The organism is Caenispirillum bisanense (assembly GCF_900230255.1).
Taxonomy (GTDB): Bacteria; Pseudomonadota; Alphaproteobacteria; order Rhodospirillales; family Rhodospirillaceae; genus Caenispirillum; species Caenispirillum bisanense_A.
Map to the genome: position 1 here is coordinate 1 of NZ_OCNJ01000007.1, position 54404 is coordinate 54404.

The 54404-nt window shown below is 69.8% G+C and carries 56 protein-coding genes, 2 tRNA genes, 1 other RNA gene and 1 pseudogene; 20 read left to right on the plus strand and 40 right to left on the minus strand.

Annotated features, from left to right (window positions below; translation table 11 throughout):
• Positions 1 to 319, plus strand: a pseudogene (locus CRP50_RS15645) (IS5-like element ISSen2 family transposase); the annotation flags it as partial.
• Between the two features lie 429 nt (positions 320 to 748).
• Here the strand turns inward: CRP50_RS15645 and CRP50_RS15650 are convergent.
• The 4 genes from CRP50_RS15650 to CRP50_RS15665 form a co-directional block, all read right to left on the minus strand.
• Positions 749 to 824, minus strand: a tRNA-Glu gene (locus tag CRP50_RS15650).
• A gap of 58 nt (positions 825 to 882) precedes the next feature.
• A tRNA-Glu gene (locus CRP50_RS15655) sits at positions 883 to 958 on the minus strand.
• A 69-nt stretch (positions 959 to 1027) separates the two neighbouring features.
• A complete protein-coding gene (locus CRP50_RS15660; protein ID WP_245913502.1) occupies positions 1028 to 1498 on the minus strand; it encodes a Mov34/MPN/PAD-1 family protein in 471 nt (156 codons plus the stop codon).
• The gene (locus CRP50_RS15665) at positions 1495 to 1866 is read right to left on the minus strand and encodes a hypothetical protein (protein WP_097280125.1); all 372 of its coding nucleotides are present in this window, start codon (positions 1864 to 1866) and stop codon (positions 1495 to 1497) included. Before CRP50_RS15665 ends, CRP50_RS15660 begins: the two co-directional genes overlap by 4 nt.
• A 38-nt stretch (positions 1867 to 1904) precedes the next feature.
• Between CRP50_RS15665 and CRP50_RS15670 the strand changes: the two genes are divergently transcribed.
• Positions 1905 to 2990 (plus strand): RluA family pseudouridine synthase, encoded by a 1086-nt coding sequence (locus tag CRP50_RS15670; RefSeq protein ID WP_097280126.1) that lies wholly within the window; start codon positions 1905 to 1907, stop codon positions 2988 to 2990.
• Between the two features lie 58 nt (positions 2991 to 3048).
• Positions 3049 to 3495 (plus strand): AraC family transcriptional regulator, encoded by a 447-nt coding sequence (locus CRP50_RS15675; protein ID WP_097280127.1) that lies wholly within the window; start codon positions 3049 to 3051, stop codon positions 3493 to 3495.
• 29 nt (positions 3496 to 3524) lie between these two features.
• Here CRP50_RS15675 and CRP50_RS15680 read toward each other — a convergent pair whose 3' ends face one another.
• From CRP50_RS15680 to CRP50_RS15795, 24 genes are all read right to left on the minus strand, one after another.
• Entirely contained in the window at positions 3525 to 4058 is a 534-nt protein-coding gene (locus tag CRP50_RS15680; RefSeq protein ID WP_097280128.1) for an acyl-CoA synthetase, read from the minus strand.
• A 14-nt stretch (positions 4059 to 4072) separates the two neighbouring features.
• Entirely contained in the window at positions 4073 to 6154 is a 2082-nt protein-coding gene (locus tag CRP50_RS15685) for a hypothetical protein (RefSeq protein ID WP_097280129.1), read from the minus strand.
• Between the two features lie 104 nt (positions 6155 to 6258).
• Entirely contained in the window at positions 6259 to 7548 is a 1290-nt protein-coding gene (locus CRP50_RS15690; protein WP_097280130.1) for an adenylosuccinate synthase, read from the minus strand.
• A gap of 54 nt (positions 7549 to 7602) precedes the next feature.
• Complete coding sequence (locus CRP50_RS15695) at positions 7603 to 8760, minus strand: ATP phosphoribosyltransferase regulatory subunit (protein WP_097280131.1); 1158 nt, start codon at positions 8758 to 8760, stop codon at positions 7603 to 7605.
• 152 nt (positions 8761 to 8912) lie between these two features.
• Positions 8913 to 10238, minus strand: a complete 1326-nt coding sequence (locus CRP50_RS15700; protein WP_097280132.1) for a methyl-accepting chemotaxis protein — start codon at positions 10236 to 10238, stop codon at positions 8913 to 8915.
• Positions 10239 to 10400: 162 nt separating this feature from the next.
• Positions 10401 to 11567 (minus strand): phosphoserine transaminase, encoded by a 1167-nt coding sequence (locus CRP50_RS15705; RefSeq protein ID WP_097280133.1) that lies wholly within the window; start codon positions 11565 to 11567, stop codon positions 10401 to 10403.
• 78 nt (positions 11568 to 11645) lie between these two features.
• Complete coding sequence (locus CRP50_RS15710) at positions 11646 to 13499, minus strand: SLC13 family permease (RefSeq protein WP_217992061.1); 1854 nt, start codon at positions 13497 to 13499, stop codon at positions 11646 to 11648.
• 125 nt (positions 13500 to 13624) lie between these two features.
• The gene (locus CRP50_RS15715) at positions 13625 to 14332 is read right to left on the minus strand and encodes an alanyl-tRNA editing protein (protein ID WP_097280134.1); all 708 of its coding nucleotides are present in this window, start codon (positions 14330 to 14332) and stop codon (positions 13625 to 13627) included.
• A gap of 16 nt (positions 14333 to 14348) precedes the next feature.
• Positions 14349 to 15158, minus strand: coding sequence for a bifunctional hydroxymethylpyrimidine kinase/phosphomethylpyrimidine kinase (thiD, locus tag CRP50_RS15720; protein ID WP_097280135.1), 810 nt, complete (start codon positions 15156 to 15158; stop codon positions 14349 to 14351).
• Complete coding sequence (gene glmM, locus CRP50_RS15725) at positions 15158 to 16531, minus strand: phosphoglucosamine mutase (protein ID WP_097280136.1); 1374 nt, start codon at positions 16529 to 16531, stop codon at positions 15158 to 15160. Before glmM ends, thiD begins: the two co-directional genes overlap by 1 nt.
• A gap of 80 nt (positions 16532 to 16611) precedes the next feature.
• Entirely contained in the window at positions 16612 to 17769 is a 1158-nt protein-coding gene (gene folP / locus CRP50_RS15730; RefSeq protein ID WP_097280391.1) for a dihydropteroate synthase, read from the minus strand.
• Between the two features lie 17 nt (positions 17770 to 17786).
• Positions 17787 to 19724: an ATP-dependent zinc metalloprotease FtsH gene (gene ftsH, locus CRP50_RS15735; RefSeq protein ID WP_097280137.1), complete on the minus strand. Its 1938-nt coding sequence runs from the start codon at positions 19722 to 19724 to the stop codon at positions 17787 to 17789.
• Between the two features lie 68 nt (positions 19725 to 19792).
• The gene (tilS, locus tag CRP50_RS15740) at positions 19793 to 21133 is read right to left on the minus strand and encodes a tRNA lysidine(34) synthetase TilS (RefSeq protein ID WP_097280138.1); all 1341 of its coding nucleotides are present in this window, start codon (positions 21131 to 21133) and stop codon (positions 19793 to 19795) included.
• A 4-nt stretch (positions 21134 to 21137) separates the two neighbouring features.
• Complete coding sequence (gene ybgF, locus CRP50_RS15745) at positions 21138 to 22151, minus strand: tol-pal system protein YbgF (RefSeq protein ID WP_176525205.1); 1014 nt, start codon at positions 22149 to 22151, stop codon at positions 21138 to 21140.
• A 161-nt stretch (positions 22152 to 22312) separates the two neighbouring features.
• Positions 22313 to 22843, minus strand: a complete 531-nt coding sequence (gene pal, locus CRP50_RS15750) for a peptidoglycan-associated lipoprotein Pal (protein ID WP_097280140.1) — start codon at positions 22841 to 22843, stop codon at positions 22313 to 22315.
• Positions 22844 to 22975: 132 nt separating this feature from the next.
• Positions 22976 to 24325 carry a Tol-Pal system beta propeller repeat protein TolB gene (gene tolB / locus CRP50_RS15755; protein ID WP_416045214.1) on the minus strand — a complete coding sequence of 450 codons (1350 nt, stop codon included), beginning with the start codon at positions 24323 to 24325 and terminating at the stop codon, positions 22976 to 22978.
• Positions 24326 to 24404: 79 nt separating this feature from the next.
• Complete coding sequence (locus CRP50_RS15760) at positions 24405 to 25478, minus strand: TonB C-terminal domain-containing protein (protein ID WP_097280141.1); 1074 nt, start codon at positions 25476 to 25478, stop codon at positions 24405 to 24407.
• A 15-nt stretch (positions 25479 to 25493) separates the two neighbouring features.
• Complete coding sequence (gene tolR, locus CRP50_RS15765; protein ID WP_097280142.1) at positions 25494 to 25988, minus strand: protein TolR; 495 nt, start codon at positions 25986 to 25988, stop codon at positions 25494 to 25496.
• 3 nt (positions 25989 to 25991) lie between these two features.
• Entirely contained in the window at positions 25992 to 26702 is a 711-nt protein-coding gene (tolQ, locus tag CRP50_RS15770; RefSeq protein ID WP_097280143.1) for a protein TolQ, read from the minus strand.
• 8 nt (positions 26703 to 26710) lie between these two features.
• Complete coding sequence (locus tag CRP50_RS15775) at positions 26711 to 27169, minus strand: YbgC/FadM family acyl-CoA thioesterase (protein ID WP_097280144.1); 459 nt, start codon at positions 27167 to 27169, stop codon at positions 26711 to 26713.
• Positions 27166 to 28230: a Holliday junction branch migration DNA helicase RuvB gene (ruvB, locus tag CRP50_RS15780; protein WP_097280145.1), complete on the minus strand. Its 1065-nt coding sequence runs from the start codon at positions 28228 to 28230 to the stop codon at positions 27166 to 27168. Before ruvB ends, CRP50_RS15775 begins: the two co-directional genes overlap by 4 nt.
• 24 nt (positions 28231 to 28254) lie before the next feature.
• The gene (gene ruvA, locus CRP50_RS15785; RefSeq protein WP_097280146.1) at positions 28255 to 28902 is read right to left on the minus strand and encodes a Holliday junction branch migration protein RuvA; all 648 of its coding nucleotides are present in this window, start codon (positions 28900 to 28902) and stop codon (positions 28255 to 28257) included.
• Positions 28899 to 29402 (minus strand): crossover junction endodeoxyribonuclease RuvC, encoded by a 504-nt coding sequence (ruvC, locus tag CRP50_RS15790; RefSeq protein WP_176525234.1) that lies wholly within the window; start codon positions 29400 to 29402, stop codon positions 28899 to 28901. The genes ruvA and ruvC overlap by 4 nt, the downstream gene beginning before the upstream one ends.
• Positions 29403 to 29452: 50 nt before the next feature.
• The gene (locus CRP50_RS15795) at positions 29453 to 30196 is read right to left on the minus strand and encodes a YebC/PmpR family DNA-binding transcriptional regulator (RefSeq protein ID WP_097280148.1); all 744 of its coding nucleotides are present in this window, start codon (positions 30194 to 30196) and stop codon (positions 29453 to 29455) included.
• Positions 30197 to 30474: 278 nt separating this feature from the next.
• Between CRP50_RS15795 and CRP50_RS15800 the strand changes: the two genes are divergently transcribed.
• On the plus strand, positions 30475 to 32583 hold the full coding sequence (locus CRP50_RS15800) for a methyl-accepting chemotaxis protein (RefSeq protein WP_176525206.1): 2109 nt from the start codon (positions 30475 to 30477) through the stop codon (positions 32581 to 32583).
• A gap of 39 nt (positions 32584 to 32622) precedes the next feature.
• On the opposite strand, the gene CRP50_RS15805 is transcribed toward CRP50_RS15800, so the two are convergent.
• From CRP50_RS15805 to CRP50_RS15825, 5 genes are all read right to left on the minus strand, one after another.
• A complete protein-coding gene (locus CRP50_RS15805; RefSeq protein ID WP_097280150.1) occupies positions 32623 to 33438 on the minus strand; it encodes a TIGR00282 family metallophosphoesterase in 816 nt (271 codons plus the stop codon).
• Complete coding sequence (locus tag CRP50_RS15810; protein WP_097280151.1) at positions 33435 to 34034, minus strand: 5-formyltetrahydrofolate cyclo-ligase; 600 nt, start codon at positions 34032 to 34034, stop codon at positions 33435 to 33437. Before CRP50_RS15810 ends, CRP50_RS15805 begins: the two co-directional genes overlap by 4 nt.
• 64 nt (positions 34035 to 34098) lie before the next feature.
• Positions 34099 to 34259, minus strand: a non-coding RNA gene (ssrS, locus tag CRP50_RS15815) — 6S RNA.
• Between the two features lie 10 nt (positions 34260 to 34269).
• Positions 34270 to 34596, minus strand: coding sequence for a cell division protein ZapA (locus CRP50_RS15820; RefSeq protein WP_097280152.1), 327 nt, complete (start codon positions 34594 to 34596; stop codon positions 34270 to 34272).
• Positions 34597 to 34615: 19 nt separating this feature from the next.
• Complete coding sequence (locus CRP50_RS15825; protein ID WP_097280153.1) at positions 34616 to 35578, minus strand: hypothetical protein; 963 nt, start codon at positions 35576 to 35578, stop codon at positions 34616 to 34618.
• A gap of 116 nt (positions 35579 to 35694) precedes the next feature.
• On the opposite strand from CRP50_RS15825, the gene CRP50_RS25620 reads away from it, so the two are divergent.
• The 4 genes from CRP50_RS25620 (at position 35695) to CRP50_RS15845 (ending at position 37588) form a co-directional block, all read left to right on the plus strand.
• Positions 35695 to 36099, plus strand: coding sequence for a hypothetical protein (locus tag CRP50_RS25620; RefSeq protein WP_176525207.1), 405 nt, complete (start codon positions 35695 to 35697; stop codon positions 36097 to 36099).
• Positions 36100 to 36167: 68 nt separating this feature from the next.
• The gene (gene thiE, locus CRP50_RS15835; RefSeq protein WP_097280154.1) at positions 36168 to 36890 is read left to right on the plus strand and encodes a thiamine phosphate synthase; all 723 of its coding nucleotides are present in this window, start codon (positions 36168 to 36170) and stop codon (positions 36888 to 36890) included.
• A 101-nt stretch (positions 36891 to 36991) separates the two neighbouring features.
• On the plus strand, positions 36992 to 37180 hold the full coding sequence (locus CRP50_RS15840; RefSeq protein WP_097280393.1) for a type II toxin-antitoxin system HicA family toxin: 189 nt from the start codon (positions 36992 to 36994) through the stop codon (positions 37178 to 37180).
• A 12-nt stretch (positions 37181 to 37192) separates the two neighbouring features.
• Complete coding sequence (locus CRP50_RS15845) at positions 37193 to 37588, plus strand: type II toxin-antitoxin system HicB family antitoxin (RefSeq protein WP_097280155.1); 396 nt, start codon at positions 37193 to 37195, stop codon at positions 37586 to 37588.
• A gap of 12 nt (positions 37589 to 37600) precedes the next feature.
• Here the strand turns inward: CRP50_RS15845 and epmA are convergent, their stop codons facing one another.
• Positions 37601 to 38641 carry an EF-P lysine aminoacylase EpmA gene (gene epmA / locus CRP50_RS15850; protein ID WP_097280156.1) on the minus strand — a complete coding sequence of 347 codons (1041 nt, stop codon included), beginning with the start codon at positions 38639 to 38641 and terminating at the stop codon, positions 37601 to 37603.
• A 117-nt stretch (positions 38642 to 38758) separates the two neighbouring features.
• Here epmA and efp point away from each other — a divergent pair, with 117 nt between their 5' ends.
• The 8 genes from efp (at position 38759) to CRP50_RS15890 (ending at position 46909) form a co-directional block, all read left to right on the plus strand.
• Positions 38759 to 39328: an elongation factor P gene (efp, locus tag CRP50_RS15855; RefSeq protein ID WP_097280157.1), complete on the plus strand. Its 570-nt coding sequence runs from the start codon at positions 38759 to 38761 to the stop codon at positions 39326 to 39328.
• Between the two features lie 16 nt (positions 39329 to 39344).
• Positions 39345 to 40148, plus strand: a complete 804-nt coding sequence (locus CRP50_RS15860) for an inositol monophosphatase family protein (protein WP_097280158.1) — start codon at positions 39345 to 39347, stop codon at positions 40146 to 40148.
• Positions 40149 to 40231: 83 nt separating this feature from the next.
• Positions 40232 to 41239 carry an OmpA family protein gene (locus tag CRP50_RS15865; protein ID WP_097280159.1) on the plus strand — a complete coding sequence of 336 codons (1008 nt, stop codon included), beginning with the start codon at positions 40232 to 40234 and terminating at the stop codon, positions 41237 to 41239.
• A gap of 80 nt (positions 41240 to 41319) precedes the next feature.
• The gene (locus tag CRP50_RS15870) at positions 41320 to 42486 is read left to right on the plus strand and encodes a flagellar motor protein MotA (protein ID WP_097280160.1); all 1167 of its coding nucleotides are present in this window, start codon (positions 41320 to 41322) and stop codon (positions 42484 to 42486) included.
• A 27-nt stretch (positions 42487 to 42513) separates the two neighbouring features.
• Entirely contained in the window at positions 42514 to 43689 is a 1176-nt protein-coding gene (locus CRP50_RS15875) for a peptidoglycan -binding protein (RefSeq protein ID WP_097280161.1), read from the plus strand.
• 103 nt (positions 43690 to 43792) lie between these two features.
• Positions 43793 to 44011: a 50S ribosomal protein L31 gene (gene rpmE, locus CRP50_RS15880; protein ID WP_097280162.1), complete on the plus strand. Its 219-nt coding sequence runs from the start codon at positions 43793 to 43795 to the stop codon at positions 44009 to 44011.
• A 217-nt stretch (positions 44012 to 44228) separates the two neighbouring features.
• On the plus strand, positions 44229 to 46220 hold the full coding sequence (locus CRP50_RS15885) for an adenylate/guanylate cyclase domain-containing protein (RefSeq protein WP_097280163.1): 1992 nt from the start codon (positions 44229 to 44231) through the stop codon (positions 46218 to 46220).
• Between the two features lie 188 nt (positions 46221 to 46408).
• Positions 46409 to 46909, plus strand: a complete 501-nt coding sequence (locus CRP50_RS15890; RefSeq protein WP_097280394.1) for an Hsp20 family protein — start codon at positions 46409 to 46411, stop codon at positions 46907 to 46909.
• A gap of 65 nt (positions 46910 to 46974) precedes the next feature.
• On the opposite strand, the gene CRP50_RS15895 is transcribed toward CRP50_RS15890, so the two are convergent.
• Positions 46975 to 47757, minus strand: coding sequence for a 3-hydroxybutyrate dehydrogenase (locus tag CRP50_RS15895; RefSeq protein ID WP_097280164.1), 783 nt, complete (start codon positions 47755 to 47757; stop codon positions 46975 to 46977).
• 52 nt (positions 47758 to 47809) lie between these two features.
• Positions 47810 to 48001: a DUF1192 domain-containing protein gene (locus CRP50_RS15900; RefSeq protein ID WP_097280165.1), complete on the minus strand. Its 192-nt coding sequence runs from the start codon at positions 47999 to 48001 to the stop codon at positions 47810 to 47812.
• A 91-nt stretch (positions 48002 to 48092) separates the two neighbouring features.
• Here CRP50_RS15900 and CRP50_RS15905 point away from each other — a divergent pair, with 91 nt between their 5' ends.
• The 3 genes from CRP50_RS15905 to CRP50_RS15915 all read left to right on the plus strand — a co-directional run bounded on the left by CRP50_RS15905 (position 48093) and on the right by CRP50_RS15915 (position 51085).
• Positions 48093 to 49112: an NAD(P)H-quinone oxidoreductase gene (locus CRP50_RS15905; protein WP_097280166.1), complete on the plus strand. Its 1020-nt coding sequence runs from the start codon at positions 48093 to 48095 to the stop codon at positions 49110 to 49112.
• Positions 49113 to 49183: 71 nt separating this feature from the next.
• Entirely contained in the window at positions 49184 to 49891 is a 708-nt protein-coding gene (locus CRP50_RS15910) for a DUF1013 domain-containing protein (RefSeq protein WP_097280167.1), read from the plus strand.
• 189 nt (positions 49892 to 50080) lie between these two features.
• Positions 50081 to 51085 (plus strand): hypothetical protein, encoded by a 1005-nt coding sequence (locus CRP50_RS15915; RefSeq protein WP_097280168.1) that lies wholly within the window; start codon positions 50081 to 50083, stop codon positions 51083 to 51085.
• Here CRP50_RS15915 and CRP50_RS15920 read toward each other — a convergent pair.
• Positions 51077 to 51295, minus strand: coding sequence for a hypothetical protein (locus CRP50_RS15920; protein ID WP_097280169.1), 219 nt, complete (start codon positions 51293 to 51295; stop codon positions 51077 to 51079). The genes CRP50_RS15915 and CRP50_RS15920 overlap by 9 nt on opposite strands.
• Before the next feature lie 172 nt (positions 51296 to 51467).
• Between CRP50_RS15920 and CRP50_RS15925 the strand changes: the two genes are divergently transcribed.
• Entirely contained in the window at positions 51468 to 51680 is a 213-nt protein-coding gene (locus CRP50_RS15925) for a hypothetical protein (RefSeq protein ID WP_097280170.1), read from the plus strand.
• A 161-nt stretch (positions 51681 to 51841) separates the two neighbouring features.
• Here CRP50_RS15925 and CRP50_RS15930 read toward each other — a convergent pair whose 3' ends face one another.
• The 3 genes from CRP50_RS15930 to CRP50_RS15940 all read right to left on the minus strand — a co-directional run bounded on the left by CRP50_RS15930 (position 51842) and on the right by CRP50_RS15940 (position 54344).
• Positions 51842 to 53479 (minus strand): IS1 family transposase, encoded by a 1638-nt coding sequence (locus CRP50_RS15930; protein ID WP_141415175.1) that lies wholly within the window; start codon positions 53477 to 53479, stop codon positions 51842 to 51844.
• A 296-nt stretch (positions 53480 to 53775) separates the two neighbouring features.
• The gene (locus CRP50_RS15935; protein WP_097280172.1) at positions 53776 to 54081 is read right to left on the minus strand and encodes a type II toxin-antitoxin system RelE/ParE family toxin; all 306 of its coding nucleotides are present in this window, start codon (positions 54079 to 54081) and stop codon (positions 53776 to 53778) included.
• Positions 54078 to 54344 carry a hypothetical protein gene (locus CRP50_RS15940; RefSeq protein ID WP_097280173.1) on the minus strand — a complete coding sequence of 89 codons (267 nt, stop codon included), beginning with the start codon at positions 54342 to 54344 and terminating at the stop codon, positions 54078 to 54080. The genes CRP50_RS15935 and CRP50_RS15940 overlap by 4 nt, the downstream gene beginning before the upstream one ends.
• Between the last annotated feature and the right edge of the window lie 60 nt (positions 54345 to 54404).

The window sequence follows — 54404 nt, forward strand, 5'->3', positions numbered from 1 at the left end:
CGCCTCCGACTGTCGCGGCGGCGAACCTCTTCTTGAGGCGCTGCCGGCGGAGGTCATCGTCCATGCCGACAAGGGCTACGACACAGACCGCGTGCGGCAGATCATCGAGAACCAGGGAGCCGCCCCGAACATCCCGCCCAAGGCCAACAGGCGCTGGAAGAACTGCTTTTCGCCCTTCCTCTACCGCGACCGCAACGCCATCGAGCGCATGTTCGGCCGGCTGAAGGACTTCCGCCGCATCGCCACGAGATATGACCGCTTGGCCGTCAACTTCCTCGCCGCCGTCCAGATCGCCGCCTTCGTCAGCTACTGGTTATGAGTCTGGAGCCTAGTATCCGTGCTTCCGTAGCTCTTCTTTACACACGGCGTCAGTAGTCGTTGCCCAGATTCTGCGAAGGTCTTCCGTAGTGGCGGATGAACATGGTATACAATTCTTCTCGAGTGAACGGCCGCACCAGCTGCAGCTCACGCTCTCTGACTTCTCTGATACGTCAGAAGTAGGCTCTAAACTCATCTGCGTCATCTCCGTGTTCTCAGCGAGGCAATGGAAAAATAAATGTAGAGGTCCCCATCTATCGCCGCCACCCCAGGGCCAAGCTATGACCGCCCAAGCAAATGCCACCATACATTTGGGCGGCATTGCACAATGGAAAACAACTGGTGACCGCCACCGAGCCACGCAGTTACACAATGCGAGCTCAGCACGATCTAGGACTCGTGCCGAAACAGACAAAATAACGATTGAAACTGGCGTCCCCACGGGGATTCGAACCCCGGTTGCCGCCGTGAGAGGGCGGTGTCCTAGGCCTCTAGACGATGGGGACGAGGCCGTGGCGCAGCGGAGAATCGCGCAGCCACATAGGAAGGTAGTCAGTCGCCGAGTGGCGTCCCCACGGGGATTCGAACCCCGGTTGCCGCCGTGAGAGGGCGGTGTCCTAGGCCTCTAGACGATGGGGACGTGGCCTCGGGAGGCACGTATGTAGGCGATAACGCCGACCCGTGCAAGCGAAAAACAAGCGGCCCCGCGTCAGTCCTCCGTCACCCGCAGATCCACCGGCTCGAACCGCCGGGCGGCGCCCTCGCCCGCCACCCGCCAGGCGGCGAGGTCGGTGGTGCCGGTGCGGTCGACGGCGCAGATCAGCCACACCAGGCCCGGCTCGTGCGCCTGTGCGAGGTCGGTGGCCGAGGGGCGCGCCGGGTGGTCGGGGTGGCTGTGCCAGTGGCCGATCACCCGCTCGGGCGTGCCGCGCAGGCTCTTCATCAGGGCGAGGCGGGCGCGCGGGTCGATCTCGAAGCGGTCGTGGGCGCGCTCGGCGACGTTGTCGGCGGGCACCACGCGACGCACCGCCTCCCCCTCCCCCACCAGCAGGCCGCAGGTTTCGTGCGGCCAGCCGGCGCGGGCGGTGCTGCGGATCGTCTCGGCATCGGCGGCGCGCAGGCGCAGCACCGCCGGGGCCGGGCCGCCGCAGGAGGGGAACAGGCGGTCCCAGTCGCTCACGGCTGGACGGTCAGCTCGATGGTGCCGAGGCGGGCGCCGTCGGCGGCGCGCAGCACCACCACGCGATCGGGCTTGCCGCCGCCGCCCAGGCGCAGCAGGATGCGGCCCTCGGCCACGCCCACCGCCTCGATCTCGGTCGACGGCGGCTCGGCGAGGGTGACGGTGCCGAAGGTGGCGGCCGGCGGCTGCGGCGCGGCGGCGGGCGCGGCGGGCGCGGTGCCGGCCAGCGGCGCTTCCACCACCGGGCCGGCGGCGGTGGAGACGGTGCCGGGCTTCTGCATCTTCGTGTAGATACCCCAGCCGAGCAGCACCAGACCGAGCACGATCAGGATGCCCATGACGGCGACCAGGGCCTTCAACGCTTTCATGACGGGAACACACCTTTGATGCGACAATCGGAGCCGCGATGATACAGGAACGCGCCGATCCCGCCACCGCCGCCGATGCGGACCTCGCCGACGACGCGCTCGACGACGACTTCGACGCCGCCGACGCCGCCACCGGCGAGGCGGCCGGGCCGCGCCGCCTGACGGTGACGGCCGACGCGGCGGCGGAAGCGCAGCGGCTCGACAAGTGGCTGGCCGAGGCGCTGGCCGAGGCCGGGCTCACGCGGTCGCGGCTGAAGGCGCTGCTGGACGACGGCTGCGTCACCCTCGACGGCCGGCCGCTCGGCGCCGCCGACGCCAAGCGCAAGGTGCGCGCCGGGCAGGTGGCGGAAGTCGCCCTGCCCGCCCCCGAGGCGGCGGTGCCGGAGCCGCAGGACATCCCGCTCGCCGTGGTCTACGAGGACGCGGAGCTGATCGTCGTCGACAAGCCGGCCGGGCTGGTGGTGCATCCGGCGGCGGGCAATGCCGACGGCACGCTGGTCAACGCCCTGCTGTTCCACTGCGGGCCGAGCCTGTCGGGCATCGGCGGCGTGCGGCGGCCGGGCATCGTGCATCGGCTCGACAAGGACACCAGCGGCCTGCTGGTGGCGGCCAAGACCGATCGCGCCCACCAGGGCCTCGCCGCCCTGTTCGCCCGCCACGACATCGAGCGGGTCTATCGCGCCGTGGTGTGGGGCGTGCCGCGGCCGCGCGCCGGCACGGTGGAGGGCAACATCGGCCGCTCGCCGTCCAACCGCCAGAAGATGGCGGTGGTGAAGAGCGGCGGCAAGCCGGCGACCACCCACTGGCGCGTGGTGGAGGCCCTGGCCGGCGACACGGCGCTGGTCGACTGCACCCTGGAGACCGGCCGCACCCACCAGATCCGCGTCCACATGGCGAGCCTCGGCCACCCGCTGGTCGGCGACCCGCTCTACGGCAAGGCGCGGCGGGCGGGCCGGCGCGGCGGTCTGGATGCCGAGCGGGCGGCGGTGGTGGACGGCTTCGGCCGCCAGGCGCTGCACGCCGGCGTGCTCGGCTTCGTCCACCCGGTGACCGGCGAGCGCCTGCGCTTCGAAAGCGCCCCGCCCGCCGACTTCCAGGACCTTCTCACCGCTTTGCGTCCTTGACCGCGGCGATCGGTTCGGGGTCAACTTCCGGTCGAATGCCAGCACCGGGAGCCTCCCCATGGAGATCAAGGACGTCGCCCCGCTGTCCGTCGTCCGGCAGCACCGCCGCCTCACCCTGCCGCAGGTCGGCCCTGCCTCGGTGGAGGCCTGCGCCGCCGTCGCCGCCGAGGTGGAGGCGGCTGGCCTGAGCGTGGCCGGCCCGTGGATCTTCGCCGCCCGCGGCCTGCCGCGCGACACCGAGACAGCCTTCGACCTGGACTACTGCCTGCCCGTCGCCGGCGGCTCAGACGGCCTGCCGGCGCTGCACTGCGCCGCCGCGATCTACGAAGGGCCGCTGACCGGCCTGTTCTCCGACGGCTACGCGCCGCTGCTGGCCGCCATCGCCGCCGCCGGCCTGCGCCCGACGGGCGACAGCCGCGAGGTCTATCATCGCTGGGAGGGGCCGGACTCGCCGGCCAACCGGGTGGAGATCCAGATCGGGGTGGCGCCGGCGGACGGCGGCTGACGGCGCGGGAGCGGGATCGGGCGAGGCGGTCAGCCGGCGGCCATGGCCTTGGGCTCGGCCATCGCCTCGCCGATTTCGTCCTCCGCCTGCATGACCTCGGTGCCCCATTCCTCGATCAGCTTGCGCTGGGCGGCCTTCAGGGCGGCGATGCGACGGCTGGAGGTCAGGCTGAGGAAGGAGCCGACCAGCGACGGCGTGGTGGTGTAGATCAGCCAGCCGAAGGCCGCCGCGCCGTAGATCATCATCAGCGCGAAGACGTTGGAGAGCGTGTCCAGCGCCATGGTGATGTCGTGGCGCTCGAACCACATGTTCAGCAGGTAGGGCGAGACGCCGGCGAAGTTCAGGCCGCCGACGCAGATGAAGCCGTAGCGGTACTTGCCGCGCTCCACCACGAAGGCCACCGCCGTCGGCAGCATGGCGAAGATCAGCAGCACCACCGTCGGCAGGAACAGGATGACGAGCGGCACGCCCATCACCAGCATGCCGATGCCGCTGCCGATGCCGCCCTTCTTCTTGCCGCCGGCCGCCGCCGGAGCGCTGCCCTTGTTCTTGCCCTTCGCCATGCCCCTACTCTACCTCATACCAGCCGGACGAGAAGCAGGATGACGATGGTCAGAAGACCGATGCCGACGGACGCAATGGCCGCCGTCTGGTGGCCGAGGCGCACGGCGTTCTCGTCGCGCGCCGCCTGGCCGGTCTCCAGCGCCGCCACCTGGCGGCGGGCCTCGGCGTATTCGGCCTTGGCGCGCTCGAACCCTTCGCCGTCGGAGCCGCGCTCCTCGGCGTTGTCGAGCAGGTTGTAGAGTTCCGGCAGGCTGCCCTTGCGCACCACGCGCGGGATCTCGCGCTCCAGGCGCTTGCGGCGGTCGCGGCTGTGGTAGCTGTTGATGACCGGCGCCACCAGCCCGCCGAGCCAGCTGGTCAGCCCGAACAGCGCCTCCGGCCCGAGCCGCCACTGCAGCACCGCGAGCAGGCTGAGCATGCCGAGCGCGTTGCGCTCCGGCCCGCCTTCGTTCATGGCGGTCAGCTGCGGCTTCAGGTCGCGCTCGTAGCGGGCGGTGACGAAGGCGGCGATGTGGCGGTCCACGGGCCACTGCTTGGTGTCGGCGGTCTTGGAGGCGGCCTCCAGCGCCGGCAGCAGTTCCTTGATTTCGGTGACGTACTCGCCTTCCAGGAAGGCGCTCTGGCAGGGCATGCCGTCGTTGAGCTCGTAGGTCACGCGCTCGATGCCGAAGCCCTTGTGGTTGTTGAGCAGCAGGTTGCGCAGTTCGCGGAACAGGCCCTCGGCCTGAGTGTATTCCGGGTTGTAGACCGGCTGTGCCTGCACCCAGAACTTCACCGCTTCGCGGCTGATGACGTCGGCGAAGGGCTTGACGTCGCCCTTGCGCAGCACCGCGTTGGCGAGCGCCGGGCCGAAGCCGTCGAGCGTGCAGCGGATATTGCGGAAGCACAGCGGCGCATCGTGCGCCAGCACCATGATGGCGCGCGAGATCATCAGGTCGGTCATGGTGGCCTTGTCGCCCTGCATGGCCTCGACCACCTTCACCGCCGTCGCCAGCGCATCGGCCCGCTCGTTGTCCTCCAGGCCGCGGCGCAGCCACACCTCCACCTTGCCTTCCTGGATGAGGGTGCCGGCCTTGCCCCAGTTGGTCATCAGGCCATAGGCGGCGCCGCGGGCGGTGGAATACTCGATGTCGCCGATCTTCAGCGTGCGCTGCGAGCGCTTCTCCATGCGCGGCTGCAGCGGCGTCATGCGGCGGCCGTTGAGCCACAGGTCGAGCGCCTCCAGCGTCCAGCGCTCGCGGCTGTCGTCGTGCAGCAGGCCGCGCAGCACCTCGATCATGGAGATGGGCACGCGGTTCTCGCCGACCAGCGTGGCGTAGGAGCCCTGCTGCAGACGCAGGCGCATGACCTCTTCCGAGGTGCGGCCGCGCGTCGGGTTGTAGCCGAGCATGAGGAACAAAAGCGTCACGCCCAGCGAGAACATGTCGTCGGAATAGTGGCCGCTGCCGCGCCCTTCGGGGATGCACAGCGCCGTCTCCAGCGGCTCGAACACGGGGTCGTTGTCGAACCCCGGCGGCGCGGTGACGCAGTCGCCCAGCACCAGCCGGTCACCCTTGGTGTCGAACAGGTAGATGTTGTCGGGGCGGATGGCGCGATGGGTGATGGAGCGCAGCTGCAGTTCCTGCATGGCGGAATGCAGCGGCTTGATGATCTTCTTGGCGAACAGCTGGTCCGGCACCACGTCGCAGGTGCCGTTGAGGTCGGGCATCAGCTTGCCGGCGGCCGGCCGCTCGTAGATGGCGGCCACCAGCTTGCGGCCGGCGGGGATCCAGTCGACCACGCCGCCTTCGATGAACTGCAGCATGCCGGCGTTCTGCATGCCGCGCAGCGAGCGCATGACCTGCTGGCGCTGCAAGGTGTCGGGGCGGCAGATGAGGGCGTAGAGCGGCCGGCCGGCGCCGCGGCGGTCCTGCACCTCGTAGGCCTTGGCGCTCGGCATGTCGAGCGACGGGATGGGCTTGTTGGGCAGGATCTCGAAACGGTCACGCAACGACACCGGGGCCGCGGCCGCACCCGTGGCGGCCGGCTTCTGGCCGGCGGCGGCGTCCGCGGTCTTGGCCTTTTCCGAGGCCTTGGCAGTCGCCGTGGCCGCCATGCGTCCCGTCCTCTCAGAGTCCTTCTACCCCGTTCGGGGCACCGACAGGGTAGCGGCGGGCCGTGCGGAACACAACAGGTCCCTGAAAGCCCGCCGCGTCACCCTCAGCCGGTGAACGGGTCGTGCACCAGGATGGTGTCCTCGCGCTCGGGACTGGTGGACAGCAGCGAGACCGGCGCGCCGATCAGTTCCTCGATGCGGCGCACGTACTTCACGGCGGTCGCCGGCAGCTGGGCCCACGAACGGGCGCCTTCGGTGCTGTCCTGCCAGCCTTCCAGCGTTTCGTAGACGGGCACGCAGCGCTCCTGCTGGGCGACGGCGGCCGGCAGGTGCTCGATCACCGTGCCGTCCAGCTCGTAGCCGATGCAGACCTTCAGTTCGTCCATGCCGTCGAGCACGTCGAGCTTGGTGAGCGCGATGCCGTCGATGCCGCCGGTCTTCACCGCCTGGCGCACCAGCACGGCGTCGAACCAGCCGCAGCGGCGCTTGCGGCCGGTGACGGTGCCGAACTCGCGGCCGCGCTCGCCGATGCGGTCGCCGACGGCGTCGTTCAGCTCGGTCGGGAACGGGCCGGAGCCGACGCGGGTGGTGTAGGCCTTGGTGATGCCGAGAACGTAGCCGACGCGGCCCGGCCCCATGCCGGAGCCCGCCGCCGCCATGCCGGCGACGGTGTTGGACGAGGTCACGAAGGGATAAGTGCCGTGGTCGACGTCGAGCATGGCGCCCTGGGCGCCCTCGAACAGGATGCGCTTGCCGGCGCGGTAGGCGGTGTCGAGCGTCAGCCACACCGGCTCGGCATAGGGCAGCAGCTTGGGCGCCAGCGCGCGCAGCTCGGCCAGCAGGTCGTCGCCGTTCAGTTCCTCGGCGCCCAGGCCGCGCAGCAGCGCGTTGTGGTGCGCGAGCAGGCGGTCGACCTTCATTTCCAGCGTGGCGTCGTCGGCCAGGTCGCAGACGCGGATGGCACGGCGGCCCACCTTGTCCTCGTAGGCCGGGCCGATGCCGCGGCCGGTGGTGCCGATCTTGCCCTTGCCGGCGGCGACCTCGCGGGCCTGGTCCAGCGTCGAGTGCAGCGGCAGGATGAGGCAGGCGTTCTCGGCGATGCGCAGCACCTCCGGCGTGATGGTCACGCCCTGGGCGCCGATGCGGTCGATTTCTTCCATCAGCGCCCACGGGTTGATGACGACACCGTTGCCGATGATGGACAGAGTGCCGCGCACCACGCCCGACGGCAGCAGGCTCAGCTTGTAGGAGACGCCGTCGACCACCAGCGTGTGGCCGGCGTTGTGGCCGCCCTGGAAGCGCACCACCACATCAGCGCGGGCGGCGAGCCAGTCGACGACCTTGCCCTTGCCCTCGTCGCCCCACTGCGATCCGACGACTACGACGTTCGCCATCTTTGCAATCCCGATCCTGTCTGTTTCCGGGGGTGTCCAGCCGCGGGAGCGCGGTCAGGACGCGAGTTCGTGCGCGGTTCCGTTCACCCACGCATGGCCGCAACGCAGGCGGGCGGCCTCCGCCATCGGGTCTTCCACCGGCTCCAGGCCGGCGATGACGGTCCAGCCCGCGGCGGCGAGCTTCGCCCGTTCCGCCTGGCCGGCACCGGCCGGCACATAGAGGCGGCGGCGCGGCTGCGGCCGCGGCGTGACGCCCAACACCGTGTCGAGGAACAGCGTGCCGCCGACCGCCGGCTCGAAGCCGTGGCCGTTGCCGAGGCCCGCCATGTAACGCCCGCCGCGGCCCAGTTCGCCGCGCGCGCCCTTGGCGAAAATGGAGAAGCTGACGCCCGTGTGATACTCGAAGCCGCGGTTCTCCACCGGGTCGACGGTCAGCGTCACGCCCGGCAGGTCGGCGCGCACCAGCGCCAGCACCTGCGCCAGCCGGTCGCGCTCGGCGGCGGCGGCGGCCGGCAGGGCGATGGCGGCGAGCGCCGTCATGGCATGCTCGGCCGTACCGGCGGCCTTCAGCAGCGCACCCAGCAGATCGGCGGCGCGGCCGCCCAGGTCGGCGACGGCGGCGGCGTCCTTCTGGTCGAGCGCCCGGCGGGCGTCCGCCCGCTGCGCCTCGGTCAGGCCCAGCTCGTCGCAGACGGCGGGCACCAGGGTCGGCAGGTTGAGGTCGACGGACAGGTCGGCGACGCCCACCGCCTGCAGGGCGGCGGCCATGAGCACCACGGCCTCGGCGTCGGCGGCGGCGGTGTCGACACCGATCAGCTCGATGCCGGCCTGGCTGAACTGCCGCTCGGGGCGCAGCTGGCTGCCCTTCACGCGCAGCACCTGGCCGGCGTAGGACAGGCGCAGCGGCCGCGGGTCGTTGCGCAGGCGGGTGGTGGCGATGCGGGCGACCTGGATGGTCATGTCGGCGCGCACGCCCAGCATGCGCTGCGACACCGGGTCCATGACGCGGAAGGTCTGCATGGCGGTGGCCGCGCCGGTGCCGGCGAGCAGGCTTTCCTCGAACTCGATGAGCGGCGGCTTGACGCGGTCGTAGCCGAAGGCGGCGAAATGCGACACCAGCCGCTCCACCACGCCCGCCTCGACGGCGGCTTCGGGCGGCAGCAGGTCACGCAGACCCGCGGGCAGCAGGGCCTTGGTGTCGGTGTCGGTCATCGCGCGATGTCGTCCTGTGGTCGGTGGAGGCCGGCCCGAGAAACACGAACCGCCGGCCCCGCAGACCGGGACCGGCGTTCCGCTGTGTACCGCTTTTGCCCCGGCGGGGCAACGGGAAAAGGCCCGGATCGGGCCGCCGGGGCCTGTCGCCGTCAGCGGGCGAGAACGCCGTCGAGCAGGCGCAGCACCTCGCGCGAGGCGGGCTCCACCTTGGCGATCTCCGCCAGCGCGCCGTCCAGGTCGCCCGCGCGGTAGAGCTCGGCGGCGCGGATGCCGTGGCGATGCACTTCGGCATGCGGCGTGACGAGGCGGCGGAAGGCGTCGGTGCCGGTGACCTGCCCGTCGGTCTGGGCGTCGTACCACTTGCCGAGGCGGCAGGTGTGGTGGTCGGCCAGTTCCTTGGGGTCGAGCTTGGCGCGCCCGACCACCATCTGCGCCAGCCGGCGCTTCCACACCACGTGGTCGGACTTGGCGACGTAGGCCGTGAAGTCCTTGATCTCCAGTTTCTGCAGGTCGGCGACGGCACCGCCGATCTCGCCGTCGAGCCCGTCCATGATGTCGAGCACGCGGTTGATGCCGCCGACGTTGGAGGTCGCCGTGCGGGCGATGCCGGCGATGCCGTCGGCCACTTCGCGCGAGGCCTCGTTCTGCTGGCCGAGGATGCCCGCCACCTCGCCCATGCGGTCGGACACGCTGTCGATGCGGCGCAGCACGTCACCGATGCCGTCGCCGGTGTGGCTGATGATCTCGCGCCCACGCGCCACCGCGTCGGCACCGCTCTGCATGGCGGCGACGATGGCGGCCATGTCCTGGCGCAGGGCGCCGATGCGGTTGCGGATGTCCTCGGTGGCGCGGGCCGTCTGGGTCGCCAGGTTCTTCACCTCGCCGGCCACCACGGCGAAGCCCTTGCCGGCCTCCCCCGCCCGGGCCGCCTCGATGGTGGCGTTGAGCGCCAGCAGGTTGGTCTGCTTGGCGATGGCCTCGATCTGCAGGGTGATCTCGCCGATGCGGTCGGAGGCGGCGGCGAGGCCCTCGGCCTTGCCGGCGGCGTCCTGCACGGCGGCGGCGATGGCCGCCATGGACTCGACGGCCCTGGCCGAGGTCTGGGCGGCGGCGGCGGCGGCGCTGTGGGCTTGCGCTGCGTCCTCGGCGACGGCGTCGGTGGAGCGGGCGATCTCGCCGACGCTCGCCACCATTTCCTCGGCGGCGGCCGCTATGGCCTGGGCGCGGCCATCGACGTCGCGCACGTCGCGCGTCATCTCGGCCGTCGCGGTCACCGCTTCGGCGCAGGTGATGGAGATGGCGACCACCCGCTTCACCTCGTTCACGGCGCGGCCGTGCAGGGTGTCGGCCAGGTGCTTCAGCTTGGCGGTGACGGCGTCGGTCCCCTCGGGCACGGACAGGTAGCGGCCGGCGATGAGCAGATCGAGGATCTCCTCCACCGACGACGACGCCACCGGCTGACTGATCATGTTCATGATGCTGCACTTCCCCCACTGGCGGGCGCCGATGCGCCCCTTCGCACGGCGGCGGGAGAACCCCTCTCCCGCGCAGCGCGAAATGCTAGTACAGAAAGTACGCTCTTTTCACCCCGGTTCCAGGGACGCTTCGATAAAATTTCCGCGAGCAACCGCTCGTGGTCAGGTGCGGCCTTCTGCCACCTGGGCATAGGCCCACTCGATCCACGGCAGCAGGGCGCGGATGGAGTCCGTCTCGACTGTCGCGCCGCCCCAGATGCGGAAGCCCGCCGGGGCGTCGCGGTAGCTGCCGATGTCGTAACCGGCGCCCTCGCGCTCGATCATCGCCGCCATCTCCTTGGCGACCTTGGCCTGGGCGTCGGCGTCGAGCGCCTGGAACCACGGCGCGGTGATGCGCAGGCAGATGGCGGTGCACGAGCGGATTTCAGGGTCGACGGCCAGGAAGTCGATCCAGTCCGTCTTCGCCACCCACTCGGCGACCGCCGCCAGGTTGGCCTCCGAACGGGCGATCAGGGCCGGCAGGCCGCCGATCTGCTCGGCCCACTTCAGGCCGTCGAGCGCGTCCTCGACGCACAGCATGGACGGGGTGTTGATGGTGTCGCCGCGGAAGATGCCCTCGATCAGCTTGCCGCCCTTGGTCAGGCGGAAGATCTTGGGCAGCGGCCGACCGCTGTCGAAGCTCTCCAGGCGGGCGACGGCGCGCGGGCTGAGCACCAGCATGCCGTGCTGCGCCTCGCCGCCGAGCACCTTCTGCCACGACCACGTCACCACATCCAGCTTTTGCCACGGCAGGTCCATGGCGAAGGCGGCCGAGGTGGCGTCGCAGAGCGTCAGGCCCTTGCGGTCGTCGGCGATCCAGCCCGCTTCCGGCACCCGCACGCCCGAGGTGGTGCCGTTCCAGGTGAACACCACGTCGCGGTCGCAATCCACCTGGTAGAGGTCCGGCAGGCGGCCGTAGTCGGCCTTCAGCACGCGCACGTCGGGCAGCTTCAGCTGCTTCAGCACGTCGTTGACCCACTCGAGGCCGAAGCTTTCCCACGCCGGCATGTCGATGCCGCGCTCGCCGAGCAGGTTCCACAGCGCCATTTCCACCGCGCCGGTGTCGGAGGCCGGCACGATGGCGATGCGCCAGTCGTCGGGAATGCCGAGCACGGCGCGGGTGCGGTCGATGACCTCGGCGAGGCGGGCCTTGCCTTCCTTGGCGCGGTGCGAGCGGCCGAGCAGCGCGCCTTCCAGCGCCGCCACCGACCAGCCCGGACGCTTGGCGCAGGGGCCCGACGAGAAATGCGGGTCGGCGGGAAGAACGGCGGGCTTCGGCGGCAGGCTCATGGGATTCGCGCTCCGGACGGTGGGGCCGGCACTTTAGGCAGCGCCGCCCCGGCCGTCAACGGAGCCACTGGGCGGGCCTCAGAGGGGCCAGAACAGCGGGATCAGCGCCACCGCCATCACCCCGATCAGCACGTTCAGCGGCAGGCCCACCTTCACGAAGTCCGAGAAGCGGTAGTTGCCGGCGCCGTAGACGAAGGTGTTCGTCTGGTAGCCGAGCGGCGTCGCGAAACTGGCGCTGGCGGCGAACATGACGGCGACCACGAAGGGCCGCGGGTCGACGCCCATCTGCTCGGCGAGCGCCACGGCGACGGGCGTCAGCACGATGGCGACGGCGTTGTTGGTGACCAGTTCCGTCAGCACGCTGCCGACGATATACAGCGCCGCCAGCACCGCCACCGGACCGAACTGCCCGGCGATGTCGCGCAAGCCCGTGACGATGAGGGCGACGGCGCCGCTTTTCTCCATGGCCATGCCCACGGCCAGCATGCCGAAGATGAGGAACAGGATTCGCCAGTCGATGGCCTGATAGGCTTCCTCGGCCGACACGCAGCCGGTGGCGATGACCACCACGGCGCCGAGCAGCGCCGCGGCATGGATGGGCAGCACGCCGAAGGCCGCCGCCAGCACCACGGCGGCGATGACGGCGACGGCGAGCGGTGCCCGTTCGGGCCGATTGCGGCGCAGCTCGGGCTCGCTCAGGTTCACCAGGTCGCGGGCGTCGAACAGCCGCTTCAGGCCCTCCGGCGGGCCTTCCAGCAGCAGGGTGTCGCCGGTTTCCAGTTGCAGGCGCTCGAAGTTGTGCAGGATGTCGTCGCCGTGGCGATGCACCGCCAGGATGCGCACGTCATAGAGCCGCCGCAGGTTGAGCGACCCCACCAGCCGGCGGGCGATGCGCGAGTTGGGGCCGACGATGCCCTCGCGGATGGCGGTTTCCTGCTGCCGCACCGTCTGCAACCCGGCCATGGCGATGCGGGCCCGCTCGGTGGCATTGGCGGGCGGCGGCTGGTCCTCGCCCTGGCCGTCGGCGGTGTGCGTCTCCGACGCCGTCTGGCGCAGGCCGATGGCCTCCGCCGCCGTGGTCAGCACGACGATGCGGTCGCCGGGCTTGAGCAGGATCCCGCGGTCGATGGGCCGCACGGCGAGGCCGTTGCGGATCAGGTCCACCACCTCGGTATCGCGGCCCATGACGGTGTCGAGCGGCTTGCCCACCAGATCCGACGGGCCGAGGATCAGCAGCTCGGTGATGAAGCGCCGGCCGGTGCGGGTATCGAGCAGGTCGCCGAAGGCCGGGCGATCGGGCAGCAGGCGGCGGCCGATGAGCATCATGTAGGCGACGCCGGCCAGCCCCATGACGATGCCCGGCAGGGTGATCTCGAAGATGTGGAAGGGCTCCACGCCGCGCCGCGCCGCCGTCGCCGACACCAGCAGGTTGGTCGAGGTGCCGATGAGCGTGCACATGCCGCCCAGGATCGCCGCGTAGGACAGCGGCATCAGAAGCTGCGACGGCGAGGTGCCGAGGGTGCGCGACAGGGCGATGACGACGGGCGTCAGCACCACCACCACCGGCGTGTTGTTGATGAAGGCCGACAGCCCCATGACGCCGCCGAGCAGCGTCGGCACCACCAGGCGCTTGGACCGCTGCGCCAGCGCCGTCACCAGCCCCGCCAGCTGGGCGATGACGCCGGTGCGCTGCATGGCGGCGCTGAGGACGAACATGGCGCCGACCGTCACCGGGCCGGGGTTGCTGAAGACGTCGAACAGCTCGTCGGGGGTGATGAGAGCGTCGGGCACCAGCAGCCCGCCCAGCATGAGCACGCAGGCCCCGGACATGGCCAGGATGTCGGGCGACGCCCATTCGCGCACGAAGCCGACGAAGACGACCAGGATCACCGCGAAGACGAAAATGGCCGGAGCATGGGCGAGGAAATCCACGGCGCCTCCCTGCGCAGTCGTCACGCGCCGCACTGACGGACGGGTTCCGCTGCGGGCTCTGCGCCGCCATCAATGCGGCGGCCCCACCTTCGGTTCATACAGGCACGCGACGGGGCCGCGCAACCTCAGGGAGCGAAGGCCACGCTGATGCGCCGATTGAGCCGGCCCTTCTTCTCGATCTTGGTCACCTGCACCGGACCGATCTCGCCGGTGCGCGCCACGTGGGTGCCGCCGCAGGGCTGCAGGTCGACGCCCTCCACCGCGATGATCCGCACCCGGCCCGAGCCGCTCGGCGGCTTCACCGACATGGTGCGCACCATCTCGGGGTTGGCGGCAAGCTCGTCGTCGGTGATCCACGAGTGGGCGACCGGCGTGTCGGCCGCAACGAGGGCGTTGAGGCGCGCCGTCAGGTCGTCCTTGTCGGGGCTCTCCTCCAGGTCGAAGTCGAGCCGCCCCTTGCCGTCGCCGACGCTGCCGCCGGTGACCGCGCCCGGCACCAGCGAACACAGCAGGTGCAGGCAGGAATGCATGCGCATGAGCCGGTGGCGGCGATCCCAGTCGATCTCGGCAGTGACGCGGCTGCCGGCCGGCGGCGGCGTCTCGCCCTCGGCCAGCACGTGCAGGACGTCGCCCGTCTCCTTGTCCTTCACCGTATCGGCGATGCGGACCTCGACGCCCTCCCCCAAGCGCAGCACGCCGCAGTCGCCCGGCTGGCCGCCGCCCATGGGATAGAACACCGTGCGGTCGAGGGTGACGCCACCGGCCGCCATGCCGGTCACCGTCGCCTCGCAGGAGCGCAGGTAGGAGTCTTCGCGGAACAGTTCCTCGGCCATGGGGCTCTTTCGTCGTCTACAGGCGGTCGAAGGGGCGCACGGTGTGGGCGTGGTCGAGCGGACCGTGGCCCTTGCCGAAGCCCGGCGCGGTGCGGATGGCGCCGAGCACGTAGTCGCGCCCGCGGGCCACCGCCTGGGTCAGGTCCCGCCCCTGGGCGAGGCCGGCGGCGATGGCCGAGGCCAGCGTGCAGCCGGTGCCGTGGGTGGAGGTGGTGGCGACGCGGCCGCTTTCGAAGCGCGTCACGCCGTCGGGCGTGATGAGCAGGTCCATGAGCCGCTCCTCCGCCGCCAGATGGCCGCCCTTCAGCAGCACCGCGCGGGCGCCGAGCGCCAGCAGGTCGTCGGCGGCGGCTTCCATGTCGGCCAGCGTGCGGATGGGCCGGCCGACCAGCGATTCCGCTTCCGGCAGGTTGGGGGTGATGAGCGCGGCGCGGCGGATGAGCCGGCCCTTCAGCGCCGTCACCGCTTCCTGGGCGAGCAGCGGGTGGCCGCCCTTGGCGACCATGACCGGATCGACCACCAGCGGCACGTCCGGCGCGAATTCCTCCAGCGCCAGGGCGACCGTCTCGATGGTGGGCGCATCGCCGAGCATGCCGGTCTTGATGCAGTCGGCGCCGATGTCCTGCACCACCACCTGGATCTGCTGGCGGATGAAGTCCAGCGGGATCGGGTGGACGCCGTGGACGCCGCAGGTGTTCTGCGCCGTCAGCGCCGTGATGGCGGTCATGGCGAAGCCCTGCAGGCAGGTCACCGCCTTGATGTCGGCCTGGATGCCGGCGCCGCCGCCGCTGTCGCTGCCGGCGACGATGAGAACGCGCCCCTGCATCATGCCGCTTCCTTCGCCGCTTCGCGTGCGATGGCGTCGCACAAGCCCTCGACCACGTCCTTCACCAGGGCGGCGTCGTCGCCCTCGGCCATGACGCGCACCACCGGCTCGGTGCCCGACTCACGGATGAGCAGGCGGCCGCCGGCCTCGGCGAGGCGCTTGTCGGCGGCGCCGATGGCGGTGCGGATGACGTCCGACCCCATGGCCGCCTTGGCGGCGGCGCGGTCGGCCATGCGCACGTTCTTCAGAAGCTGCGGCACGGTCTCGAACACGTGGAGAAGCTCGCTCGCCTTGCGGCCGGAGCGCACCAGTTCCGACAACACCTCGAGCCCCGCCATGAGGCCGTCGCCGGTGGTCGCCTGGCCGCCGAGCACGATGTGGCCCGACTGCTCGCCGCCGAGGTTGTAGCCGCCCTCGCGCATGGCCTCGACCACGTAGCGGTCGCCCACCTTGGTGCGCACCATGGCAAGGCCGACGCTTTCCAGGTAGCGCTGCAGGCCGAGGTTGGACATGACCGTCGCCACCAGGGCGTCGCCCTGCAGCTTGCCCTCGCGCTTCCAGGCGGCGGCGATGAGGCCCATGAGTTGGTCGCCGTCGATCATGCGGCCGGTTTCGTCGCACACCTGGATGCGGTCGGCGTCGCCGTCCAGCGCGATGCCGATGTCGGCGCCGTGGGTGACCACCGCCTGCTGCATGCGTTCCGGATAGAGCGAGCCGCAGCCCTTGTTGATGTTGGTGCCGTTGGGCTCGACGCCGATGGGGATGACTTCCGCCCCCAGTTCCCACAGCACCATGGGCGCCACCTTGTAGGCCGCGCCGTTGGCGCAGTCGACCACCACCTTGAGGCCGTCGAAGCGACGGTCGCGCGGCAGCACGCCCTTGACGTATTCGATGTAGCGGCCCGAGGCGTCTTCCATGCGGCGCGCGCGGCCCAGGCGCTCCGGCCCGACGCGCAGGGCGTCGAGGCCGTTGTGGACCATGTGCTCGATGGTGTCCTCGGTGGCGTCGGACAGCTTGAAGCCGTCGGGGCCGAACAGCTTGATGCCGTTGTCCTCGAACGGGTTGTGCGAGGCCGAGATGACGACGCCGAGATCCGCCCGCAGCGAGCGGGTGAGCATGGCGACGGCCGGCGTCGGCATGGGGCCGACCAGGATCACGTCCATGCCGACGGAGATGAACCCCGCCGTCAGCGCCGGTTCCAGCAGGTAGCCCGACAGGCGGGTGTCCTTGCCGATGACGACGGTGTGGCGGTGATCGCCGTTGGTGAAGTGTGCGCCGGCGGCCATGCCGATCTTCAGCGCCACGTCGGCGGTCATGGGATAGGCGTTCGCGGTGCCGCGCACGCCGTCGGTGCCGAACAGCTTGGTGGTCATGGACGGGTCCGTTGCCAGAGGTGTCGACAGAACGGTTCCCCTAGGACTAGCCGAGAACGGCCGCCCTTGGCAACACGTCGTCAGGCGAGGGCCAACCCCCGCCATAGGGCGCACGCCTGACGCGCCTCGGCCACGTCGTGCACCCGCAGGATCTGGAAGCCGCGGTCGAGCCCCGCCTGGTCGGCGGCGATGGTGCCCGGGAGGCGCTCCTTCGGCGGCTCCTGGGCGCTCAGGCGGCCGATGAAGCTCTTGCGCGACACGCCGAGCAGCAGCGGCAGGCCGAAGCCGTGCAGCAGCCCCGACCACGCCAGGACTTCCAGGTTGTGGTCCACCGTCTTGCCGAAGCCGATGCCGGGGTCGAGGCAGAGGTTCTCGCGCGCCACCCCAGCCGCCTCCGCCGCCGCCACGCGCTCGGCCAACCAGTCGGCGACGTCGAGCGGCGCCACGTCGTAGACCGGCGCCTGCTGCATGGTCTGCGGCTCGCCCTGGATGTGCATGAGCACCACCGGCACGCGCAGCCGCGCCACCGTCGGCAGGGCCTCGGCGTCCCAGGTCAAGGCCGTCACGTCGTTGACGATGCGCGCACCCGCCGCGACGGCGGCGGCCATGGTGGCGGCGTTGCGGGTGTCGATGGAGACGCAGGCGCCGCGCTCGGCCAGGGCCCGCACCACCGGCACGACGCGGCGGATTTCCTCCTCCGGCGGCACCGCCAGGGCGCCCGGGCGGGTGGACTCTCCGCCGACGTCGAGGATGGTGGCACCGGCCTCCAGCATGGCGGTGCCAGCGGCGATGGCGACCGCCGGGTCGAAGCGGTCGCCACCATCGGAGAAGCTGTCCGGGGTGACGTTGAGGATGCCCATGATGTGCGGCCGGTCCATGGGCAGGCCGGCGAAATCGGGGCGCGCCGCCGCCAGCCGGTCGAGCGTCGCCGCCACATGGGCCGCGACGCCTTCGCCGCAGTCTCGCCCCCAGGCGGTCAGGGTCGGCTCGTCGACGACGGTGAGGCTCGCCCCGCCGCCGTCGCGCCGCACCAGCACGGCCACCAGCCCGAAGGCGAGGTCCGTGCGCCCGGCGAGCGGCCGGCCGCGCCCGCCGCCCACCAGGGCACGGGCGGCGGCGCCGGTGGCGAGGCCGGCGGGGGCGAGGTAGACGCGGCGGGCGACGGCCGCCGCGTCGGACGAGGAAAAGCCCCGCGGGAGGGCGGGGCTTTCCTGGATCGCGGTCTGGAACGCGGTCATGGTCACGGTCGGTTGCCTCAGGTACCGGGCTGCGGCTCCGGACCCATGCCGCCGCTGCCGCCGACTTCGCCCTTGCCGGCCACCGGCACGGAGGAGCGTCGACCGCCGGCCGGCTGCGGGCTGCCGCCGCCGGTGTCTTCGTCGCGGCGGATGCTGCCGCCGTTGAAGATGGTCTTCAGTTCCTCGCCCGACAGCGTCTCGTACTCGAGCAGCGCCTGGGCGATGGCTTCCAGCCGGTCGCGCTGTTCCGTGATGATGCGGTAGGCGCGGTTGTAGCCGGAGTCGACGATGCTGCGGACTTCCTCGTCGACCATCTGCGCGGTGCGCTCGGACATGTTCTTGTGCTGCGTCACCGAGTGGCCGAGGAAGACCTCGCCGTCCGGCTCGCCGTAGGTCAGCGGGCCGAGCTTCTCGGAGAAGCCCCACTCGGTGACCATGCGACGGGCGCGGTCGGTGGCCATCTTGATGTCCTGCGAGGCGCCGGTGGTCACCTTCTCCTTGCCGAACACCACTTCTTCCGCGATGCGGCCGCCCATGGCGATGGCGAGGAAGGCTTCCAGGTACTCGCGGGAGTGCGACATGCGGTCGCGCTCCGGCAGGCTCTGCACCAGACCCAGCGCACGGCCGCGCGGGATGATGGTGGCCTTGTGGATGGGGTCGTATTCGGGGCAGTTCAGGGTGACCAGGGCATGGCCGCCTTCGTGGTAGGCGGTCAGGCGCTTCTCGTCCTCGGTCATGACCATGGAGCGACGTTCGGCGCCCATGATGACCTTGTCCTTGGCTTCCTCGAAGTCGCTCTGCGTCACCACGCGCTTGCCCTTGCGGGCGGCCATGAGGGCGGCCTCGTTCACCAGGTTGGCGAGGTCGGCGCCCGAGAAGCCGGGGGTGCCGCGGGCGATGATGCGCACGTCCACGTCCGGCGCCAGCGGCACCTTGCGGGTGTGGACCTTCAGGATCTTCTCGCGGCCGAGCACGTCGGGGTTCGGCACCACCACCTGGCGGTCGAAGCGGCCGGGGCGCAGCAGCGCCGGGTCCAGCACGTCGGGGCGGTTGGTGGCGGCGATGAGGATGACGCCCTCGTTGGCCTCGAAGCCGTCCATCTCCACCAGCAGCTGGTTCAGGGTCTGCTCGCGCTCGTCGTTGCCACCGCCGAGGCCGGCGCCGCGATGACGGCCGACCGCGTCGATTTCGTCGATGAAGATGATGCAGGGGGCGTTCTTCTTGCCTTGCTCGAACATGTCGCGCACGCGGCTGGCGCCGACGCCCACGAACATCTCGACGAAGTCGGAGCCCGAGATGGTGAAGAACGGCACGTTGGCTTCGCCGGCGATGGAGCGCGCCAGCAGCGTCTTACCGGTGCCCGGCGGGCCGACCAGCAGCACGCCCTTCGGAATCTTGCCGCCCAGGCGCTGGAACTTCTGCGGATCGCGCAGGTATTCGACGATCTCTTCCAGTTCCTGCTTGGCTTCGTCGATGCCGGCGACGTCGTCGAAGGTGACGCGGCCCGACTTCTCCGTCAGCAGCTTCGCCTTGGACTTGCCGAAGCCCATGGCCTTGCCGCCGCCGCCCTGCATCTGCCGCATGAAGAAGATCCACACGGCGATCAGCAGCAGCATGGGGAACCAGCTGATCAGGATGCCCCAGAAGGTCGGCACGTTGTCTTCCGCCGGCATGGCATTCACGCGCACGCCGTGTTCGCGCAGCTGCGGCACCAGGTCGTTGGTCTGCGGCGGCACGTAGGTGGAGAACTGCCGTCCGTCCTGGTAGTGGCCGCTCAGCTGGTTGCCCTGGATGGTGACGTCGCGGACCTCGTTGCGGTCCACGTAGTCCAGGAAATCGGAGTACGCCACGGGCGCCTGGGTACCGCGCGGGGAAGACGTCTGAAACAGGTTGAACAGCGCCACCAGCAGGACGGCGATGATCACCCACAGAAGAACGTTTTTGCTGAAGTTCAAATCCAGACCCTTCCACTCAAGACGCGCGGCCCGATGGCTTCGAGGCCGGTAGCCGCCGCACGGTCAGTCTACACCTGCATACATAGGGGGCGGCGCCCCGCGCGCAAGCCGCCACGGCCAACATACGTCATGGCAACGCGCGGGGCAAACCTCGGGCTCGGAAATGCCGGAAGGCCTTGCTCGGCAACCCATTGCAGCGGCCCGACGGCGACCGGCACGCCACCACGCAGAAGCGTGGGCAGCCCTTCGACCACAACCGCCGGCAGGCCGCGCCGCGCCGCGCGCGGAACATGACCCAGCCCGCCCGCGCCCACGGCACCCATGGAAAAGTCCTCGGCAGCGGCGGCCGGCGCCGGCCACGTCCAGCGGCCGTCCCACGTCCCGGCGGCGAGCGGTACCGGCGGCGCCGCCCTGCCCGCCTCGCGGCAGACGATCCAGCCGCCGCCCCGCCGCACGAGGCGGCAGCCGGCGACCGTCAGGGCCTCCTGCCCGATCCGGCCGTAGGCGCCTTCCAGCGACTCCAGGCGCGGCGCGTAGGCCCCGCCGCCGACGCAAGCCAGCACCGCCGCCAGCGCCCGCAAGCCGACCTCCTCCGGCGCCGCCAGCAGGGGCGCCGGATCGAGCATCGCGAAACCGAGGTCGTGGTGCAGGTCCACGGCCGCCGCCAGCACGGCGGCTACGGCCGCTTCCTGTGCCGCCCGGGCACGGCCGAGGCGGTCGGCGGTCGCCGCCAGACGCTCCGCCGTCAGCCCCTCCGCCGCCAGCAGGGGCGCGAGGCCGCGCAGGCGGACGCGGGCGTAATCGGCGCGGCCGTTGCTCGGGTCGTCGATCCACGGCTGGCCGACGGCGCGGCAAGTCGCTGCCAGTGCCGCGCGCGGCACCGGCAGCAGCGGCCGCAGCAGGCGGCATTCGGCGAAATAGCTCTCCGCCGCCATGCCCGACAGCCCGAACAGGCCGCTGCCCCGGCCGAGCCGCAGCAGCAGCGTTTCCGCCTGGTCGTCGCGGTGGTGGGCGGTGAGAAGGTGCAGGATGCCGGCCTCGGCGCAGGCCCGGCGCAGCAGGCCGTAGCGCGCCTCGCGGGCGGCGGCCTGGAGGTTGGCGGCGGGCTTGTCGCCCCGCCACGCCAGCACCCGATGGGCGACACCGCGGGCGGCGAGCCACTCCCCCACCCGGGCGGCCTCGTCGGCGCTCTCCGGCCGCAAGCCGTGGTCGACGGTCAGGGCGAGGACGGCCCCGCCCCGCTCCCGCGCCCAGGCGTCGGCGAGCAACGCCAGCGCCAGGCTGTCGCGCCCGCCGGATACCGCCACCGCCAGCCGCGGCGCCGTCTCGAAGGGCGCGAAGGGCGCCATGAGGCCGGCGAAGGCCTCCGCCGAGACGGCTGCGGGCGCGGCGGGGGCGGCGCCGCTCATGGCCTCACTGGGCGCCGCAGTTCAGGCGCTGGGACTCGCTCTGGGCGCGGCGCTTGATGGCGTCGGGGGCCTGCGGGTACTCGCTGCCGATGCGTCCGAAGGCGGCGCAGGCCTCGCGGTCCTTCTTCAGGTTGGCCATGGTGAGGCCGAGCTTCAGAAGGTTGTCCGGCGCCTTGGAGTTCTTCGGGTAGGTGCGGTAGCCCTCGAGGAAGGCGACGGCCGCCTTGTCGAAGGAGTTCTGCACGTAATAGGTCTCGCCCAGCCAGTACTGGGCGTTGCCGGCCAGATCGTGCTTGGGGTGCTGCGCCAGGAAGGCCTCGAAGGCCTTGGCGGCGGACGGGTAGTCGTTCTTGCGCAGCAGGCCGAAGGCGTACTTGTACTGCTCCTCCGGCGCGCCGGCCGGCAGCGCGGCGCCGGCGGGCGCGGCCGCCTGCTGCGAGCCCTGGCCCTGAGCGGCCGAACCGCCGAGGGTGCCGAGCGTGCCCTGGCCGGGCGCCAGACCCGGATTGGCGGCGGAGTTGCTGGAGCCGGCGGCCGGCGCGGCGGCCTGGGCCGGCGCCTGACCCTGGGCCGGCGCGGCCTCGGCCGTGGCGGCGGCCCCGCCACCCTTCTCCAGTTCCTGCAGGCGGAAGTCGATGTCGTCGACGAAGCGGTCGACCTTGGAGGACAACTGCTGCACCTGGTACTGGTTCTCCTCGACGCGCCCGGTGAGCTTGGTCACCAGTTCCTCGATCTGGATGAGCCGCTGCTGCAGCCGGGCCGCCATGTCGCCCGACAGCTCGCCGCCGCCGGCGAAGCCGCCCGACGGCGCGGACTGCTGCGCGCCGCCGACCTCGCCGCGGTAGAGCTGGCGCTGCAGCACCTGGAGGTCGCGTTCCAGCCGTTCCATGCGGGCAGACAGCTCGCGCGCGTCCTGCGCCGCCGCCGGCGGCGCCTGCAACGCGACGAGGCTCGCCCCGACCAGCAGCGCGGCCGCGAGACGACGCCCGGAACCCATGATCCAGCCCTTGCTGCGCACGATGGAACCCTCCTTGGTGCCTGTCGACTTCATCCGTCCCGCCAGCATGGCGCGACTTTGAGACGAGAATGGGGCGCCCTGCCCCGCCGCTTCGTCAACGCGAAACGGCGGCGCCGGGCGCCCGATCCTCGATCATACGCGATGACGAACGTCCGCCGCGATCAGCGCAGGACGGTCACGCCGCGACGGTTCTCCGCCCAGCAGGCCTGGCTGCTCTCGGCGCAGACCGGGCGCTCCTTGCCGTAGGACACGACGTTGATGCGGCTCGGCGAGACGCCCTGGGCGGCCAGGAAGTCGCGCACGGAAACGGCGCGGCGCTCGCCGAGTGCGAGGTTGTACTCGCGGGTGCCGCGCTCGTCGGCGTGGCCTTCGATGAGCAGGCTGGCCTGCGGGTACTGCTGCAGCCACTGGGCCTGACGGCGCAGGGTGGCCTGGGCCTCGGCGTTGATGGCGTATTCGTCGGTGCCGAAGAACACGCGGTCGCCGACCACCTGGCGGAATTCCTCCACCGAGCCCGGGGCGTACTGGCCGGCACCCATGCCGGCACCGCCCGCACCCACGCCGGCTCCGGCGCCGGCGCCCGCACCGGCACCCATGCCGGCGCCGCCCATGCCGGCGTCGTCTTCCGGCGCCGACGAGCAGGCGGCGAGCAGCGCGACGGCCGCGATGACACTCAACGAACGGATCTTCATGGAAACTCTCCCGTGGAAATGTGACGTCTGCCCGACGGGGGGCTGGAAATGCATCAGGCTGGCGCCTGTGTAGCGGAAATCATCCCGCGCCGCCAAGCCACGATGGCGTGACGGCGCTGGGTCATTCGCGTGTCACTGCAGCAGCGGCGACCAGGCGGGGTCGGAACCGTCGCCGGGGGTGACCACCAGCCGCTCGTTGTTGCCCGTCAGGTCGATGGAATAGAGCTTCGGCGCGGCGTTGCCACCGCCGTGGCTCTGGCGGAAGAACTGCAGCACGCGGCCGTTGGGCGCCCAGGTCGGGCCTTCCACCAGGTAGTCGGTGGCCAGCTGGCGCTCGCCCTGGCCGTCGGGGCGCATGACGCCGATGTAGAAGCGGCCGCCCTTCATCTTGGTGAAGGCGATCAGGTCGCCGCGCGGCGACCACACCGGCGTCGCATAGCGGCCGTCGCCGAAGCTGATGCGGCGCACGTTGCCGCCGTCGGCGTCCATGACGTAGATCTGCTGGGCGCCGCCGCGGTCGGAGTTGAAGGTGATCTGCTTGCCGTCCGGGCTGTAGCTCGGGCTGGTGTCGATGGCCGGGTGATTGGTCAGACGGGTGATGCGGCGGGTGCGCAGGTCCATCTCGAAGATGTCGGTGTTGCCGTCCTTGGCCATGGACAGGATCACCTTGTTGCCGTCCGGCGAGAAGCGCGGCGCGAAGGTCATGCCAGGGAACTCGCCCAGCAGCTCCTGGCGGCGCGTGTCGATGTTGTACAGGAACACCCGCGGCACGCCGTTGGAATACGACATGAAGGTGATTTCCTGGCTGGTCGGCGAGAAGCGCGGCGTCAGCACCAGGGTGGAGCCGTCGGTCAGGTAGCGGTGGTTGGCACCGTCCTGGTCCATGATGGCGAGGCGCTTGCGGCGGTTGGTGGCCGGGCCGCTTTCCGCCACGTAGACGACGCGGCTGTCGAAGTAGCCGGACTCGCCGGTGATGCGCTCGTAGATGTCGTCGGCGATGATGTGCGCGATGCGGCGCCAGTTGTCCACCTGGGTGGTGTAGGCCTGGCCGGTCATCTGGGCCTCGGCGAACACGTCCCACAGGCGGTAGCTGATGCGCACGCGGCCGTCGGGCTGCGGCTCGACGACGCCGTGCACCAGCGCCTGGGCGGCGATGGAACGCCAGTCCATGAAGCGGGGCGGCGCATTCATCTGCAGGTCGCGCTGGATGAAGGCGGCCTGGTCGAGCGGCCGGAACAGGCCGGAACGCTCCAGGTCCGCCGCCACCACCTGGGCGACGTCGCGGCCGAGCTGGGCCGCCTGCGCGTCGGCGGCGCCGAACGGCACCACGGCGATGGGCATGGGCTCCACGTTGCCGCGGGTGATGTCGATGCGGACCTCGGCTCGCGCCGGCGCCACCGCCAGCACGGCCGCCGTCGCCACCACCGCGAGCGCGGCGAGCATGCCGCGCAGGAAGAACTTGGTCGGGCTGATCATGCGCATGAGTTCGTCGTCCTCCAGGATGGACGGCAGGGAGTGGATTGCGGGCTCGCGGCGAGGTGGCCGGAGGGGCGCCATATGCTTACAGCGCATCCTCCGGCCTGAACACCAGGATCATATCCTTGAACGTGTCGTACTTCCCGGGCGGGATCGGAATGGGGCTCGATTTCAGCACGGCACGCCGCGCGCTCTCGGCGAACGCCTTGAACTGCCTCTCGGTGCCCGGCGGTGCGGAACTCACCACCTCGGCCGACAGCACCTTGCCGTCGGGGCCGACCTTGACGCGGATCTCGGCGAACATCTGGGCGATGCCCTTCATGCCCGCATCGAGGAACCAGTGCGGCTGCACGTGGGCACGAATCGCCTCCCGCTCGCTCGCCGTGGCGATGTCGGAAATGCGCGGCGCCTGCGCCACCTGATTGCTCGCCGCCTCCTTGGAGGTGGTCGAGCCGCGGGCCGGGCCGGGATCCGTCTTCGGCGGCGCGGCCGAGGGCGAGTCCTTCATCTGCTCCACCGTCTTCAGCAGCGAGTCGAAGGGGTCCGGCTCCTTGGCGGCCGTCTTCTTCGGCTCGTCCTTCTTCGGCGGCTCCGGCTTCTTGGCCTCTTCCTTCTTCGGCTCCGGCGGCTTCGGCTTCGGCTCTTCCTTCTTCGGCTCGGGCTTCGGCTCCGGCTTGGCCTCGGGCTTGGGTTCCGGCTTGGCCTCGGGCTTCGGTTCGGGCGGCTTGGGCTCGGGCGGCTTCGGTTCCTCCTTCTTGGGAGGCTCCGGCGGCTTGGGCTTGGGCTCTTCCTTCTTGGGCTCGGGCGGCTTGGGCGCGGGCGCCGGCTTCGGCGGCTCGGGCGCCGGCGGCTCGGGCTTGGGCGGCTGCGGCTTGGGCGGCTCGGGCACCGGCTCGGGCTTCGGGATCGGGCTGTCGACCTTGGCGGGCGGCGGCGTCGGCTTGTCGGCCTTCTTCGGCGCCGGCGGCGGCGCGGCGGTGATGTCGGCGATCTGCGGGTTCACCACCATGACGAACTGCTCGACCTCGGGCGGCTCGCGCGTCAGGAACGGCAGCCCGACCACGCCGACCACCACCACGGCCGCATGAAAGACGACCGACAGCACCACGCCCGTGCGCAGGCCGCCATCGTCTTCCGGATCGTCACCGCCGAACAGCATGATCGCGTGGTCGCCTCAGTTCGTCTTGTTGGTCTTGTTGGCAGCGGCCTTGGCCGCCGCCTTGGGGTCGGTGTTCAGGGCGACCTTGGTGTAGCCGGCGGTGAACAGCACGCCCATCACCTGCATGATCTGCCCGTAGGCGAGCGACTGGTCGCCCTTCACGAAGACCATGCTCTCCTGCCCGGCCTGCTCGTTGGCCTGGCGGATGGCCGCCATCTGGGCCACCAGGCTTTCCAGGTCGGTGGTGCGGTCGGGCTGGTCGCCGCCGCTGTTGAGGATGATCGAGCCGTCGGCCAGCACGTTCACCGTGATGGAGTTCTTGTCCGTCTGCGGCAGCGGCGGGGCGCTGGCGTTGGGCAGGCTGACGTCGACGCCGGTCGCCAGCATGGGCGCGGTGACCATGAAGATCACCAGCAGCACCAGCATCACGTCGACCATGGGCGTGACGTTGATCTCGCTCATGGTCCGGCGGGCCCGCCGGCCGCCGCCGCGCTTGACGGACATGCCCATGGCTCAGTGCTCCTCGAGCTGGCGCGACAGGATGGCGGCGAACTCGCCGGCGAAGTTCTCCAGGCGCTTGGCGTAGGCGTCGAGGTCCGACGAGATCTTGTTGTAGGCGATCACCGCCGGGATGGCCGCGACCAGCCCCAGCGCCGTGGCGAACAGCGCTTCCGCGATGCCCGGCGCGACGGTCGCGAGGCTCGTGTCCTTGCTCATGCCGATGGAGTGGAAGCTGTTCATGATGCCCCACACCGTGCCGAACAGGCCGATGAACGGCGCCGTCGAGCCGGTGGAGGCGAGGAAGCCGAGGCGCTTTTCCAGGCTTTCCATCTCGCGCGCCAGGGTGATCTGCATCACCCGCTCGATGCGCTGGGCGAGCGAGGCGCGCGCGCCCCCTTCCGACCCCAGCTTGCCCGCCGAGCGGCGCCATTCGCGCATGGCGGCGACGAAGACGGCGCTCATGGGGTCTTTCGGGCGGTTGCCCATGCGGTCGTAGAGGTCTTCCAGCGACCCGCCCGACCAGAACTTTTCCTCGAAGTTCTCGGCCATGGCGGAGAGCTTGCGCAGGCGGATCACCTTGTCGAAGATGATCGCCCAGCACCAGATCGACGCCAGGACCATGCCGATCATGACCGACTTCACGACGATGTCGGCCTGCATGAACAGGCCCCACATCGACAGGTCGGCGACTTGACCCGCAGCGGCTACGGCTTGCGCTTCCATGGACCCCTCTAGTCTCCGCTCAGCAGCCCCGCCAGGCGATGCTTCACGGCATCGGGCAGGCGCGCCACGCCTCCGGCCAGCGCCATGCTGGCCAGCTTGATGTCGATGCGCACGAGGATCTCCCCGTCGCGCTTGATCTCGTGCACCGCCTCGAACGAGGCGCCGCCGACCTTGCCGACCGTGGTGTGGACCTCCAGCAGGTCGTCCAGCACCGCCGGGCGGCGGAAGTCACAGGTCGCCTTGCGCACCGCGAAGGCGATGCCGGGATCCTTCATGAGGTCCCGGTTGTCGTAGCCGCACAGGCGCATCAGTTCCGACCGCGCCCGCTCGGTGAAATGCAGGTAGCGGGCGTGGTAGACGATGCCGCCGGCGTCGGTGTCCTCGTAATAGATCCGCACCGGGAAGACGTGCACGCCGTCGCGGACCACGCCCTGCGCCGGCACCGGGGCCGTGGCGGAACCGCTCATGCCTCGTCCCCGTCGTCGGCGCGGGGGTCGAGCAGGTCGAACTGCGCGGCACCCGCCTCGCGGGCCGGCGGCACCAGCCCCATGTGGCGGAAGCCGCTTTCGGTCAGCACGCGGCCGCGCGGGGTGCGCTGGATGAGGCCCTTCTGGATGACGAAAGGCTCGATCACCTCTTCCAGGGTGTCGCGCTCCTCCGACAGGGCGGCGGCCAGCGTCTCCACCCCCACCGGGCCGCCGCCGTAGTGGCGGGCGATGCAATCCAGGTAGCGGCGGTCCATGGCGTCGAGCCCCATGGCGTCCACGTCCAGGCGCTTGAGCGCGGCGTCGGCCACCACCCGGTCGACCGGCGAGCGCCTGGCCACCAGGGCGAAATCGGACACGCGGCGCAGCAGGCGGCCGGCGACGCGCGGCGTGCCGCGCGACCGTCGGGCGATTTCCATCGCGCCGTCGCGGGTGATTTCCAGCCCCAGTACCGTGGCGCCCCTGCGCACGATCGCCTCCAGTTCGTCGGGTTCGTAGAAGTTCATCTGCAGGGGGATTCCGAACCGGTCGCGCAACGGGCGGGTGAGCAGGCCGCGCCGCGTCGTCGCACCCACCAGCGTGAAGGGCTGCAGGTCGATGCGCACGCTGCGCGCCGCCGGCCCTTCGCCGATGACGAGGTCCAGCTGGAAGTCCTCCATGGCCGGATACAGCACTTCCTCTATGGCAGGATTAAGGCGATGAATTTCATCGATGAAGAGGACGTCGTTGCGTTCGAGATTGGTCAAAATGGCGGCCAGATCGCCGGCCCGCGCGATCATCGGGCCGGAGGTGGCGCGGAAGCCGACGCCCAGTTCGCGCGACACGATCTGCGCCAGCGTCGTCTTGCCGAGGCCGGGCGGACCGTGGAACAGCACGTGGTCGAGCGCCTGGCCGCGCTGACGCGCCGCCTGGATGTAGACCTCCAGGTTCTCGCGCAGCACCCGCTGGCCGATGAACTCGCGCAGCGTCTGCGGCCGCATGGCCGGGTCGGCGGCGGCGTCGTCCTCGCGCGGGCGGCCGGAAATGATGCGCTCCTCGTCCATGGGCCGGTTCGGGCCTCCTCGTCCTTAGAGTTGCGCCAGGTCCTTGAGCGCCGCCGTCACCAGCGACGACACGCTGGCCGCCTCGCCCTGTGCTTGGGCCGCGCGCGCCACGGCGGCGAAGGCCTCCATGCGGCGGTAGCCCAGGTTGACGAGCGCCGAAGTCGCGTCCTCGGCGACCGACCCGGCGAGCGCCACGTCGCCCGCATCGGCTGCGCCGGCTGCAGCGGCCACGCGCACTCCCGGCGCCGGCGCCGGCACGAAGGTGGCGCCGAGCGTCGCCGCCTTGTCCTTCAGCTCCGACAGGATGCGCGCCGCCAGCTTCGGCCCGACGCCCGAGGCGCGCACCAGCGGCGCCTTGTCGCCGGCGGCGATGGCCTGGGCCAGCACCTGCGGCGTCGCGACCGACAGGATGGCGAGCGCCACCTTGGCGCCGACGCCCTGCACCGTCGTCAGCAGACGGAAGGCGTCGCGCTCGCCCCGGTCGGCGAAGCCGTAGAGGTGGATGTGGTCCTCGCGGACGTGGGTCTCGACCTCCAGCGCCGCCGCCTCGCCGACGGCCAGCTTGCCGAGGGTGCGGCCGGAGCAGAACACCAGGTAGCCGACGCCGTTGACGTCCACCACCGCCCAGTCGTCGCCGAGGCTGTCGATCAGGCCTTTCAGCTTGGCGATCATCGCGCCACCCCTGCCAGCGCCAGGGCCGCGGCCGAGGCGCGGAAATGGGCGTGGCAGATGGCGACGGCCAGCGCGTCGGCGCTGTCGGCGCTGTCGCAGGCGGCGCCCGGCAGCAGGGCCTTCACCATCATGCCCATCTGCTGCTTGGCCGCCCCGCCGGTGCCGACCACCGCCTTCTTCACCAGGCTCGGCTGGTATTCGGTGACCGGGATGCCGGCCCGCGCCGGGGCCAGAAGCACGACGCCGCGGGCCTGGCCGAGCTTCAGGGTCGAGGCTGGGTTCTTGTTGACGAAGGTGTTCTCCACCGCCGCCTCGTGCGGGGCATAGTCGGCGATCACCCGGTCGAGGCCTTCGTAGAGCTGCGCCAGCCGCTCGGCCAGCGACAGCCGCTCGTCGGACCGCACGGTGCCATCGGCCACCGCCCGCAGGCGGTTGCCGTCCACCGTGATGATGCCCCAGCCCGTGTTGCGCAGGCCGGGGTCGAGACCGAGAACGCGGATCACCATGCCTCTGCTCTCTCCCCCGCCCGTGGACGCGCGCCGGTTTCGGCTTAAGCGTCGAGGCTTTCCGCCAGCTCGTCGGCGATGCTGTAGTTGGCCGACACGCGCTGCACGTCGTCGTTGTCTTCCAGCACGTCGAGGAACTTCATCAGGCTCTTGGCCTGGTCTGCGTCGGTGATGTCGACCAGCGTCAGCGGCTTCCAGTCCAGGCGCGTGACGTCGGGCTCGCCGAGCTTCTCTTCCAGCGCATCGCGCACCGCCGACAGGTCGTCGGGCGCGGTGTAGATGGAGTGGGCTTCCTCGTCGCTCTCCACGTCCTGGGCGCCGGCCTCGATGGCGGCTTCCAGGATGGTGTCGGCGTCGCCCTTGGCGGCCGGATACTGGATCAGGCCGACGCGCTCGAAGTTGAAGGCGACCGTGGACAGGCCGCTGCCGTACTTGGTGAAGGCGGCACGCACGTCGGCGGCGGTGCGGTTGCGGTTGTCGGTCAGCGTCTCGACGATGACGGAGACGTTGCCCGGCCCCATGCCTTCGTATGTCACTTCCGAGTATTCGGCGGAATCGCCGCCCGGCAGCGCGCGCTTGATGGCGCGGTCGATGTTGTCCTTGGGCATGGACTGGGCGCGCGCGGCGGCGATGGCGGCACGCAGGCGCGGGTTCTTGTCCGGCTCCGGCAGCCCGGTCTTCGCCGCCACGGTGATTTCCTTGGCGAGCTTGGTGAAGACCTTGGCGCGCTTGGCGTCCTGCGCACCCTTGCGGTGCATGATGTTCTTGAACTTGGAATGACCAGCCATAACGTCTCGTCCGACCGTATCTACGGGTTCACTGCGGGGAGTTATACCAGATGTCGTGGTGAATGCCAGGAGTCCACGCTCCGGCCCCGCGAATGGCGCGGACTATGGCAGGAACGGACGGCGGTGGGAAGGGTCTGGCGCGGGCGGCGTGGCGGCAACAACCGCGGCGCGACGAACCACCGCAGGTGTCATTTCTATCCTTTCGTGCTACGCTCTGTGGAACAGACTGCGGTACCACAAGAACAGTTTGGATAATGGGGGATACGATGCTGCGAGGAATGTCCATCGCCGCGAAACTGCCGGCGTTGATCGTCGGCACCGCCGTCATTGCCGTCGGAGCAACCACCTGGATCGCCTACGACCGCTCGTCCACCGCCCTCGCCGAGGCGGCGGAGGAGAAACTGGTGGCCGTGCGCGATGCCCGGCGCGCCACCGTCGGCCAGTATCTCGACGCCATCCGCCAGGACCTGTCGGTCACCGCGGCGAGCCCGGCGGTGGCGTCGGCGCTCGGTGAGTTCGCGGCCGCCTATGGCGCCCTGCCGGCCGCCGAAGAGGCGCTGAAGGGGACTTACGTCCGCCGTGACCGGCCGGCCGAGGCGCTCGGCGCCTACGCCACCGCCCACGACCGCCGCCACCCGTGGTTCAAGCAGTTGCAGGAGGAACGCGGCTACTACGACGTGTTCCTCATCGACCACCAGGGCCGCGTGGTCTACACGGTATTCAAGGAGTCCGACCTCGGCAGCGACCTGATGAACGGTCCCTTCGCCGGCAGCGGCCTCGCCCAGGCCTTCCGGGAGGCGCGGCAACTGGCCGAGGCGGGCGGCGCCGGCCAGGCCTTCGTCGACTTCGCCCCCTATGCCCCGTCGGCCGGGGCGCCGGCGGGCTTCGTGGCGGCGCCGGTGCGGGACCAGGGCGGCCGGTTCCTCGGCGTTCTCGCCTTCCAGATGCCCATCGACCGCATCGACGCCGTCATGCAGGAACCGAGCGGGCTCGGCCGCACCGGCGAGACCTATCTGGTCGGCACCGACGGGCTCATGCGCTCCAACTCCCGCCTCGCGCAGTCCGACACGCTGCTGAAGACCAAGGTGGACACCTCCGCCGCCGCCGCCGCCCTGGCCGGCCAGAGCGGCGTGCAGGAGGTGCGCGACTACCGCGGCGAGTGGGTCGTCTCCGCCTACGCGCCGCTGACCGTGCAAGGCACCACCTATGCAATCCTGGCCGAGGCCGACAGCGCCGAGATCTTCGCCCCGGTGGTGCGCCTGCGCACCATCCTGCTGGCGGCCGGCGGGCTGGTGGTGGCCGCCGTGGCGGCGCTCGGCTTCTGGTTCTCGCGCAGCCTGACGCGGCCGCTGTCGCGCATGACCGGGGCCATGAACCGCCTCGCCCGCGGCGACCTGTCGACCGAGATCCCCGACCGCGACCGCACCGACGAAATCGGCGCCATGGCCGCCGCCATGGGCATCTTCGCCGACAACGCCCGCAAGGTGGAGGAGATGAAGGCCGAACAGGCCGCCGCCGAGGAACGCGCCGCCGCCGCGCGCCGGCAATCCATGCTCGACATGGCCGACCGTTTCGAGAAGAGCGTCGGCGCCGTCGTCGGCGACGTGTTCCGGGCTGCCGAGAGCATGCAGGACGCCAGCCAGTCGGTCTCGGCCGCCGCCGACCAGACCAGCCGTCAGGCGAGCGCCGTCGCCGCCGCCGCCGAACAAACCTCGGCCAACGTCCAGACCGTGGCGAGCGCGACCGAGGAACTCAGCGCCACCACAGCGGAAATCGCCCGCCAGGTGGAACAGGCCAAGACCGTCGCCCAGGCCGCCGTCAGGGAAGCGGTGGAAACCACCGGCGTCATGCGCGGCCTGGCCGGCGCCGTCGACAGCATCGGCACCGTCGTCACCCTCATCGGCGACATCGCCGACCAGACCAACCTGCTGGCGCTCAACGCCACCATCGAGGCGGCCCGTGCCGGCGATGCCGGCAAGGGTTTCGCCGTCGTCGCCAACGAAGTGAAGCACCTCGCCACCCAGACCAGCCGCGCGACGGAGGACATCACGCGGCAGATCCAGGAGGTGCAGCAGGCCACCGACCGCTCGGTGACCGCCATCGACCACTTCAGCCAGACCATCCGCCGCATCGAGGACATCTCCACCGCCATCGCCGCCGCCACCGAGGAACAGGACGCGGCCATGCAGGAGATCGCCCGCAACGTCCAGCAGGCGGCCGCCGGCACGCAGGAAGTGACCAGCAACATCGAGGGCGTTTCGGTCGCCGCCCGCGAAAGCGGCGAGGCGGCGAGCACGGTGCTCGGCAATTCCAAGGCGCTCGGCAAGGAAGCGACGGCCCTGCGCGGGCAGGTGGAGGACTTCCTGCGTCAGATCCGCGCCGCCTGACGGCGGCCGCGGCGGCGCGGCGGCGCGGCGGCGGCGGCGTTACAGCACCGGCACCGTCGACGCCAGACGGCCGCCCAGGCGCACCGGCTCCACCCGCTTGGCGAGGCCGGTGGCGTCGTCGCTTTCCACGAACAGGCCGCAGACGGTGGCCGGGCCTTCGGCGGGCGAGAGCTTTTCGCCCGGCAGCTTGCGGACGAAGCGCTGGATGGCGCCGTCCTTCTTCATGCCGATGACGCTGTCGTAATCGCCGCACATGCCGGCGTCGGACTGGTAGGCCGTGCCGCCCGGCAGGATGCTGTAGTCGGCCGTGGGCACGTGTGTGTGGCTGCCGACCACCAGCGTCACGCGGCCGTCGCAGAAGTGCCCGACGGCACATTTCTCGCTGGTCGCCTCGGCGTGGACGTCGACGATGATGGCGTCGACCGACCGTTTCAGCCCGTGGCGGGCGAACTCGGCTTCGAGCGACTGGAAGGGATCGTCCAGCGGATCCATGAACAGCCGGCCCATGACCTGGATGACCAGCACCTTCCGGCCGCGTTCGGTGACGAACAGGGTGGAACCCCGCCCCGGCGTGCCGGGCGGGAAGTTGGCCGGCCGCACGAGGCGCGGCTGGCGGTCGATGTAGGACAGGATCTCGCGCTGGTCCCAGGCGTGGTTGCCGAGCGTGATGACGTCGACACCGGCCTGCAGCATGTCCTCGACGATGCGGGTGTTGATGCCGAAGCCGTGCGCCGCGTTCTCGCCGCACACCACGACGCAGTCCAGCTTCAAGGTCCGGCGCAGGTCCGGCAGGTGCTCCAGCACCGCGTCGCGGCCGGCGCGGCCGACCACGTCTCCCAGGTACAGAAGCCTCATGCCGTGTCCTTTCGCCTGTTCACCACGATGATGCCGGTTTCCGTCGCGATCCAGTCCAACGGCTCGTCGTGCGCCTCCTCGGGCACCTGCGGCACCGCCTGACCGGCATAGGCGACGCCGACCGCCAGCACCGGCCGGCGCAGGCGCAGGGCCTGCAGCGTGCGGTCGTAGAAGCCGCCGCCGTAGCCGAGCCGACCGCCGGCGCGATCATAGGCGACCAGCGGCACCAGCACCACCGACGGCTCGACGGAGCCCGTAGCGGCCGGCGGGTGCCGCGTGCCGTAGGGGCCGTCCTCCAGCGCCATGCCGGGACGCCAGGCGCGGAACTCCAGCGGCTGCGCCTTGCCCACCACCGCCGGCAGGCAGGCGCGGGCGCCCGCCTCCGCCACGGCGGTCAGCAGCGGCAGCACGTCGATCTCCTCGCGCATGGGCCAGAAGCCGGCGACCACGGCGTCGGGAGAGGGAGTCCAATGCTGAAGGAAGACGTCGCGCAGGGCCTGTGCCGCCCTGCCCCGCCCGGCGGCCTCGGCAACGGCCGGGCGCCTCGCCAGACACTCCGCGCGCAGGCGCTGCTTGGTGTCGGCGGTTGGGGTCATGGGAAAGAACCGGTCGGAGCCTGTCTGCGGACGGACCCGGCGGTCAGCGCCGGGAAAGAAGGGATGCGAAGCCACCCTGGCCGTCGGCTCTACGCGACCTCCACCTGGGCCACGAGCACTACGTGGGCGCCGTGTAGTAAGGCCAGGGCCCTACCAGGGACAGCTCCCAATTCTATATTTATAGCCCCCGGGAGTTGTGCGGCCTAACGCACCGGGCAGCTTCGCGACACCATACTTAGGACCGATCGAGCCGGTCGGCAACCGTTGAAATGCGTTGGGCCACCGCATCGAGCGATTCCACCACGTCCGCCTCGGCCTGTTCGCGGGCTTCGCCGTCGCCGCGCAGGGCCTCCAGCTCGCCGTGGGCGTCGGTCAGTTCGTCGGCGACGGTGAGCGCCGTCATGACCAGCAGAAGATTGTCGCTGACCATGCCGACGGTGCGCACCAGCTCGCGCGCCCGGGCGTCCAGGTAGTCGCCGAGCTGGCGGATGTGCTCTTCCTGACCGTCGTCGCAGGCGACGGTGTAGGTCCGTTCGTTGATGGTGACGGTGACCTGTCCCACGTGACGTGCTCCCCCGGCGTCAGGTCTGTTCCAGCACGGCCCGCAGGCGGCCGATGGTGGTGTCGAGCCGGCCGGTGATGCGGCCGGAGGCGTCCTTCAGGCGCTGGTGTTCGGTGCGCAGGGCGGCCAGCTGTTCGGTCAGGCGGGAGCGCTCGGCCCGCGCCTCGGTCAGGTCGGCGGTCAGGCGCTCCGCCTCGCTGCGGGCGGCGGCCAGTTCGGCGACGGCCTGCTCGCCGCGGCCCTGCAGGGCGGCCGCTTCCTCGACCCGGCGGCGCACCTGGGCCAGTTGCTCCGAGAGCCGGTCGCGCTCGGCGGTGATCTCGGCCAGTTCGGCGTCGAGCCGTTCGGCCTCGGCACGGACCGCGGCGAATTCCTCGGCGTCGATCCCCTCCGACGCGCCCTGCGCCACATCGTTGGCGAGGCGATCGCGTTCCGCCCGCACGTCGGCCAGTTCGGCGGCCAGATGCTCGGCTTCCGCCCGCGCCGCCGCCAGATCGGCAGCCAGTCCTTCGCCGGAGCCGGCGGCTTCGCGGGCCACGGCGAGATCCGCCGTCAGCCGGTCGCGCTCGCCCTGCACCTCGGCCAGTTCGGCGTCGAGCCGTTCGGCCTCGGCCCGCACGGCGACCAGTTCGGCCGTCAGCTCGGCGCGGTCTTCCGCCACGGCGGCGCGCTGGGCGTCGGCGAGGCGGGCATTCTCCGCCTGGGCACGCGCCAGCTGGTTGCGCAGGGTCTCGATCTCGGTGGCGAAACGGGCGTTTTCCGCGGCCAGGGTCGACTCGCGGTCCTGACGCTGGGCCAGTTCGGCGGCGAAGGTGTCGCGTTCCTCGGCGGCGCGGTCGCGCTCGTCGGTCAGACGGGCACGCTCTTCCTCGTGGGCCGTGGCGGTGGCGGCGGCGGAATCCTCGAGCCGCTGCACGGCCGCAGCCAGGGCCGCGACCGCACCGTCGATGCGCTTCAGTTTATAGATCGATAAGTCTTTCAAAGCCCTATCGCCGATTTCTTGAGTTGTGCCTCAGAATATTCGCAGACCCCGAAGCCGTCAACGGCTTAGAACCGGCGTTGACAGTCCATGTGGCTGGGGTTTTCCCTCGTTCGACCATGACAGAGACTACGCCGCCGCCCCGCATCGTCGTCCACACGCCGGCGCACGTCGCCGCCGCCCGCGCCGCCGCGCAGGCGGCCAGGGTGCGGGTGATCGTGCAGAGCCCGCCCGATTGCGCCCGTCGCGCCGGCGCCCCGTGGTTCGCCGCCCTCACCGCAGAGTGCGGCCCGGAGGCGCTGCCGGTGCTCGATTGCGCCGACGCCCCCGGCCTCGCCCTCGGGGCGCTGCGGGCCGGCGCCCCGGCGGTGCGGCTGGATCCGGGCCCGGCGGTCGCCGCGGTGGTCGAGACGGCGGCGGCGTTCGGCGCCCTGGTGGACACGGCGCCGGCCGCGCCGCTGCTCGACTTGCGGGGCGAGCGTGACCCGGCGGCGGCCTGCCGGCGTTTTCTCGGGCTGGCGTAACGGCCGCCCGAGGGCTACAACGGCCGCAGCATTCAGCATCCGACGCTCCAACAGAAAGCATGCCGACCATGGCCGACCGCGACGACGACCTGCCCGACGACCTCGACCGCGACCTGGAAGACGACGACGAGGACGAGGGACCGCTGGAGGACATCGACCGCGAGCCCTGCCGCCTCTACCTCATCACCCCGCCGCGGCTGGACGACCTTGGCGCCTTCGCCGCGACGCTGGCGCGGGCGCTGGACGCCGGCGACGTGGCGGCGCTGCAGATCCGCCTGAAGGACGTCGACGACGACACCGTGCGCCGCACCGTCGAGGCCCTGCTGCCGGTGGCGCAGGACCGTGAAGTGGCGGTGATCCTCAACGACCGCCCCGACCTCGCCCACGCCACCGGCTGCGACGGCGTGCACGTCGGCCAGGACGACACGCCCTACCGCGAGGCGCGCAAGATCATGGGGCCGGACGCCATCGTCGGCGTCACCAGCCACGACAGCCGCCACCTCGCCATGCTGGCCGCCGAGGAAGGCGCCGACTACGTCGCCTTCGGCGCCTTCTACCCGACGCTCACCAAGGAGCCCAAGGCCCAGGCCGAAATCGGCATCCTGGAGTGGTGGCAGTCCATGATGACGGTGCCCTGCGTCGCCATCGGCGGCATCACCCCCGCCAACGCCGAGCCCCTGATCCGCGCCGGCGCCGACTTCCTGGCGGTATCGTCGGGCGTGTGGACCTGGCCCGAAGGGCCGGAGGCGGCGGTGCGGGAGCTGAACCGGCTGATGGGGCGGGACGCCTGATAGCCGTTGCGCAATGGCTACACACTTCCCAATTGACAGGAACCCGTCCACGCTCCCACGCTGGTAACGCACGCCGTGGGGAAGATGGAATGGGCAGGAGCGTGAGCAGCCGCGACATCATCGCGGCGCTGGAAGAAGATGGCTGGCGGCTCGTCGCGGTGAGCGGCGACCACCACCACTTCAAGCACCCGCTCAAGCCCGGCAAGGTCACCGTGCCGCACCCCATGAAGGACATCAGCATCGGCACGGTGAAGAGCATCGAGCGCCAGTCCGGCCTTCGCCTGCGTTAGGAGGTACGTGCCATGGGCATCCGCTACTACCCCGCCATCGTCGAGGGCGACGACGACACCGGCTTCAGCGTCTTCTTCCCCGACCTGCCCGGCTGCACCAGCGGCGGCGCCGATCTTCAGGCGGCGGCCCGCAACGCCGAGGTCGGCCTGACCGGCCACCTGCGGCTCATGATCGAGGACGGCGACCCGATCCCCGACCCGTCTGACCCGCGAAGCATCCCCGCCGATCCCGAGGTGCAGGAGGTAGCCCGCATCATGGTGCGGGCGGTCCTGCCGAGCCGGTCCGTGCGGGTCAACGTGAGCATGGACGAAGACCTGCTGGCCGAGATCGATGCGGTCACCACCAACCGCAGCGCCTTCCTGGCCGAAGCGGCGCGCTCGGAACTGAAACAGCGCCGAGCCGGCTGACGGTCGCCCGCCCTACCCCTCCCGCCCCACCGGCGCCCACAGCACCTGGCGGATGTCGTCCACGCCCGCCGCCAGCATCACCAGGCGGTCGAGGCCGAGCGCGATGCCGGCGGAGTCGGGCAGGCCAAGTTCCAGCGCCGCCAGGAACTCCTCGTCCACCGGCCAGCGCTCGCCGTAGAGGCGGTCCTTGAGCGCCATGTCGTGCTCGAAGCGGCGGCGCTGTTCCACCGGGTCGGTGAGTTCGGCGAAGGCGTTGGCCAGTTCGATGCCCTGGTAATAGATCTCGAACCGCTCCGCCACCCGCGCATCGGCCGGCGAGCGGCGGGCCAGCGCGGCCATGCAGGCCGGCCAGGAATGCAGGATGGTGGCGCGGCCGTCGCGGCCGAGGTTCGGCTCCACGTACTCCAGCATCAGGCGGAAGAACATGTCCTCCCACCGCTCGCCGGGGCGGGCGGCGTGGCCGAGGGCGGCGGCGGCCTGTTGCAAGGGGCGCGGGTCGGGGTCGGGCGACTCCGGGTCGTCGACCGTCTCCAGCACACCGAAGCCGACCCAGCGGCGGAAGGCCTCGTCCACCGACAGGCGCTCCGCCGGTCGCGGGCAGACGCCGGTTTCCGACAGGATGGCGTCGCAGTCGTCCATGAGGTCTTCCAGGCCCGCCCCGGCGCGATACCATTCCAGCATGGTGAACTCGGGGCTGTGGGTCGGGCTGCGCTCGGCGTTGCGCCAGACGCGCGCCAGTTGATAAAGGCGCGGAACGCCGCCGGCCATGAGCTTCTTCATGGCGAACTCGGGGCTGGTGTGCAGATAGAGGCGCTGCGACGGGCCGCCGAAGGGGTCCTCCAGCTCGGTCGCGAAGGCCTTCAGGTGCACCTCCGCCCCCGGCGCCACCTGCAGATACGGCGTCTCCACCTCCAGAAAGCCGCGGCTGTCGAAGTAGCGGCGCAGGGTGGCGATCACGCGGGCGCGGGTGCGCAGGTGCGGCAGGCGCTCGGCGACGGCCTCGGGGTGCCACCACGGGCGGCCGGCGGCGGGAGCGGACGGGGAAACGGCCATCGGCGGTATCCGTTCATGCGGAGGGGCAGCGGGGCCGTGGTTGCCACGGGCCCGGCAACCTGATAGAACCCGGCAACTCCGTCAATCGATCAATCACACTCACTTGGTAGACTTCCGATGAAGATCCAGGCCAACACGATTCGTCCCGGCCATGTTCTCGAGCACGAGGGCAAGCAGTGGCAGGTGCTCAAGATCCAGCTGATCCAGCCGGGCAAGGGCGGCGCCTTCATTCAGGTGGAAATGCGCGACGTCGCGTCGGGCAACAAGACCAACGAGCGCTGGCGCACCGCCGACACCGTGGAGAAGCTGGACGTCCGCCAGGTGGACTGCACCTACCTGTTCGCCGACGACAGCGGTTTCCACTTCATGGACAAGGAAACCTTCGAGCAGTTCATGATGACGTCCGACGACATCCCGCAGGAACAGTCCGCGTTCCTGCAGGACGGCATGGAAGTCGTCGTCGACACCATCGAAGGCAAGCCGGTCTCCATCAACCTGCCGAGCACCGTGGTGCTCGAGGTCGTCGAGGCCGATGCCGTCGTGAAGGGCCAGACCGCGTCCAGCTCCTACAAGCCGGGCCTGCTGTCCAACGGCCTGAAGGTCATGATTCCGCCGTTCATCGAGGCCGGCACCCGCATCGTGGTCAACACGAGCGACGTCTCCTACGTCGAACGCGCCAAGGACTGAGGACAAGCATCACCCGATGGCTTTGCGTTCCCCCAACCTGAACGTCATGGTCAACGCCGCCAAGAAGGCGGCGCGGTCCATGGTGCGCGACTTCGGTGAAGTCGAACAGCTGCAGGTGTCCCTGAAGGGCCCGAGCGATTTCGTCTCCGCCGCCGACGTCCGCGCCGAGAAGGTCCTGCGTGCCGAACTGGGCAAGGCCCGGCCCGGCTGGGGCTTTCTGGGCGAGGAAGGCGGCGAGACGCCGGCCGACGAAGGCGCGCTCGGGCACCGGTGGATCGTCGACCCGATCGACGGCACCACCAACTTCATCCACGGCATGCCGCACTTCGCGATCTCCATCGGCCTGGAACGGGCCGGGGAGCTGATCGCGGGCGTCATCTACAACCCCATCACCGACGAGCTGTTCTTCGCCGAGAAGGGCGGCGGCGCGTTCCTGAACGAGCGCCGCCTGCGCGTCGCCGGCCGTCAGCGGCTGGACCACGCGGTCATCGGCACCGGCATCCCGCACCTGGGGCGCGGCGAGCACGGCCCCTACCTGCGTGAACTGGCGCACGTCATGACCCACACGGCGGGCATCCGCCGCCTGGGCTCGGCGGCGCTGGACCTCGCCTATGTGGCGGCCGGGCGCTACGACGGCTTCTGGGAACACGGCCTGAAGCCGTGGGACGTGGCCGCGGGCATCCTGATCATCAAGGAAGCGGGCGGCTTCGTCGCCGACTTCGAGGGCAAGGGCGACCCGCTGCAGACCGGCAACATCGTCGCCGCCAACGAAAAGCTGATCGGCCCGCTGACGGACCTGATCCGCAAGGCAAACGCTTGATCTTGCGCAAGGATCGGGTTCGCGCCCGGGTTGCCCCCGATGCGTGCCTTGATATATACCGGTAGCGGATGCCCCGACGACGTATGGAGTTCGGGGCATCCGCCCGTCACCTGCGCGGAGGCAGCCGCCTGCTCATGACCCGCCTGGAGCGTCCCTCCCTCACGGCCCTCGGCCTCGCCGCCGGTCTGGCCGTGTCGACTGCCGCCCTGCCGGCCCACGCCGACGGAGCCGCCGTCCAGGTGTTCCCGCAGGCCGCCGCGCCCTACGCCGGCACCGACCCCGGCCTCGCCTTTCCCGGCGCCCGGCCGCCGCAGAGCCGCCTGCTGGTGCCTGCCTCGCCCGGCAGCCTGACTCCCCCCGCCCGCCCGACATCGCCTGCGCCGCCGCGCGCCGCCGCGCCGAAGCCGCAGAAGCCGGCCCCCGCCACCAAGCCGGCGCCGGTCGTGGCGCAGCCCAAGACGCCACCGAAGCCGACCGCGGCCCCCGTGGCCGTCGCAGCGCCGGCACAGGCTGCCCCGGTGGTCGCCGTGCCCGCGCCGGTCGCCGTGCCGGAACCGGCTCCCGCCCCGCCGCCTCCCGCCCCTGCCCCGGCGGCCCTCGGGCCCGATCAGGCGCCGCAGGAGGATCTGGTCGCCCGCGAGCCCACCCCCGCCGCCCCTGCGGCAGAGCCGCCCGCGCCCGCCACCGTCGCCCCGGCCGAACCGCCCGCTGCCCCGGCCGTGACGCCGGCCGTCGTCACTGCTGCTCCGGCAGCCCAGCCCGTGACGCCGGCCGCCGCGCCCGAGGCGCTGACCATCGCCTTCGTGCCGGCCACCGCCGATCCCGCCGCCGACAACGCCCCCGACGTGGCCCGTCTCGCCGCCGCGCTCTCCGCCGATCCGGGCGCGCGGGTGCGCCTGAACGCCTATGCGCCCGGCGGGCCGGAGGAAGAAAGCAGCAGCCGCCGCCTGTCGCTGTCGCGGGCCCTGGCGGTGCGCGCCAAACTGGTGGACGCCGGCGTGGCCTCGACCCGCATCGAGGTCCGCGCCCTCGGCAACCGCGTGCCCGACGGCCCGGCGGACCGTGTCGACGTGATCGTGCTGGAGCGCTGAAGGGCGCGCCGGCCACTACATCCCTGCGGGTGCCCGCCGGACGCTCCGGCCGGGCCCGTCGAAGGAAGGTCTGAGCATCCATGATACGACCCAGACGATACCTGGTCCGCATCGGCGTCTTCCTCGCCGCCGTGCTCGTGGTCGCGGGGCTGCTGTTCGCGCCGCTGCTCGAAGCCTTCATGGCGAACCCGGCGCTCAACGGCCTCATCCTCGGCGTGCTGCTCATCGGCGTCGGCCTCAACATCCGGCAGGTGGTGATGCTCGGCCCCGAGGCCGACTGGATCGACGACTTCCGCCAGAACCGCACCGCCGTCGCGTCGGGCGAGGCGCCGCGCCTGCTCGCCCCCATGGCGACCATGCTCGGCCAGGGCCCGCGCGACCGTCAGGGGCGGTTCTCGCTGTCGGCGCCGGCCATGCGCTCGCTGCTCGACGGCATCGCCTCGCGCCTGGACGAAAGCCGCGAAATCAGCCGCTACTTCATCGGCCTGTCCATCTTCCTCGGCCTGCTCGGCACCTTCTGGGGCCTGATGCAGACCATCACCGCCGTCGGCGACGTCATCGGCCAGCTGAGCATCGGCGGCGCGTCGGACATGCAGGCGGTGTTCGACAACCTGAAGCAGGGGCTGGAGCAGCCGCTGCAGGGCATGGGCACGTCGTTCAGTTCCTCGCTGTTCGGCCTCGGCGGCTCGCTGGTGCTGGGTTTCGTCGACCTGCAGGCCGGCCAGGCGCAGAACGCCTTCTTCAACGACCTGGAAGACTGGCTGTCGGGCGTCACCAAGGTGAGCAGCGGCGGCGGCGGCATCGAAGCGGACACCTCGGTGCCCGTCTACATCCAGGCCCTGCTGGAGCAGACCGCCGAGTCGCTGCAGGAACTGCAGTACACTGTCTCGCGCACGGAAGAAGCCCGCACCGGCGCCAACAGCCAGCTGCGCGACCTGACCGACCGCCTGACCACGCTGACCGACCAGATGCGCACGGAACAGACGCTGCTGCTGCGCATGGCCGAGAGCCAGCAGGAACTGCGTCCCCTGCTGCAGCGCCTGGCGGAGGCCGCGGCCACCGGCGGCTTCGGCATGGACGACGCCAGCCGCAGCCACCTGCGCAACGTCGACGTCGCCCTGCAGCGGGTGGTCGACGAACTGGCGCGCGGCCGCGAGTACACGGTCAAGGAAGTGCGCAGCGAGATCAAGCTGCTCGCCCGCACCATCGCGGCGCTGGCCGAAGAGCCCGACCACCGCCAGTCGTAACCGCCGCACCTCCAACGGGGACGCCGCATGGCCCTTTCCTCCCGTCGCCGCAACCGCCGCAGCCAGGACTACTGGCCGGGCTTCGTCGACGCCATGGCCCAGCTCGTCATCATCATCATCTTCGTGCTGATGGTGTTCGTGCTGGCGCAGTTCTTCCTCGGCCAGATGCTATCCGGGCGCGAGGCGGCGCTCGAGCGCCTGAGCCGGCAGGTGGCGGAACTGAGCGACCTGCTCGCCATCGAGCGCGCCGCCAACGACGACATGCGCCTGAACGTGGAACAGTTGACCGCCCAGCTGACGGCGGCCAATGCCCAGGTGGAGAACCTGCAGGCGACCCTACGGCAGACGGCGCAGGAAACGGCGCGCCTCGACCAGCAACTGACGGAAGCGCAGGGCGCCCGCGAGGGAGACAAGGCGGAAATCGCCCGCCAGCTGAACACCATCGCCAGCCTGCAGCAGGACATCAAGGCGCTGGAGGCCCTGAAGGCCGACCTCGACCGCCAGCTGCAGGAGATGGCCGGCAAGCTGGAGGAACGCGACGAGCAACTGGCCGGCGAGCAGCAGTTGTCCATGGAGGCGCGCGCCCACGCCGCCCTGCTGGAACAGCAGATCGAGGCGCTGAAGAACGAACTCGCCCGCCTGAACGAGACGCTCGAGGCCTCCGAAGCCCTCAGCAAGGAGCAGGAAGCGCAGATCGCCGACCTCGGCCGCCGCCTCAACCAGGCGCTGGCGTCCAAGGTGCAGGAACTGCAGCGTTATCGCTCGGAGTTCTTCGGCCGCCTGCGCGAGATCCTCGGCAACCGGTCGGGCATCCGCATCGAGGGCGACCGCTTCGTCTTCCAGTCGGAAATCCTGTTCGGCACCGGCTCGGCCACCCTCGGACTCGCCGGTGAGGAAGACCTGAAGAAGCTGGCCGCCGCCATCAAGGACATCAGCGACGAGATCCCCGACGACATCGACTGGATCCTGCGCGTCGACGGCCACACCGACCGCCGCCCCATCCGCACGCCCGAGTTCGACAACAACTGGGAGCTTTCGGCGGCGCGCGCCATCGACGTGGTGGAATTCCTCATCAGCCAGGGGGTTTCGCCGGAACGGCTGGCCGCCGCGGGCTTCGGCGAATACCAGCCGCTGGTCACCGGCGACGGCGAGGAAGCCATGGCACGCAATCGACGTATTGAACTGAAGCTCGATCAGCGCTAAACAGGCGTCCAACCAATGCCTGCGCGTTTTTGCGGCACCGCCCTTGAAAGGGCGGACGGCCTGAGCTATACAACGCGCTCTTTTCAGGACCCCGAGGCGGACGATGAAGAACGACATCCACCCCGAATACCACGAGATCACGGTCATCCAGACCGACGGCACCGAGTTCAAGACGCGTTCGACCATGAAGGGCGACACCCTGCGTCTGGACATCGACACCAAGTCGCATCCGGCGTGGACGGGCGTGCACCGCCTGCTCGACACCGGCGGTCAGCTGGCCAAGTTCAACAAGCGCTTCGCCAGCTTCGGCATCAAGTCGTAACAGGCGGACCGCCGCGGCGCCTGCGTCGCGACCGGCAAAAAAGCCCGTTCTTCGCGCAGGAGAACGGGCTTTTTGCACGGGCGGCGTATAGGCGTAGCCCTGTGATCGCGGTCATTGTACAGTCGTGCGGGGGACCCCATAACGGGCTGATGGCCGAAAGGGGCCGTACACCGGTGGGCAGAAGGGCCGCGACCGGGATCAGGATGGGTCAGGCAGCATGCCGGCGATCGTCAATTACGAGGTCTACGTACTCGAGGGGAAGGAGTGGTCGCTTTACGCCCGCTTCCCCGGGGACGAGCGCACCAAGGCCATCGACGAGGCGATCAACGTCGAAGGCCAGACGTCGAAGCCGACCAAGGTCATGCGCGAGACCTGGTACCCCGAGAGCAATTCCAGCGAAGAAGCCGTCGCCTACGTCAGCCCGCGCGCCCGCAAGGCACAGGCCGAGGCGCGCGCCGCCAGCGCCCGCGCCAGCGCGCCCGGCGCCCTGGTGGGCGGCTACGGCCGCACCGATTTCGCCTGGACGGGCACCGGCGCGGCAGGCGCCACGGCACCCAAGGCCTCGGCACGGGAATTCGTGCTGCGCCTGTCCATGGTCATGGTCAGCGCCCTCATCATCGCCGTGCTCGGCACCGGTCTCGCCTCGCTGTTCGTCGGCCAGCTCGCCGGCATGGGCGTGACCATCGGCACCAGCCTGTCGAGCCTGCTGTTCATGGTCTTCGTCGCGCTGTTCCTGCTCAGCGCCGTGCCGCTGGTCATGGCCTACGTGCCGCTCGACGGCTTCATGGACAAGGACAAGGCCGACGACGAGGCCGAAGACCCGGCCGCCAAAGCGGCCGCCACCGCCGCCGCCGAGAAGGAACGCGACGCCAAGCGCAAGTCCAAGGCCGACCAGGACGCCGCCGCCGCCAAGGCGGAGGCCGACCGCAAGCTGGCCGAGGCCGACGCCCCCGGCCACCACGACCCCGAACTGGAAGCCCGCCAGAAGAAGGAGGCGGAAGCCGCCACCAAGGCCGCCGCCGAGGCGCGCGAGGCGCTGAAGAAGGTCGCCGTCGCCGAGGCCGACCCCGCCAAGGCCCCCAAGGCCGAAGAAGCGGCCAAGCCGGCCGAAAAGCCCGTACGCGAGGAGCCGGAACCCGATCCGGAGACGCTCAAGTACGAGCAGGACCGCGCGCGCATGATGAAGTTCCTGGGCGCGGCCGTGCGCGTGCTGCGCACCACCCATCCGCAGCTCGACGCCTTCAACAAGTTCGGCGTCAACCTCTACCTGGCCGGCGCGGCGCGGGTGCTGTGCGACCGCAACCGCCAGGACCGCCAGTTGGAGCTGCTGCGCGAGACCATCGAGGTCATCGGCACCAAGCCGGCGCTGGCGCAGTCCTTCGTCGACAAGCTCGACGAATACATGCTGGAGCCGCGCTACGTCGCCATGGCGCAGTCGGGCCGCAAGGCCATGGAGAAGTGGCTCGCCAAGGCCAACGACGCCTTCGCCGACCTCGGCACCGTCATGAAGGAATGGAACACGCCGGCCACCAAGGCCGCCGCGCCGACCATGATCACCATCGTCTTCACCGACATGGTGGGCTCCACCGACCTGACCCATGCCGTCGGCGACGAGGCGGCGCAGGAGGCGGTGCGGGCGCACAATGCCATCGTCCGCTCCGCCCTCGCTCGCTTCGACGGCAACGAAGTGAAGCACACCGGCGACGGCATCATGGCCACCTTCCCCGTCACCGCCAACGCCGTATCGGCGGCGGTGCAGATCCAACAGGGCATCGCCGAGCACAACGAGGCGCGGCCCGACATGCCCATCAAGCTGCGCGTCGGCCTCAATTCCGGCGAGCCGATCGCCGAGGACAACGACTACTTCGGCGCCACTGTGCAGCTCGCCTCCCGCCTGTGCAACGCGGCGGACGAGCAGCAGATCGTCTGCGCCGCCATCGTGCGCGACCTGTGCGCCGGCAAGGCCTTCACCTTCAAGCCCCTCGGCCCGCTGCAGTTGAAGGGCGTGCGCGACGCCGTGGAGGCCTACGAGATCGGCTGGAGCGCCGCCGACGCCGATGCCGCCGACCCGGAGCAGACCCCCAAGGGCCGCGAGCCGGTGCCGACCGAGCCGCCGGCCCCGGCTCCGGCCGCCGCCGCCCGCAAGGCCGCCGTGGAGCGTGCCCTGCGTCCCGTCGGCAGCGCCGCCCAGCAGCCGACTCCGGGCTGACCACCGCCGGCACATCGGTCCGCGCCCTGCCCTCGCCCGGCCGCCCCTCTTGACGGGCGGCCGACGCTTTTCCATATCCCCACCGACCGCCGGTCGCCGTCCAACGGGACCGCGGCGCTCTTTCCATCGCACCGCCGATACGGGCTTCGGACGTATCGACGCCATATTGCTCTGTGGAGGATATGACCATGCGTGCTCATGATCTCGCCCCCCTGCACCGCTTCACGGTGGGCTTCGACAACGTCGGGCGTCTGCTCGATACCGCTGCGCGCCTCGACGACGCCGCACTGTCCTACCCGCCCTACAACATCGAGAAGCTGGGCGACGACGACTACCGGGTGACCATGGCGGTCGCCGGGTTCTCCGACGACGATCTCGACATCACCGTCCACGACAACACCCTCGTCATCAGCGGCCGGCTCGCCAAGCCGGACGCCGCCGACGAAGGCCGCCGCTATCTGCACCGCGGCATCGCCACCCGTGCCTTCGAGCGCCGCTTCGAACTGGCCGACCACATCAAGGTGCGCGGTGCGCGCCTGGTGAACGGCCTGCTGCACGTCGAACTGCAGCGCGAGGTGCCGGAGGAGAAGAAGCCCCGCCGCATCGCCATCAGCCGCGGCGAACCCTCGCGGGTGCTGGAGCACAAGACCGACGACGCGACCGCCGCCGGCGACCAGCAGGCGGCCTGACGCAAACGGGCGGGCGCCGGATGGGCGCCCGCCCGTAGTCTTTGCGGTGGAGCCTCTGCGGGCCGTTACTGGGCGGTCCAGCCGCCGTCCATGGGCAGCGAGGCGCCGGTGATGCCGTCCGCCGCCTCGGTGCACAGGAACACGGCGAGCGCCGCCAGGTTCTCGGGCATGACGAAGCGCTGCGACGGCTGCTTCTCGCGCACCAGGTCGCGGGCGCCTTCTTCCACGGTGCCGCCGACGGCCTCGGCGCGCTTCTCGATCTGCGCCTGCACCAGGGGCGTGCGCACCCAGCCGGGGCAGATGGCGTTGCAGGTGATGTGGCGCTGGGCGTTTTCCAGGGCCACCACCTTGGTCAGGCCGACGATGCCGTGCTTGGCCGCCACGTAGGCCGCCTTGTCGATGCTGGCGACCAGCCCGTGCACCGAGGCGACGTTGATGATGCGGCCCCAGTCGCGGCTCTGCATGCCCGGCAGGGCGGCGCGGATGGTGTGGAAGGCCGCGCTCAGGTTCACCGCGATGATGGCGTCCCACTTCTCCAGCGGGAAGTCCTGGGTCGGCGCCGTGTGCTGGATGCCGGCGTTGTTGACCAGGATGTCGACGCCGCCGAACTCGCTCTCTGTCCGCCGCACCAGGGCGGCCGCGTCGTCGCCCTTGGCGAGGTCGGCGAACTGGTAGCCGACGCGCACGCCGCAGTCCTTTTCCATACCCGCCCGCAGCGCCTCGATCTCGTCGGGGTCGCCGAAGCCGTTGAGCATGATGTTCACGCCCTGACGGGCCAGCGCCTGCGCCATGGCGAGGCCGATGCCGCTGGTCGAGCCGGTGATGAGCGCCGTCTTGCCTGTCAACACGTCCTGGTTCTCCCCTCTGTCTGGCCGGCCCCTGGCGAGCCGGTCCGGCGGTTCATTTCTTGCGGAAGAAGCTTTCGGCGCCCTGGCGGGCCTGCTCCTTGCGGGCGATCACCTCGTGCACGCGGGCGATTTCGCCCTCCAGCTCGCCGATGTAGTCGCGCAAGCCCTCGACCGACATGATTTCGAGGTCGCGGGGCGCCAGCGTCGGGGGGCGCGGTTCCAGCTCGTCGGTATCGAGTGCCATCGGGGCCTCCTCTGCGTTCGTGCTTGCATACCTGAGGGGTGACACACTACCAGACAAGGAGCCCCGTGACACTGACGAGAGGATCGAGCCCATGGCGCCCACCATGACCTGCGTGGAGATCACCGAGCCCGGCAGCCCCGACGTGCTGAAGGCGGCGAGCCGCCCCCTGCCCGCCCCGCGCGCCGGCGAGGTGCTGATCCGGGTGGCGGTCGCCGGCGTCAACCGGCCGGACGTGCTGCAGCGCCAGGGCAACTATCCGCCGCCGCCGGGCGCCTCCGACATTCCCGGCCTGGAAGTGGCCGGCGTGGTGGAAGCCGTCGGCGAGGGCGTCACCAGCCCCGCCCCCGGCGACGTGGTCTGCGCCCTGCTGTCGGGCGGCGGCTATGCCGAGTACGCCGTCGCCGACGCCCGCCTGTGCCTGCCGGTGCCGCAGGGCTTCTCGCCGGCCGAGGCCGCCGCCCTGCCGGAGACCTTCTTCACCGTGTGGCACAACGTGTTCCAGCGCGGCCGCCTGCAGGCCGGCGAGGCCTTCCTGGTGCACGGCGGGTCGAGCGGCATCGGCACCACCGCCATCCAGCTCGCCAAGGCCTTCGGCGCCACCGTCTTCGCCACCGCCGGGTCGGAAGACAAGTGCCGCGCCTGCCGCGACCTGGGCGCCGACGTCGCCATCGACTACAGCCGCGAGGATTACGTGGAGGTGGTGCGGGCCAAGACCGGCAAGGGCGTGGACGTCATCCTCGACATGGTCGGCGGCGACTACATCGGCCGCGACATGAAGGCCATGGCGCCGGAAGCGCGCCACGTCTCCATCGCCTTCCTGAAGGGCTCGAAGGTGCAGGTGGACCTCATGCCCATGATGCTCAAGCGCCTGACCTTCACCGGCTCGGTGCTGCGCTCGCGCCCCACCGACGACAAGGCCGCCATCGCCGCCGAGCTGCGCCAGAAGGTCTGGCCGCTGCTCGACGCCGGACGCATCAAACCCGTGATCCACAAGGTGTTTCCCCTTGCCGAAGCGGCCGCGGCGCACCACTTGATGGAGAGTTCCGCCCACATCGGGAAGATCGTTCTCGACGTCCACCCGGCAGACCCGGCGGCGGTGTATGGCGTTTGATTCTCGCTGCGGAATACCGTAAAGGAACAGTCCGTTTTTCAGTCTCTCGGAACGATTCGGAAGGAAGATACATGGCGCTGCCTCTCATGCCGAAGGCAACGGCCGTCTGGCTGGTGGAGAACACGGCCCTCACGTTCGAGCAGATCGCCGAATTCTGCGGCATGCACGAGCTCGAGGTCCAGGCGATCGCCGACGGCGAGGTCGCGACCGGCATCGTGGGCGCGGACCCGGTCGCCAACGGCCAGCTCGGCCGTGAGGAGATCGAGCGTGGCGAGAAGAACCAGAACCACAAGCTCCGCCTGAAGATCTCCGACATCCCGACGCCGCAGCAGCGCTCCAAGGGCGCCCGCTACACGCCGGTGTCCAAGCGGCACGACCGCCCCGACGCCATCTCGTGGCTGCTCAAGCACCACCCGGAACTGTCGGACGCCCAGCTGTGCAAGCTGATCGGCACCACCAAGCCGACCATCACCGCCGTGCGCGACCGCACCCACTGGAACTCGGCCGGCATCAAGCCGCGCAACCCGGTGACGCTCGGCCTGTGCACGGAAGCCGACCTGGAAAAGGCCCTGATCCTGGCCGCCCCGCGCCGCCGTGCCCTGCCGCAGCAGGAAACGGAAACCCCGGCCTACGAGAGCGACTCGAATTCCGGCGGCTATACCGCCGAACCCGGCCCCTCCGCCCGTCCGGTGCAGGTGGACGAACCGACCATCGAAACCGTCTTCGGCCGCCCCGCCCAGCACGGCGACCAGGCCCCGGACGACGAAGAGCAGGGCTGATCACCCACCCGCCGCGGCATGGCGGCGCGATGTGCGAAGGGAGGCCGGAGCGGCCAGCCATTCCACAAAGGTGTTGATACTTGGAGCGTCGTCGCAAGGCGACGCTCCTTGTCTTTGTGCAGAACATCTTGTGGATTTCGTGTCTTCGCATACACTACAGGTAGTGCGACCTTAAATGCGGAGCCACCCATGCCGATCCACCGTCCGTTCCCCGAAAAGCTCGAAGTGACCATCCCGGTGGAGGAAGATGAGGATGGCTATTACGACAAGGAGTGCCCGAACGAGCAGTGTCTATCGCAGTTCAAAGTTCATGCTGCTGATTGGCATGCCTTGACCGAAGAATCGACGATCTACTGCCCGTTCTGTAGACACGAGGCTGGTCCCCGTAGCTGGTGGACAACCGAGCAGATTGAGCGAGGAAAGGAACAGGCTCTCGCGCAGGCCAAGCACCTACTGAGCGGCCACATCAACAAGGTCTTGGGCGACATAACGAAGGACTTCAACCGGCGGCAGCGGTCGAATTCCTTCATCCAGATGCGCATGGACTACCGAGGCTCGACCTCCCCCGCACCTGTCATGGTTCCTCTCGCAGCAGCGGAAGTGATGCGGTCAAAGCTGACGTGCGGGAACTGTGGCTTCCGTTATGGCTTCACCGGCACGGCCTATTTCTGTCCTGGCTGCGGGCATCATGACGCCGAAGCCCTGTTCGCAGCCAAACTGGAAAAGGTGCGTAGGCTTCCGGAAGCCATAGCGACATTGCGCGAGGTAATGGACCGCGACATGGCAACCGATCTGGCGAACACCTTGCTGGAAGACGCCATCAAGGGCGGCGTCACGCAGTTCGAGACGGTCGCGAAGCACCTCTACGAGCGTGCCACAGGTGCTCCCCCGGCCAAGAGCAAGGGCAACCTGTTCCAACGGTTGTCGGGCGCCAGCGACGAATGGGAGAAGATCACCGGGAAGGCGTTCACCGCCTTTCTGCGCCAGGACGAGATCGACCGCCTGAACGTGTATTTCCAGCGCCGCCACGTGCTGGGGCACAACGACGGGCACGTGGACGCGAAGTATGTCGAGAAGTCGGGGGATGCCAGCTATCAGCCGACCCAGCGGATCGTGGTCAAGCCAAAGGCTGTTCTGGAATTCGCTGACCTGTTGGAGCGGTTGGTGAACGGGATGCGTGCTTCCCTACCGTGACTGCTTCTGTCGCCCGGCGGGGTCGATCATCGGCATCAACGCGTCGAGCGGGATGGGAACGCGAAGCTGCTTGTTGGCGACGAACAGGACCGTCTCGTCCTGTGCCGGGTCAGCGTCACATACCATCTGGATGCTGGCGATCCGCACAAGGTGACGGATGTCATCACAGTCCCGGAACCACAGGTGTTGACCAAGCCGACCAGCTTCCATCACAGACCTCCACGATGGAGCATAACAAGAACATACAGGGGGGTATCCAGCCCCCGTTCGGACATGTCCTCTCCTGTAGACATTGTAAGGTTGCTTCTGTAGAAGATGCTCTATCGGCGGAATGGACTGCCGATCACCTAGTGTCCACGCGGTTGCGACAGGGAGATAAGGAATGTGCGTCACCGTCACCTGCACAGACATGGGTTACAACACTGACTACAGCGGTTGGCGTTATGACTTCACAGGCTTAGTGGATGAGAAGCAGGTCATTTACACACCGATTATTGTTCCTGACTCTGTTCCCCAACAGGACCGTCGCGATCAGGCGATCCGAAACTTCGGGGATTTGCTCGACGCTCTTGCGGTCGAAGCCAGAAATCTCTGAAACCAAATCGACAGAAAAGCCACCGCAAGAGTGAAAATTTCGGTGGAATCCCGAATTTATTCCAAGCGTCTATTTCGCCCGTGCTCATGTTGAGGCGGTAAATCCATGAAATAAGATAGATCATCGTGCGCTTTCTCCTGAAAAGGCGATGAACTTATTTATCAAATGGATTTCCGGACATCGAAATATACGATGTCCTGCATCCTGACCTTGCCCTCGGCCATGCCCAACTTCTCGGCAGCGGTCTTCTTCGCCTTGGAATCGATCCACACGTAGTTGTGCCAGACGCGGAAGATGGTCAGCATCTTCTCGACCATCGCCGCGTCATACGGCGCATAGATGTGCCACATGCGCCGCGCACGCCTGACCGACTGCACCGGCCTCTCGAACATGCTCATCCGCCGCCGGATGCGGTTGAACACCGTATCCACCGGCCACAGCGACCCCTTCATCAACAGATTCGCCACGTGATGGTCGTCGTAGTCGTCCAGGTCAGTCACGAAACGTAGCCTCTTCCCAGGCTCGGCCATGTCCGGGAACGGGTATTCCAGCCACACTTCCTGTAGCTTCCCCTTCTCGGTCTTGCTGGCTTCCTTGGCTGCCGCGATCCGCTCGGCAAGGATTGCGGTCCGAATAACGTTGTCCTTCATGCCAGGGAACCGTGCCCGCTCCCCCTCGAACCACCGACGCGCCTTCCCATGCGCATTTTTCCGCTGGTCGATGGTGAGGTTCTTCTGAATGTCCACCTGCACCACGTCCGCCTGTCGGTCCCGAACCTTGTCAGCGAAAGCACCAAGGCACGCATGGAGAAGACCAGCGTCTTGGTCGATATAGAAGCGCAGCTTTTCGGCCCCATGCGTCAGCGACCGCAGAAACCAGTAGTGCCCGTGCATAAGGTAATCGGCGTGAACTTGCGCGCCGTTCTTCGGTAGCTGCTGTCCCAGGTCCATAAGCTCGGGTGCATCGAGATCGTCACGCGCTGGTGCTGCGGCATCTTCACCAAGCCGCCCAGCACGAGCCATCGACATCCGGTAATCGAACTCGGTCCACACGCGGGCCAGGGAACGCATATGCGGCCTCTTGGTCGATTCCCGCTCATCAACCCACCGTTGTTCGATTTCCGCAGGGTCCACAGACGCATCGAAGTTCGGCGTCAGACCAAAGATGTAGCCGCTGCCCTGTTCGGCTGTCGCGACCGCTGTCAACTGAATGGTCTTCCTTGCTGATCGCTCGCCCCAATTCACAAGGTAGTCCTGTCGGTCGGTGCTGAGATAGAGCCGCTTGAACTCCATCTGCCGAAGCTGACTTTCGCGGGATGCAGCAAATAACCGACACTGCTCGTAGATGAAATCGATCTTTCCGTAGAGTGTGCTGTAGCTGACATCCAGGATTTCCGCCATTCGGTTGAGCGGAACCTTGTTCACGATCAACTCGAACGCCCGAATATTGATGTGCGGTTTCTTGTGACCGACAGTTGGCTTCCCCAACGCGAATGTCTTCTTGCACTCCCGGCACTGCCATCGGTCGGAGCCTGATTTCGTCTGCCCGTATTTCCGGAAGCCCGTTTTCAGGCTTTCCTTTGTGGGGCGGTGGTTGATACAAGAAGCATCAGGGCACGACAGCGGATGCGGCACGAACAGGTAGGCAGACTGTCTTTCGAATTCCTCGTGGACAGCCAGATTGCTCTTGATGCGGGTGGTCCGGCGACAACCGCTGCACATCAGGGAAGAGCCGCCATCTTTGTTCCCGAGGATGGTATAGCGGTCCTGTGCGCCTGAGCCGCGTCCCTTGATGATCAAGCCCTTCCTGGGCGGCACCCCGAAGTTCTCGCACCCTGGCATTTTACAGAAATTCACCTCGATATGCTTGCAGGCATCGGGGATAGGGCGCGTTCTACCTGCCGGAGATATTTCCGGCAGAGTGTTCGTCCCGTTAGCAGAAGGTCCGTCCGCAAAGTCATTGTTCGATTTTTGTTCTCCATCACCCAAAACCACCTCCCGCGCCAAGGGGAAACCCCACCCATGAAGTCAATCATGGATGGGGTTCGCCATCAACACCTTTGTGGAATGGCTGGGCCGGAGCGGCCTCCCTTTTTCTATGCCGGGTCGGGTTTGGCGAGGCGGCGGGCCAGGAGGGCCGTCCAGTCTTCCCGCTCGTGGAAGAGGCCGATGAGGAGCAGTTCGTCGCCGTTGGCGCGGCAGATGGCAATGTAGCCGTCCGGCGACCGGTACTTGAGGTGCTTCGCAAACGAAACCGCTCTCCGCGGTTCCAGTTGCGACACGTACTCGATCAACCGGAGCTGAAGGTGAAGAGCCCGTTCCGCCCCCTTGGCTGCGACATTGAAGCGTAGAATCCTGACGACATCGGCGCGGGCCGCAGCGGACCACACGACCTGCGTCATTTTTCAGGCATCTCCGCGACGAGCTGACGGAAGACCTCCATGCTGTAGGCCATGACTTCCTCAGTCGTGTAGCGCGGGCAGGTCAGCGCCTCGTCGGAACGCCGCTCCAGCTCTTCCCGCAGCGCCGCCGGCATGGTTTCCCACGTCCACGAGTCGTCCCACCCGACACGCCCCTCCGGCGCCGGTGCAGGCGTGAAGGCCGCGCGCTCCTCGGCGAGGCCGGGCGGCGGTGCAGGCGGTCGGGGACGGCGGTCATCGGCCATGGCGGGGACTCCGGATGCGTCCGGCAAGTGTAGGGCCGGCGGTGCGGGGCGGCAAGGGTG

What these genes read in the sequence shown, in the direction of transcription:
- tolR (WP_097280142.1), bottom strand. Translation starts at nt 25,988, where the DNA reads ATGGGCATGTCCGTCAAGCGCGGCGGCGGCCGGCGGGCCCGCCGGACC.
- CRP50_RS15920 (WP_097280169.1), bottom strand. Translation starts at nt 51,295, where the DNA reads ATGGAAGCTGGTCGGCTTGGTCAACACCTGTGGTTCCGGGACTGTGAT.
- CRP50_RS15715 (WP_097280134.1), bottom strand. Translation starts at nt 14,332, where the DNA reads ATGGCCGAGGAACTGTTCCGCGAAGACTCCTACCTGCGCTCCTGCGAG.
- CRP50_RS15705 (WP_097280133.1), bottom strand. Translation starts at nt 11,567, where the DNA reads ATGAGCCTGCCGCCGAAGCCCGCCGTTCTTCCCGCCGACCCGCATTTC.
- CRP50_RS15940 (WP_097280173.1), bottom strand. Translation starts at nt 54,344, where the DNA reads ATGGCCGATGACCGCCGTCCCCGACCGCCTGCACCGCCGCCCGGCCTC.
- CRP50_RS15925 (WP_097280170.1), top strand. Translation starts at nt 51,468, where the DNA reads ATGTGCGTCACCGTCACCTGCACAGACATGGGTTACAACACTGACTAC.
- CRP50_RS15775 (WP_097280144.1), bottom strand. Translation starts at nt 27,169, where the DNA reads ATGAGCGGTTCCGCCACGGCCCCGGTGCCGGCGCAGGGCGTGGTCCGC.
- tolB (WP_416045214.1), bottom strand. Translation starts at nt 24,325, where the DNA reads ATGCGCATGATCAGCCCGACCAAGTTCTTCCTGCGCGGCATGCTCGCC.
- CRP50_RS15760 (WP_097280141.1), bottom strand. Translation starts at nt 25,478, where the DNA reads ATGCTGTTCGGCGGTGACGATCCGGAAGACGATGGCGGCCTGCGCACG.
- tolQ (WP_097280143.1), bottom strand. Translation starts at nt 26,702, where the DNA reads ATGGAAGCGCAAGCCGTAGCCGCTGCGGGTCAAGTCGCCGACCTGTCG.
- CRP50_RS15875 (WP_097280161.1), top strand. Translation starts at nt 42,514, where the DNA reads ATGGCCCTTTCCTCCCGTCGCCGCAACCGCCGCAGCCAGGACTACTGG.
- CRP50_RS15860 (WP_097280158.1), top strand. Translation starts at nt 39,345, where the DNA reads ATGGCTTTGCGTTCCCCCAACCTGAACGTCATGGTCAACGCCGCCAAG.
- thiD (WP_097280135.1), bottom strand. Translation starts at nt 15,158, where the DNA reads ATGCAGGGGCGCGTTCTCATCGTCGCCGGCAGCGACAGCGGCGGCGGC.
- thiE (WP_097280154.1), top strand. Translation starts at nt 36,168, where the DNA reads ATGGCCGACCGCGACGACGACCTGCCCGACGACCTCGACCGCGACCTG.
- CRP50_RS15670 (WP_097280126.1), top strand. Translation starts at nt 1,905, where the DNA reads ATGATACAGGAACGCGCCGATCCCGCCACCGCCGCCGATGCGGACCTC.
- CRP50_RS15915 (WP_097280168.1), top strand. Translation starts at nt 50,081, where the DNA reads ATGCCGATCCACCGTCCGTTCCCCGAAAAGCTCGAAGTGACCATCCCG.
- CRP50_RS15680 (WP_097280128.1), bottom strand. Translation starts at nt 4,058, where the DNA reads ATGGCGAAGGGCAAGAACAAGGGCAGCGCTCCGGCGGCGGCCGGCGGC.
- rpmE (WP_097280162.1), top strand. Translation starts at nt 43,793, where the DNA reads ATGAAGAACGACATCCACCCCGAATACCACGAGATCACGGTCATCCAG.
- pal (WP_097280140.1), bottom strand. Translation starts at nt 22,843, where the DNA reads ATGAAGATCCGTTCGTTGAGTGTCATCGCGGCCGTCGCGCTGCTCGCC.
- CRP50_RS15810 (WP_097280151.1), bottom strand. Translation starts at nt 34,034, where the DNA reads ATGACCCCAACCGCCGACACCAAGCAGCGCCTGCGCGCGGAGTGTCTG.
- CRP50_RS15900 (WP_097280165.1), bottom strand. Translation starts at nt 48,001, where the DNA reads ATGGCACTCGATACCGACGAGCTGGAACCGCGCCCCCCGACGCTGGCG.
- tilS (WP_097280138.1), bottom strand. Translation starts at nt 21,133, where the DNA reads ATGAGCGGCGCCGCCCCCGCCGCGCCCGCAGCCGTCTCGGCGGAGGCC.
- CRP50_RS15865 (WP_097280159.1), top strand. Translation starts at nt 40,232, where the DNA reads ATGGAGTTCGGGGCATCCGCCCGTCACCTGCGCGGAGGCAGCCGCCTG.
- CRP50_RS15890 (WP_097280394.1), top strand. Translation starts at nt 46,409, where the DNA reads ATGCGTGCTCATGATCTCGCCCCCCTGCACCGCTTCACGGTGGGCTTC.
- CRP50_RS15845 (WP_097280155.1), top strand. Translation starts at nt 37,193, where the DNA reads ATGGGCATCCGCTACTACCCCGCCATCGTCGAGGGCGACGACGACACC.
- CRP50_RS15805 (WP_097280150.1), bottom strand. Translation starts at nt 33,438, where the DNA reads ATGAGGCTTCTGTACCTGGGAGACGTGGTCGGCCGCGCCGGCCGCGAC.
- CRP50_RS15690 (WP_097280130.1), bottom strand. Translation starts at nt 7,548, where the DNA reads ATGGCGAACGTCGTAGTCGTCGGATCGCAGTGGGGCGACGAGGGCAAG.
- CRP50_RS15935 (WP_097280172.1), bottom strand. Translation starts at nt 54,081, where the DNA reads ATGACGCAGGTCGTGTGGTCCGCTGCGGCCCGCGCCGATGTCGTCAGG.
- folP (WP_097280391.1), bottom strand. Translation starts at nt 17,769, where the DNA reads ATGACCGCGTTCCAGACCGCGATCCAGGAAAGCCCCGCCCTCCCGCGG.
- CRP50_RS15905 (WP_097280166.1), top strand. Translation starts at nt 48,093, where the DNA reads ATGGCGCCCACCATGACCTGCGTGGAGATCACCGAGCCCGGCAGCCCC.
- CRP50_RS15675 (WP_097280127.1), top strand. Translation starts at nt 3,049, where the DNA reads ATGGAGATCAAGGACGTCGCCCCGCTGTCCGTCGTCCGGCAGCACCGC.
- CRP50_RS15885 (WP_097280163.1), top strand. Translation starts at nt 44,229, where the DNA reads ATGCCGGCGATCGTCAATTACGAGGTCTACGTACTCGAGGGGAAGGAG.
- CRP50_RS15910 (WP_097280167.1), top strand. Translation starts at nt 49,184, where the DNA reads ATGGCGCTGCCTCTCATGCCGAAGGCAACGGCCGTCTGGCTGGTGGAG.
- CRP50_RS15800 (WP_176525206.1), top strand. Translation starts at nt 30,475, where the DNA reads ATGTCCATCGCCGCGAAACTGCCGGCGTTGATCGTCGGCACCGCCGTC.
- CRP50_RS15665 (WP_097280125.1), bottom strand. Translation starts at nt 1,866, where the DNA reads ATGAAAGCGTTGAAGGCCCTGGTCGCCGTCATGGGCATCCTGATCGTG.
- efp (WP_097280157.1), top strand. Translation starts at nt 38,759, where the DNA reads ATGAAGATCCAGGCCAACACGATTCGTCCCGGCCATGTTCTCGAGCAC.
- CRP50_RS15700 (WP_097280132.1), bottom strand. Translation starts at nt 10,238, where the DNA reads ATGAACATGATCAGTCAGCCGGTGGCGTCGTCGTCGGTGGAGGAGATC.
- CRP50_RS25620 (WP_176525207.1), top strand. Translation starts at nt 35,695, where the DNA reads ATGACAGAGACTACGCCGCCGCCCCGCATCGTCGTCCACACGCCGGCG.
- CRP50_RS15870 (WP_097280160.1), top strand. Translation starts at nt 41,320, where the DNA reads ATGATACGACCCAGACGATACCTGGTCCGCATCGGCGTCTTCCTCGCC.
- epmA (WP_097280156.1), bottom strand. Translation starts at nt 38,641, where the DNA reads ATGGCCGTTTCCCCGTCCGCTCCCGCCGCCGGCCGCCCGTGGTGGCAC.
- ruvA (WP_097280146.1), bottom strand. Translation starts at nt 28,902, where the DNA reads ATGATCGCCAAGCTGAAAGGCCTGATCGACAGCCTCGGCGACGACTGG.
- CRP50_RS15695 (WP_097280131.1), bottom strand. Translation starts at nt 8,760, where the DNA reads ATGACCGACACCGACACCAAGGCCCTGCTGCCCGCGGGTCTGCGTGAC.
- CRP50_RS15795 (WP_097280148.1), bottom strand. Translation starts at nt 30,196, where the DNA reads ATGGCTGGTCATTCCAAGTTCAAGAACATCATGCACCGCAAGGGTGCG.
- CRP50_RS15685 (WP_097280129.1), bottom strand. Translation starts at nt 6,154, where the DNA reads ATGGCGGCCACGGCGACTGCCAAGGCCTCGGAAAAGGCCAAGACCGCG.
- ruvB (WP_097280145.1), bottom strand. Translation starts at nt 28,230, where the DNA reads ATGGACGAGGAGCGCATCATTTCCGGCCGCCCGCGCGAGGACGACGCC.
- glmM (WP_097280136.1), bottom strand. Translation starts at nt 16,531, where the DNA reads ATGACCACCAAGCTGTTCGGCACCGACGGCGTGCGCGGCACCGCGAAC.